This window comes from Erwinia sp. L03-1 (assembly GCF_058686115.1).
In genome coordinates this window covers 4,709,902-4,766,076 of the sequence record NZ_CM178762.1, presented here as the reverse complement: position 1 = coordinate 4,766,076, position 56,175 = coordinate 4,709,902, and the positions used below count along the sequence as shown (strand labels likewise).

At 54.0% G+C, this 56,175-nt stretch carries 57 protein-coding genes and 3 pseudogenes (2 of these 60 cut by a window edge); 17 read left to right on the top strand and 43 right to left on the bottom strand.

Annotation, left to right across the window (positions count from 1 at the left end; all coding sequences use genetic code 11):
- Positions 1-360 carry the beginning of a glutamate--ammonia ligase gene (gene glnA, locus AC4PCC_RS21855; protein ID WP_067709211.1) on the bottom strand. It extends 1,050 nt beyond the left edge of the window, so 360 of the gene's 1,410 nt are visible here — the first part of the coding sequence; the start codon lies at positions 358-360; the stop codon falls past the left edge of the window.
- A 432-nt stretch (positions 361-792) separates the two neighbouring features.
- Between glnA and typA the strand changes: the two genes are divergently transcribed.
- From typA to fabY, 5 genes are all read left to right on the top strand, one after another.
- Positions 793-2,616 (top strand): ribosome-dependent GTPase TypA, encoded by a 1,824-nt coding sequence (gene typA, locus AC4PCC_RS21850; protein WP_492125928.1) that lies wholly within the window; start codon positions 793-795, stop codon positions 2,614-2,616.
- A 138-nt stretch (positions 2,617-2,754) separates the two neighbouring features.
- Complete coding sequence (gene yihX / locus AC4PCC_RS21845) at positions 2,755-3,351, top strand: glucose-1-phosphatase (protein WP_492125927.1); 597 nt, start codon at positions 2,755-2,757, stop codon at positions 3,349-3,351.
- 2 nt (positions 3,352-3,353) lie between these two features.
- Entirely contained in the window at positions 3,354-4,250 is an 897-nt protein-coding gene (locus AC4PCC_RS21840) for a virulence factor BrkB family protein (protein ID WP_492125926.1), read from the top strand.
- On the top strand, positions 4,247-4,684 hold the full coding sequence (gene dtd, locus AC4PCC_RS21835) for a D-aminoacyl-tRNA deacylase (protein ID WP_492125925.1): 438 nt from the start codon (positions 4,247-4,249) through the stop codon (positions 4,682-4,684). Before AC4PCC_RS21840 ends, dtd begins: the two co-directional genes overlap by 4 nt.
- Before the next feature lie 56 nt (positions 4,685-4,740).
- Positions 4,741-5,682 carry a fatty acid biosynthesis protein FabY gene (gene fabY, locus AC4PCC_RS21830; protein WP_345829619.1) on the top strand — a complete coding sequence of 314 codons (942 nt, stop codon included), beginning with the start codon at positions 4,741-4,743 and terminating at the stop codon, positions 5,680-5,682.
- Between the two features lie 29 nt (positions 5,683-5,711).
- Here the strand turns inward: fabY and rluF are convergent, their stop codons facing one another.
- The 11 genes and pseudogenes from rluF to gmk all read right to left on the bottom strand — a co-directional run bounded on the left by rluF (position 5,712) and on the right by gmk (position 18,172).
- Complete coding sequence (rluF, locus tag AC4PCC_RS21825) at positions 5,712-6,590, bottom strand: 23S rRNA pseudouridine(2604) synthase RluF (RefSeq protein ID WP_492125924.1); 879 nt, start codon at positions 6,588-6,590, stop codon at positions 5,712-5,714.
- 137 nt (positions 6,591-6,727) lie between these two features.
- A complete protein-coding gene (locus AC4PCC_RS21820; protein ID WP_492125923.1) occupies positions 6,728-8,410 on the bottom strand; it encodes an AsmA family protein in 1,683 nt (560 codons plus the stop codon).
- A 129-nt stretch (positions 8,411-8,539) separates the two neighbouring features.
- Positions 8,540-9,928: a nucleobase:cation symporter-2 family protein gene (locus tag AC4PCC_RS21815; protein WP_067709223.1), complete on the bottom strand. Its 1,389-nt coding sequence runs from the start codon at positions 9,926-9,928 to the stop codon at positions 8,540-8,542.
- An 80-nt stretch (positions 9,929-10,008) separates the two neighbouring features.
- Positions 10,009-11,130, bottom strand: a pseudogene (locus AC4PCC_RS21810) (cytosine permease).
- Positions 11,131-11,142: 12 nt separating this feature from the next.
- Positions 11,143-11,514, bottom strand: a pseudogene (locus tag AC4PCC_RS21805) (helix-turn-helix transcriptional regulator); the annotation flags it as partial.
- Positions 11,515-11,556: 42 nt separating this feature from the next.
- Entirely contained in the window at positions 11,557-11,970 is a 414-nt protein-coding gene (locus AC4PCC_RS21800) for a GNAT family N-acetyltransferase (protein WP_067709229.1), read from the bottom strand.
- A 324-nt stretch (positions 11,971-12,294) separates the two neighbouring features.
- Positions 12,295-14,376, bottom strand: coding sequence for an ATP-dependent DNA helicase RecG (gene recG, locus AC4PCC_RS21795; protein WP_492125922.1), 2,082 nt, complete (start codon positions 14,374-14,376; stop codon positions 12,295-12,297).
- Positions 14,373-15,071: a tRNA (guanosine(18)-2'-O)-methyltransferase TrmH gene (gene trmH / locus AC4PCC_RS21790; RefSeq protein ID WP_492125921.1), complete on the bottom strand. Its 699-nt coding sequence runs from the start codon at positions 15,069-15,071 to the stop codon at positions 14,373-14,375. Before trmH ends, recG begins: the two co-directional genes overlap by 4 nt.
- 3 nt (positions 15,072-15,074) lie before the next feature.
- Positions 15,075-17,198, bottom strand: coding sequence for a bifunctional GTP diphosphokinase/guanosine-3',5'-bis pyrophosphate 3'-pyrophosphohydrolase (gene spoT, locus AC4PCC_RS21785; protein ID WP_492125920.1), 2,124 nt, complete (start codon positions 17,196-17,198; stop codon positions 15,075-15,077).
- Positions 17,199-17,219: 21 nt separating this feature from the next.
- A complete protein-coding gene (gene rpoZ / locus AC4PCC_RS21780) occupies positions 17,220-17,495 on the bottom strand; it encodes a DNA-directed RNA polymerase subunit omega (protein WP_067709239.1) in 276 nt (91 codons plus the stop codon).
- Between the two features lie 53 nt (positions 17,496-17,548).
- Complete coding sequence (gmk, locus tag AC4PCC_RS21775) at positions 17,549-18,172, bottom strand: guanylate kinase (RefSeq protein ID WP_067709241.1); 624 nt, start codon at positions 18,170-18,172, stop codon at positions 17,549-17,551.
- Between the two features lie 252 nt (positions 18,173-18,424).
- Between gmk and ligB the strand changes: the two genes are divergently transcribed.
- Complete coding sequence (gene ligB / locus AC4PCC_RS21770) at positions 18,425-20,116, top strand: NAD-dependent DNA ligase LigB (RefSeq protein ID WP_492125919.1); 1,692 nt, start codon at positions 18,425-18,427, stop codon at positions 20,114-20,116.
- Here ligB and AC4PCC_RS21765 read toward each other — a convergent pair.
- From AC4PCC_RS21765 to AC4PCC_RS21715, 11 genes and pseudogenes are all read right to left on the bottom strand, one after another.
- Positions 20,091-20,708: a trimeric intracellular cation channel family protein gene (locus AC4PCC_RS21765; protein WP_067709245.1), complete on the bottom strand. Its 618-nt coding sequence runs from the start codon at positions 20,706-20,708 to the stop codon at positions 20,091-20,093. The genes ligB and AC4PCC_RS21765 overlap by 26 nt on opposite strands.
- Before the next feature lie 259 nt (positions 20,709-20,967).
- The gene (locus tag AC4PCC_RS21760; RefSeq protein WP_067709247.1) at positions 20,968-21,306 is read right to left on the bottom strand and encodes a zinc ribbon domain-containing protein YjdM; all 339 of its coding nucleotides are present in this window, start codon (positions 21,304-21,306) and stop codon (positions 20,968-20,970) included.
- A gap of 303 nt (positions 21,307-21,609) precedes the next feature.
- Positions 21,610-22,077: a DUF943 family protein gene (locus AC4PCC_RS21755; RefSeq protein WP_492125918.1), complete on the bottom strand. Its 468-nt coding sequence runs from the start codon at positions 22,075-22,077 to the stop codon at positions 21,610-21,612.
- Positions 22,061-22,912 (bottom strand): YPO3983 family protein, encoded by an 852-nt coding sequence (locus AC4PCC_RS21750; RefSeq protein WP_492125917.1) that lies wholly within the window; start codon positions 22,910-22,912, stop codon positions 22,061-22,063. Before AC4PCC_RS21750 ends, AC4PCC_RS21755 begins: the two co-directional genes overlap by 17 nt.
- A 21-nt stretch (positions 22,913-22,933) precedes the next feature.
- The gene (locus tag AC4PCC_RS21745; protein WP_492125916.1) at positions 22,934-23,155 is read right to left on the bottom strand and encodes a hypothetical protein; all 222 of its coding nucleotides are present in this window, start codon (positions 23,153-23,155) and stop codon (positions 22,934-22,936) included.
- A gap of 309 nt (positions 23,156-23,464) precedes the next feature.
- Positions 23,465-23,956: an Hcp family type VI secretion system effector gene (locus AC4PCC_RS21740; protein ID WP_492125915.1), complete on the bottom strand. Its 492-nt coding sequence runs from the start codon at positions 23,954-23,956 to the stop codon at positions 23,465-23,467.
- 15 nt (positions 23,957-23,971) lie between these two features.
- Positions 23,972-24,301, bottom strand: coding sequence for a DUF1493 family protein (locus AC4PCC_RS21735; RefSeq protein WP_492125914.1), 330 nt, complete (start codon positions 24,299-24,301; stop codon positions 23,972-23,974).
- Positions 24,295-24,747 (bottom strand): annotated as a pseudogene (locus AC4PCC_RS21730) (STM2901 family protein). The gene AC4PCC_RS21735 and the pseudogene AC4PCC_RS21730 overlap by 7 nt, the downstream one beginning before the upstream one ends.
- Positions 24,748-25,064: 317 nt before the next feature.
- Positions 25,065-25,553 carry a DUF943 family protein gene (locus AC4PCC_RS21725; RefSeq protein ID WP_492125913.1) on the bottom strand — a complete coding sequence of 163 codons (489 nt, stop codon included), beginning with the start codon at positions 25,551-25,553 and terminating at the stop codon, positions 25,065-25,067.
- The gene (locus AC4PCC_RS21720) at positions 25,553-26,365 is read right to left on the bottom strand and encodes a DUF3289 family protein (RefSeq protein WP_492125912.1); all 813 of its coding nucleotides are present in this window, start codon (positions 26,363-26,365) and stop codon (positions 25,553-25,555) included. The genes AC4PCC_RS21725 and AC4PCC_RS21720 overlap by 1 nt, the downstream gene beginning before the upstream one ends.
- Positions 26,366-26,925: 560 nt before the next feature.
- On the bottom strand, positions 26,926-27,789 hold the full coding sequence (locus AC4PCC_RS21715; protein WP_345829634.1) for a YicC/YloC family endoribonuclease: 864 nt from the start codon (positions 27,787-27,789) through the stop codon (positions 26,926-26,928).
- 126 nt (positions 27,790-27,915) lie between these two features.
- On the opposite strand from AC4PCC_RS21715, the gene AC4PCC_RS21710 reads away from it, so the two are divergent.
- Together AC4PCC_RS21710 and AC4PCC_RS21705 are read left to right on the top strand one after the other, a co-directional pair.
- The gene (locus AC4PCC_RS21710; protein ID WP_492125911.1) at positions 27,916-28,104 is read left to right on the top strand and encodes a hypothetical protein; all 189 of its coding nucleotides are present in this window, start codon (positions 27,916-27,918) and stop codon (positions 28,102-28,104) included.
- A 27-nt stretch (positions 28,105-28,131) separates the two neighbouring features.
- The gene (locus AC4PCC_RS21705; protein WP_492125910.1) at positions 28,132-28,551 is read left to right on the top strand and encodes a DUF3574 domain-containing protein; all 420 of its coding nucleotides are present in this window, start codon (positions 28,132-28,134) and stop codon (positions 28,549-28,551) included.
- Positions 28,552-28,590: 39 nt separating this feature from the next.
- Here AC4PCC_RS21705 and AC4PCC_RS21700 read toward each other — a convergent pair whose 3' ends face one another.
- A complete protein-coding gene (locus AC4PCC_RS21700; protein WP_067709451.1) occupies positions 28,591-29,775 on the bottom strand; it encodes a NupC/NupG family nucleoside CNT transporter in 1,185 nt (394 codons plus the stop codon).
- Positions 29,776-30,029: 254 nt separating this feature from the next.
- On the opposite strand from AC4PCC_RS21700, the gene rph reads away from it, so the two are divergent.
- On the top strand, positions 30,030-30,746 hold the full coding sequence (gene rph / locus AC4PCC_RS21695) for a ribonuclease PH (RefSeq protein ID WP_067709276.1): 717 nt from the start codon (positions 30,030-30,032) through the stop codon (positions 30,744-30,746).
- Positions 30,747-30,799: 53 nt separating this feature from the next.
- Positions 30,800-31,441, top strand: coding sequence for an orotate phosphoribosyltransferase (gene pyrE, locus AC4PCC_RS21690; RefSeq protein ID WP_492125909.1), 642 nt, complete (start codon positions 30,800-30,802; stop codon positions 31,439-31,441).
- A gap of 33 nt (positions 31,442-31,474) precedes the next feature.
- Here pyrE and slmA read toward each other — a convergent pair whose 3' ends face one another.
- The 3 genes from slmA to coaBC all read right to left on the bottom strand — a co-directional run bounded on the left by slmA (position 31,475) and on the right by coaBC (position 33,841).
- Entirely contained in the window at positions 31,475-32,071 is a 597-nt protein-coding gene (gene slmA, locus AC4PCC_RS21685; protein ID WP_492125908.1) for a nucleoid occlusion factor SlmA, read from the bottom strand.
- Positions 32,072-32,190: 119 nt separating this feature from the next.
- The gene (dut, locus tag AC4PCC_RS21680) at positions 32,191-32,649 is read right to left on the bottom strand and encodes a dUTP diphosphatase (protein ID WP_492125907.1); all 459 of its coding nucleotides are present in this window, start codon (positions 32,647-32,649) and stop codon (positions 32,191-32,193) included.
- Positions 32,627-33,841, bottom strand: a complete 1,215-nt coding sequence (gene coaBC / locus AC4PCC_RS21675) for a bifunctional phosphopantothenoylcysteine decarboxylase/phosphopantothenate--cysteine ligase CoaBC (RefSeq protein ID WP_492125906.1) — start codon at positions 33,839-33,841, stop codon at positions 32,627-32,629. Before coaBC ends, dut begins: the two co-directional genes overlap by 23 nt.
- 195 nt (positions 33,842-34,036) lie before the next feature.
- Here coaBC and radC point away from each other — a divergent pair, with 195 nt between their 5' ends.
- The 4 genes from radC (at position 34,037) to mutM (ending at position 36,314) form a co-directional block, all read left to right on the top strand.
- Positions 34,037-34,708 carry a RadC family protein gene (gene radC, locus AC4PCC_RS21670; RefSeq protein ID WP_492125905.1) on the top strand — a complete coding sequence of 224 codons (672 nt, stop codon included), beginning with the start codon at positions 34,037-34,039 and terminating at the stop codon, positions 34,706-34,708.
- A 282-nt stretch (positions 34,709-34,990) separates the two neighbouring features.
- A complete protein-coding gene (gene rpmB / locus AC4PCC_RS21665; RefSeq protein ID WP_004154798.1) occupies positions 34,991-35,227 on the top strand; it encodes a 50S ribosomal protein L28 in 237 nt (78 codons plus the stop codon).
- A 16-nt stretch (positions 35,228-35,243) separates the two neighbouring features.
- Positions 35,244-35,411, top strand: a complete 168-nt coding sequence (rpmG, locus tag AC4PCC_RS21660; protein WP_001051798.1) for a 50S ribosomal protein L33 — start codon at positions 35,244-35,246, stop codon at positions 35,409-35,411.
- Between the two features lie 93 nt (positions 35,412-35,504).
- Positions 35,505-36,314 (top strand): bifunctional DNA-formamidopyrimidine glycosylase/DNA-(apurinic or apyrimidinic site) lyase, encoded by an 810-nt coding sequence (gene mutM, locus AC4PCC_RS21655; RefSeq protein ID WP_067709287.1) that lies wholly within the window; start codon positions 35,505-35,507, stop codon positions 36,312-36,314.
- 23 nt (positions 36,315-36,337) lie between these two features.
- Here mutM and coaD read toward each other — a convergent pair whose 3' ends face one another.
- The 8 genes from coaD to AC4PCC_RS21615 form a co-directional block, all read right to left on the bottom strand.
- Positions 36,338-36,817 carry a pantetheine-phosphate adenylyltransferase gene (coaD, locus tag AC4PCC_RS21650; RefSeq protein WP_492125904.1) on the bottom strand — a complete coding sequence of 160 codons (480 nt, stop codon included), beginning with the start codon at positions 36,815-36,817 and terminating at the stop codon, positions 36,338-36,340.
- Complete coding sequence (locus tag AC4PCC_RS21645; protein WP_492125903.1) at positions 36,814-37,602, bottom strand: glycosyltransferase family 2 protein; 789 nt, start codon at positions 37,600-37,602, stop codon at positions 36,814-36,816. The genes coaD and AC4PCC_RS21645 overlap by 4 nt, the downstream gene beginning before the upstream one ends.
- Positions 37,603-38,877, bottom strand: a complete 1,275-nt coding sequence (gene waaA, locus AC4PCC_RS21640) for a lipid IV(A) 3-deoxy-D-manno-octulosonic acid transferase (RefSeq protein WP_067709293.1) — start codon at positions 38,875-38,877, stop codon at positions 37,603-37,605.
- A 103-nt stretch (positions 38,878-38,980) separates the two neighbouring features.
- Positions 38,981-40,114: a glycosyltransferase family 4 protein gene (locus tag AC4PCC_RS21635; protein WP_492125902.1), complete on the bottom strand. Its 1,134-nt coding sequence runs from the start codon at positions 40,112-40,114 to the stop codon at positions 38,981-38,983.
- The gene (rfaQ, locus tag AC4PCC_RS21630; RefSeq protein WP_492125901.1) at positions 40,107-41,192 is read right to left on the bottom strand and encodes a putative lipopolysaccharide heptosyltransferase III; all 1,086 of its coding nucleotides are present in this window, start codon (positions 41,190-41,192) and stop codon (positions 40,107-40,109) included. Before rfaQ ends, AC4PCC_RS21635 begins: the two co-directional genes overlap by 8 nt.
- A 76-nt stretch (positions 41,193-41,268) precedes the next feature.
- Positions 41,269-42,270, bottom strand: a complete 1,002-nt coding sequence (locus AC4PCC_RS21625) for a glycosyltransferase (protein WP_492125900.1) — start codon at positions 42,268-42,270, stop codon at positions 41,269-41,271.
- Between the two features lie 2 nt (positions 42,271-42,272).
- Positions 42,273-43,376 (bottom strand): glycosyltransferase family 9 protein, encoded by a 1,104-nt coding sequence (locus AC4PCC_RS21620; protein WP_492125899.1) that lies wholly within the window; start codon positions 43,374-43,376, stop codon positions 42,273-42,275.
- A gap of 258 nt (positions 43,377-43,634) precedes the next feature.
- Complete coding sequence (locus AC4PCC_RS21615; RefSeq protein ID WP_492127593.1) at positions 43,635-44,723, bottom strand: glycosyltransferase; 1,089 nt, start codon at positions 44,721-44,723, stop codon at positions 43,635-43,637.
- Between the two features lie 283 nt (positions 44,724-45,006).
- Between AC4PCC_RS21615 and AC4PCC_RS21610 the strand changes: the two genes are divergently transcribed.
- Positions 45,007-45,966, top strand: coding sequence for a polysaccharide deacetylase family protein (locus AC4PCC_RS21610; RefSeq protein WP_492125898.1), 960 nt, complete (start codon positions 45,007-45,009; stop codon positions 45,964-45,966).
- A gap of 38 nt (positions 45,967-46,004) precedes the next feature.
- The gene (locus AC4PCC_RS21605) at positions 46,005-47,255 is read left to right on the top strand and encodes an O-antigen ligase family protein (RefSeq protein ID WP_492125897.1); all 1,251 of its coding nucleotides are present in this window, start codon (positions 46,005-46,007) and stop codon (positions 47,253-47,255) included.
- A gap of 15 nt (positions 47,256-47,270) precedes the next feature.
- Here AC4PCC_RS21605 and AC4PCC_RS21600 read toward each other — a convergent pair whose 3' ends face one another.
- From AC4PCC_RS21600 to envC, 8 genes are all read right to left on the bottom strand, one after another.
- Positions 47,271-48,191 (bottom strand): glycosyltransferase family 2 protein, encoded by a 921-nt coding sequence (locus tag AC4PCC_RS21600; RefSeq protein WP_492125896.1) that lies wholly within the window; start codon positions 48,189-48,191, stop codon positions 47,271-47,273.
- Entirely contained in the window at positions 48,191-49,183 is a 993-nt protein-coding gene (gene rfaC / locus AC4PCC_RS21595; protein WP_345829658.1) for a lipopolysaccharide heptosyltransferase RfaC, read from the bottom strand. Before rfaC ends, AC4PCC_RS21600 begins: the two co-directional genes overlap by 1 nt.
- Complete coding sequence (gene rfaF, locus AC4PCC_RS21590) at positions 49,171-50,232, bottom strand: ADP-heptose--LPS heptosyltransferase RfaF (protein ID WP_492125895.1); 1,062 nt, start codon at positions 50,230-50,232, stop codon at positions 49,171-49,173. Before rfaF ends, rfaC begins: the two co-directional genes overlap by 13 nt.
- A 16-nt stretch (positions 50,233-50,248) precedes the next feature.
- Positions 50,249-51,181, bottom strand: coding sequence for an ADP-glyceromanno-heptose 6-epimerase (gene rfaD / locus AC4PCC_RS21585; protein WP_067709315.1), 933 nt, complete (start codon positions 51,179-51,181; stop codon positions 50,249-50,251).
- A gap of 128 nt (positions 51,182-51,309) precedes the next feature.
- Complete coding sequence (locus tag AC4PCC_RS21580; RefSeq protein WP_492125894.1) at positions 51,310-52,218, bottom strand: hypothetical protein; 909 nt, start codon at positions 52,216-52,218, stop codon at positions 51,310-51,312.
- Positions 52,211-53,446, bottom strand: a complete 1,236-nt coding sequence (locus tag AC4PCC_RS21575; protein WP_492125893.1) for a glycosyltransferase — start codon at positions 53,444-53,446, stop codon at positions 52,211-52,213. The genes AC4PCC_RS21580 and AC4PCC_RS21575 overlap by 8 nt, the downstream gene beginning before the upstream one ends.
- A 64-nt stretch (positions 53,447-53,510) precedes the next feature.
- On the bottom strand, positions 53,511-54,419 hold the full coding sequence (locus tag AC4PCC_RS21570) for a divergent polysaccharide deacetylase family protein (RefSeq protein ID WP_492127592.1): 909 nt from the start codon (positions 54,417-54,419) through the stop codon (positions 53,511-53,513).
- Positions 54,420-54,449: 30 nt separating this feature from the next.
- On the bottom strand, positions 54,450-55,757 hold the full coding sequence (envC, locus tag AC4PCC_RS21565) for a murein hydrolase activator EnvC (RefSeq protein ID WP_492125892.1): 1,308 nt from the start codon (positions 55,755-55,757) through the stop codon (positions 54,450-54,452).
- A gap of 327 nt (positions 55,758-56,084) precedes the next feature.
- On the opposite strand from envC, the gene AC4PCC_RS21560 reads away from it, so the two are divergent.
- Positions 56,085-56,175, top strand: partial view of a rhodanese-like domain-containing protein gene (locus AC4PCC_RS21560; protein ID WP_067709328.1) — the 5' end (the start) only. Its footprint extends 341 nt past the window's final position; the window shows 91 of its 432 coding nt (coding positions 1-91); it begins with the start codon at positions 56,085-56,087; its stop codon lies beyond the right edge, outside the window.

The following is a 56,175-nucleotide window of genomic DNA, read 5'->3' as shown; positions in this document are numbered from 1 at the left end:
GCCGGAAGAACGCAGGAAGTCTTCCGCACGCTTGGCAATGGAGCGCGGATCGCGGTCATAACCCTGCATAGTGCCAGGCTCAAGGATATCGCAGCGGATAATCAGCGTGGAATCTTCAAAGAAAGGATCAAGGACCGCGGTGGTCGCATCAGGCATCAGCACCATGTCTGATTCGTTAATGCCTTTCCAGCCGCCAATCGAGGAGCCGTCAAACATCTTGCCTTCCTCGAAGAAGTCAGCATTAACCTGATGAGCAGGAATGGTGACGTGCTGCTCTTTACCCTTGGTGTCGGTAAAGCGCAGATCGACAAATTTGACTTCATGCTCGTTCATCATCGAAAGGACGTGTTCAGCGGACATACATAACTCTCCTGGATTTGGTCATTGTCGTTATGGTAGAGAACTCTGCGGCGAACTTTGCTTATATGGCACAGTCGTCCGATACTAAGATCTCTGACAAGCTATCAACCGTTATGGAAATGGGCATTTATCGCTTACTGAATTAAAGCGAAATCTATGCCAACTTTATTATTTGCCCCAAAAAGCGCTATGATGCGCGCTCTCGCTTAATGAGAGCTGCACCATGATGGAAGTCGCGCACCATTATGGTGCCAATCGGTGCGCTATGCGCACTAATTTGGTGCATTTTTTCGATGGAGTGCATTTCTTGCACTGTAAATGGCTACAAAAGCAATCCTGACAGTTATCTTTAATTGAAATTTGTGATCCTGTTCAGTCCTTCGATTAATCCGTGTACAATAGCGCGCTATTTCTAATGCCTGAGGCAAAGCTGTGATCGAAAATTTGCGTAACATCGCCATTATTGCCCACGTTGACCATGGTAAAACTACCCTGGTTGATAAATTGCTACAGCAGTCCGGTACCTTTGATGCCCGTACTGAAGCAACCGAACGCGTAATGGACTCCAACGATTTGGAGAAAGAGCGTGGGATTACCATCCTCGCAAAAAACACCGCCATTAATTGGAATGACTACCGCATCAACATCGTGGATACCCCAGGACACGCCGACTTCGGCGGTGAGGTTGAGCGTGTGATGTCAATGGTCGACTCGGTGCTGCTGGTTGTGGATGCAATGGATGGCCCTATGCCGCAAACCCGCTTCGTGACCAAAAAAGCCTTCGCTAATGGTCTGAAGCCGATCGTGGTCATCAACAAAGTTGACCGTCCTGGCGCACGTCCAGACTGGGTTGTGGATCAGGTATTTGACCTGTTCGTAAACCTGGATGCGACTGACGAGCAGCTCGACTTCCCGGTTATCTATGCTTCTGCCCTGAACGGTATCGCGGGTCTTGACCATAACGATATGGCAGAAGACATGACCCCGCTGTATCAGGCCATCGTGGATCACGTCTCACCGCCACAGGTTGAGATGGATGCGCCGTTCCAGATGCAGATTTCCCAGCTGGACTATAACAACTACGTTGGCGTTATCGGCATTGGCCGTATCAAACGCGGCAAAGTGAAGCCCAACCAGCAGGTGACCCTCGTTGATAGCGAAGGTAAAACCCGCAACGGTAAAGTGGGTAAAGTGCTGACGCATATGGGTCTTGAGCGTATCGAAGCGACCGAAGCGGAAGCGGGCGATATCATCGCCATCACCGGTCTGGGCGAGCTGAACATCTCTGATACCATCTGCGATCCGCAGAGCGTTGAAGCGCTGCCAGCCCTGAGCGTTGACGAACCTACCGTGACCATGTACTTCAACGTCAACACCTCACCGTTCTGTGGTAAAGAAGGCAAGTACGTGACTTCACGTCAGATCCTTGACCGTCTGAACAAAGAGCTGGTGCACAACGTGGCGCTGCGTGTTGAAGAGACCGAAGACTCCGACGCCTTCCGCGTTTCGGGTCGTGGTGAACTTCACCTGTCTGTTCTGATTGAAAACATGCGTCGTGAAGGCTTCGAAATCGCCGTTTCACGTCCTAAAGTAATCAATCGTAAAATCGATGGCCGCATGCAGGAGCCGTTCGAGAACGTGACGCTGGATATCGAAGAACAGCACCAGGGTTCTGTGATGCAGGCAATGGGCGAGCGTAAGGGTGATGTTAAAGACATGATCCCAGACGGCAAAGGCCGTATTCGTCTCGATTACCTGATCCCGGCGCGTGGCCTGATCGGCTTCCGTACCGAGTTCATGACCATGACCTCTGGTACCGGTCTGCTGTATTCAACCTTCAGCCACTACGACGACGTTCGTCCGGGCGAAATCGGCCAGCGCCAGAACGGCGTGCTGATCTCTAACGGCCAGGGTAAAGCAGTGGCATTCGCCCTGTTCAGCCTGCAGGATCGCGGTAAGCTGTTCCTGGGTCACGGTGCAGAAGTTTATGAAGGCCAGATCATCGGTATTCACAGCCGTTCTAACGACCTGACCGTAAACTGCCTGACCGGTAAGAAGCTGACCAACATGCGTGCTTCCGGTACTGACGAAGCGACTACGCTGGTTCCGGCTATCAGGATGTCTCTGGAGCAGGCTCTGGAATTCATTGATGATGACGAACTGGTCGAAGTGACGCCTGCGTCCGTCCGTATTCGTAAACGTCACCTGACTGAAAACGATCGTAAACGCGCAAGCCGCGGTCCTAAAGAGTCTTAATCGCTCGTTAGTGACTGTATCAAAAGGCCGGATCCCCTCCGGCCTTTACTCTTCATGCCCATTTTCAAACCCCATTCCTGTTCAGTCTCCCCTTTTACCGCTAGAGTGAATAGCTCACCGGCACACAAGGAGATGACCATGCTGTATATCTTTGACTTAGGTAACGTCATTGTTGATATTGATTTCAACCGGGTTCTTGGCGTCTGGAGCGATCTGGGCCGCGTTCCGCTGGCCACGCTGCAAAGCCGTTTTACCCTGGGTGAAAGCTTCCAGCGCCACGAGCGGGGAGAAATCAGCGACGAAGATTTTGCTACACAAGTCTGTGACGAACTTGGCCTGGCGTTGGGATTCGAACAATTCGCCGCAGGCTGGCAGGCCGTTTTCGTTAGCGTCCGCCCTGAAGTGGTCCAGCTGATGAACACGCTTCGCGCACGCGGCGAGCGGGTGGTTATCCTCTCCAATACCAACCGCCTGCATACCGAGTTCTGGCCCGAGGAGTTTCCTGAGGTCAAAAGCGCGGCGGACAGGATCTATCTTTCCCAGGATATGGGAATGCGCAAGCCTGAGGCGCGGATTTATCAGCAGGTATTACAGGAAGAGGGCGTCATGGCTGACCAGGCCATCTTTTTTGACGATAACGCAGACAATATTGCAGCGGCTCGCGCGCTGGGTATTCATAGCGTGCAGGTGACCGATGCCAACGTGGTTCCTGCCTTTTTCGCCGATCGCTTTTAACGATGCTGCTGATTAAAATCGGTCTTGACCGCCTGGGGACGGGCTGGTCATGGATAAAACGACTCTGGCATCGGATTGACGAGGATGGCATGACCACCCTTGCCGGAAACCTGGCCTATGTCTCTTTGCTGTCGATGGTACCGCTGGTCGCCGTGGTCTTTGCATTGTTCGCCGCTTTTCCGGTTTTCTCCGACGTGAGCGTTCAGCTTAAGCACTTTATCTTTAGCAATTTTGTTCCGGCATCCGGCACCGTCATCCAGAGTTATCTGGAACAGTTCGTTGCCAACGTGAATAAAATGACGGCGGTCGGGGCCTGTGGTCTGGTCGTCACGTCGCTGCTGTTGATGTATTCCATTGATACGGCGCTGAATGCTATCTGGCGCAGCAAACGCAAGCGGCCGCTGGTCTACTCTTTTGCCGTCTACTGGATGATTCTGACGCTCGGCCCGATGCTGGCCGGGGCAAGCCTGGCGATCAGCTCTTACCTGCTTTCGCTGCGCTGGGCATCGGCTTCCGGCGTCAGCTGGCTGATAGATTATGGGCTGAGAATTTTTCCTCTGCTGCTTTCCTGGCTCTCATTCTTTCTGCTTTACAGCATTGTTCCTACGCGTCAGGTGGCGGGGCGTGATGCACTGATCGGTGCGCTGGTGGCCGGACTGCTGTTCGAGCTGGGTAAGAAGGGCTTTGCGCTCTATATAACGATGTTCCCCTCGTATCAGCTGATTTATGGCGTACTTGCGGTTATCCCCATTCTGTTTCTCTGGGTCTACTGGACCTGGTGTATTGTACTGCTGGGTGCGGAGATCGCGGCGATGCTGGGCGATCGCCGCCTGCACCGGGAACAGGTGTTACAGAAACAGCAAGAGCAAGAACAAGCGCGGGAAAAAGAGAAACGATGATTGCCTTAATTCAGCGCGTATTGAGCGCCAGCGTAACGGTGTCAGGGGAGCGCATTGGGGAAACCGGACCGGGGCTGCTGGTCCTGCTGGGCGTGGAAAAAGGGGATGACCCACAAAAAGTGTCACGCCTGTGCGATCGCGTACTTGGCTATCGCATTTTCAGCGACGACCAGGGCAAAATGAACCTTAACGTGCAGCAGGCAGGAGGTAGCGTGCTGGTGGTATCCCAGTTTACCCTCGCCGCAGATACGCAAAAGGGGATGCGGCCCGGTTTTTCTGGCGGCGCAGAACCCGCAGAAGCAGAAAAGCTGTATGAGGCCTTTATCGGCTGCTGTCGTGAAAAAGGTGTGACGACCGAAACGGGTCGTTTTGGTGCGGATATGCAGGTCGCGCTGGTCAATGATGGCCCGGTGACCTTCTGGCTGCAGGTTTAAGGCCGAAAGCCGAACGACGGGTCAGCGTACCGGGCTCAGAAAGAGAGAACCATCTTATGTATCATCTTCGGGTGCCTGAAACAGCAGAAGAGCTGAATACCTACTACCAATTCCGCTGGGAGATGCTGCGTAAGCCGCTTCATCAGCCAATGGGGTCAGAGCGGGATGCCTGGGATGCGCTGGCGCATCACCAGATGGTGGTGGACGAGCATGGCGAACCGGTGGCGGTAGGGCGCCTGTACATCAATGCGGAAAACGAAGCGGGGATACGCTTCCTTGCGGTGCATCCCTCGGTGCAGGGAAAAGGGCTGGGTACGCTGGTGGCGATGACGCTGGAGTCCGTGGCGCGGCAGGAAGGGGCGAAGCGCGTCGTGTGCAGCGCGCGCGAAGATGCGGTGGAGTTCTTTGCCAAGCTGGGCTACGTCAATCAGGGGGAGGTGACCGCACCGCAGACCACGCCGCTGCGCCACTTCCTGATGATTAAATCGGTCATGACTCTGGATGATATCCTGCACCGGGCCGACTGGTGCGGTCAGCTTCAGCAGGCCTGGTACGATCATATTCCGCTTAGCGAGAAAATGGGCGTGCGGATTTTGCAGTACACCGGGCAAAAATTCATCACCACCATGCCGGAAACCGGTAATCAGAACCCGCACCAGACCCTGTTTGCCGGCAGCCTGTTCTCGCTTGCGACGCTAACCGGGTGGGGGCTTATCTGGCTGCTGCTGCGCGAGCGGCATCTCGGGGGCACCATTATTCTGGCCGATGCCCATATTCGCTATAGCCACCCGATCACCGGTAAGCCGGGCGCGGTGGCTGACCTTGGCTCAATGAGCGGCGATTTGGATCGCCTTGCGCGCGGACGCAAGGCGCGAGTGCAGCTGGAGGTGGAACTCTTCGGCAATGAGGTGTGCGGCGCGGTATTTGAAGGCGTTTATATCGTGCTCCCCGCCGATCCAAACGGCCCGCTGGAGCTGGGCGGGTCGGGTATTAAGTAAGGACCGTGTGAAACAAGTGCAGCCGGAAATCAGCGCCCCTTCTTTTTGCGGCCCGGCTGAGCAAAGCGTTTGCGGGAAGCCGGGCCGGCAGGGGATTTATCGCCGCCCTTCGGTGCGCCGCTGACCGGTTTTTTTACCGTGGCCGGCTTAGCCTTTGCAGGGGCTTTCTTAGTCGGCTTCTCTTCTGATGAAGAGTCTTCAATCAGCTTAAATAGCTCAATCAGCTCATCGTCGGTCAGGTCGCGCCACTCTCCCGGCGGCAGCCCTTTCAGGCTGACATTCATAATGCGGGTACGCTCGAGTTTCATCACTTCATAGCCAAAGTGCTTACACATGCGGCGGATCTGGCGGTTAAGTCCCTGCACCAGCGTGATGCGAAACACGAACGGCGCCTCTTTCTTCACTTTGCATTTTTTAGTCACCGTGCCCATCATCGGCACGCCAGCGCCCAGCCCGGTGATAAACTCGTCGGTCACCGGCTTGTTTACCGTGACCACGTACTCTTTCTCGTGGTCGTTTCCTGAGCGCAGGATCTTGTTCACCAGATCGCCGTGGTTAGTCAGGAAAATCAGCCCCTGCGAGTCCTTATCCAGTCGCCCAACCGGGAAAACGCGTTTGCTGTGGTTTACAAAGTTAACGATGTTGTCGCGCTCACCCTCTTCCGTGGTGCTGATGATGCCGACAGGTTTGTTGAGCGCAATAAGCACCAGATCGTCTTCATTACGCGGCTCAATCAGCTGACCATTAACTTTCACCACATCGCCAGCAAAAACCTGCGCACCGACGCCGACGCGCTTACCGTTAATAAACACATTTCCCTGTTCTATGTAACGGTCGGCATCGCGGCGGGAACAAATACCGCTCTCGCTGATGTATTTATTAAGACGAATGGATGAATTGGTCAGCATGGAGCCTCCTTTTTTAAAGCGCGGACTATACCTTACTCCCGTCAGGTTGCGAACAGGAGCGAAGCATATAGTCCTTTTTTACCGGGGATCCGCACAAAAAATTTTGTACTGCTATCCCATCCCCATCACTCTGCGCACTACTGCGACGCCGTTACCTGACCCGACTGCATTCTTTGCTGCACCGTTTTGTCGTTAACGGTCGTCGAGAGCGAACCGTTCACCGAGGGTTTTAGCGGCGTTCCTGCTGCCAGCCTGCCCTCTATCTTTAGCTGCATATCGCCGTCGCCCTGAAGATCAATATCCGGCCATCCCCACTCATGCAGCAGGTTAGCGGGTACCTGGCGTCCGTTCAGGGTCAGCGAGAACGCCCGCTGGGGCTGCTGGGAAAGGGTAGCCAGGCTTTCAACCATCCCGCCTTTGACGAAGGCGCTCATCTCCGTCACCGCAATGCTGTTGTCGTCAGCCGTCAGCGCGAGGGAAGGGTGACGGACATCAACGCGGTTAAAGGTTGCTTCGGCGGCGTTCACACTCAGCCTGCCTGACCAAATCCCCCACTGCCGATCCCGCGCCAGCTGCAGGTCATTGCCGCTGCCCTCAAGTGACGTCATCTGGAAGGGGAAGTCCGGATTGATATCAATAATCAGATTCCTGTTGGCCTCAAACCGCTTCACTTCAATGCCTGACAGCCAGGCGGGCAGCGGCGCCATCCACAGGTCACGCCAGTTTTGCGGCAGCGTATATTCAAGACCGGCGATCGCCAGCTGATCCAGCGTCAGCTTTTTATCGCTCCGTTGCCAGGTTCCGGCAGTGCGGATCAGCCCATTCGCCCAGCGCGAGCTGAGCTGGGTCAGCGCCACGCCCTCTGGCGAAAAGGTCATATTGACGATGGGATCGTTCAGCTCAAGGCTGCCGTTAACGAAGGAATTTGCATTCATTGAGAGCGAACCATCCCGGCTTTCCCAGTCGCCATCCCGCAGGGTGATATTTTTAAGCGCCAAATCTAAATCGGTGATCGCCCAGTCAGCCCCCTCCAGACGGGCACCGGTTACATCAATGCGCTCAAAGTGTATCGGCGGTAGCGACAGTAGCGGCTCAATAAAGCCTGGAAGGGATCGACTGCTTTGCAGGCGAATATTGTTCAGCCTGAGGTTAGCCACGTCCCAGTGGCCGGTGGCGTCCCGCTGTGCCCGGCCAGTGATGGAGCCGAGTGCCAGATCGGCACCGAAATTGCTGATAACCCACTGCTGCTGGCTGATACTGCCCTGAAGCAGCACATTCTTCGCGGGAATGCCGCCAACATTCAGCGAGGCTGCGCTCATCTGGAAACGGGCATCGCTGCCAGGCATGTTCCCCGCCTGCGGTTTCCAGGGGATGAGGCCACCGACGACCCGCTCTGCTTTAATGGGCAGTTCACCGTCGGGGGCGTCCACCGCCATCTCACTAAGCTGGAGACGATCTGCTTCCAGGGGAAGCGGTGCGGCGGTGCGCCAGACGTTCAGCGTCCCTTTTTCCAGTCTGATGCTGCTGAAGTGCCCTGGGTGGGTAAACTGGGCGAGACTCAGCCCGAGGTCCACCCGCTTCGCCACCAGCGTTGCCGGCTGAGTTTTACGGCCAAACGAGACGTTATCAAGGGTAAGAAGCGAGGGATCGGAAAAGTTATGCTCCAGCTTGCTGAACGCCAGCTGATAGTCGGTGCGCTGGCTGATCGAGCGGCTTATCCATCCGGCCCCCCACTGCGTCTGGAGCAGGACATAGAGCAGGATAGCCACCAGTAAAAGCAGCAATAGTAGCGTAAGCAGAATTTTTCCGAGTCGTTTCATTGCACCCTTCCCTATGAGCATTTTTGATAGGTTGTTATGCCTGAATTATTACCGAAGCTCAACCGCCGGATGGTCGCGGGCGACGTGAATATCGCCCGCCTGTAAGCGCAGGAGGGAGGGAGGCGCGGTTTACTTCTCCTGTGGGAAGAGCAGATTCAGAATAATGGCGGTGATGCCCCCTGCCGCGATGCCGGAGGAGAGCAGCGTTTTCAGCCAGTCCGGGGCAAACTGCAGGATCAGAGGCTGCTGGGATACGCCCAGACCGACCGCCAGAGAGAGGGCCATTATCATAATTGCCCGACGGTTGAGCGGCTCGCGCGAGACGATACGCACGCCCGAGGCGGCGATGGTGCCGAACATGACAATCGTCGCGCCGCCCAGCACCGGTTCAGGGATATGCTGGACAAATCCGCTCACCGCCGGGAACAGGCCTAGCACAATCAGCAACAGGGCGACCACAAAACCCACGTAGCGGCTGGCGACGCCGGTCAGCTGGATAACGCCATTGTTCTGACCAAAGCAGGAGTTGGGAAAAGTATTAAACAGCGCCGAGACACAGGAGTTCAGGCCGTTAGCCAGCACGCCTCCCTTCAGGCGTTTCATATACAGCGGCCCGCTGACCGGCTGCTCCGAGACATCGGAGGTTGCCGTGATATCGCCGATGGTTTCCAGTGAGGTCACCATAAAGACCAGCATAAGGGGGATGAGCAGATTCCAGTCGATGCCCAGGCCATAATATAACGGCGTAGGGACAGCGATTAAGGGTGAGGCGGAGGCGGTGGTAAACGACGGCAGCATGCCCAGCATCCAGGCCAGAAGGTAACCGACCGCCATAGCAATCACCAGCGACGCCACGCGCAGCCACGGATTGCGCTGGCGGTTTAACAAAATAATCACCGCCAGCACCGCGCCCGCCAGCAGCAGGTTTTTCGGCGCGCCGAAGGTATGATTACTGATGGCGGTAAAGCCGCCGCCGATGGAAGTCAGACCCACCTGGATCAGCGACAGGCCAATAATCATCACCACAATCCCTGAAACAAGCGGGGTGATAATACGGCGTGCCAGATGGAGCACGCGGGAAAGCAGCATCTCGGTACAGGAGGCCAGCATCAGGGTGCCGAACAGCGCCGCCATCATGGTTGGCACATCCGCACCGCCACTCTTCAGCGCGGTTCCTCCCATGATCAGCGGCGTCACGAAATTAAAGCTGGTGCCCTGAATCGACAGCAGTCCTGAACCGACAGGCCCCCAGGTCTTAATTTGCAGAATCGAGGCCACCCCGGAGGCAAACAGCGACATGCTGATAATGTGCTGCGTATCCTGCGCGGGCAGGCCAAGCGCCTGGCAAATCAGCAGGGCGGGCGTGATGACCGCCACAAACATCGCCAGCAGATGCTGACAGGCCGCAAACAGCGTTTGCGGCAGCGGCGGTCGATCGTCCAGACGATAGAGCAGTTCGCTTTTTGCCGCAGCAGCATGCTGACGGCCGGATGCGGCATCGGGGATATTGACGGACATTCTCACGGTTCCCTGGTGAACAAAGTGGCGATTTTAATCTTATACAGGGTAAAAGCAAACGTTTGCCGTGAGAGTTAGCGTCAGCGCACCGGCGTTCTGCGCAGCCTGGCGCACCACTCACTGACTTTCAGGGATTCAAACAGAATGTAGCTTACGCAGGCCACTAAAAAGGAGTTTAAGGTCGGTGCTCCCCACTGAACGCTCAACCCGACATAGCTCCCGGCAAGGCTGGCACACCGACAGCCCGGTACCCAGCACGCCAAGACCGAGGGTGACGGCCGAATAACTGAGCTTTTTACCGGTAGTGCTTTCCACCGCATTGACAATACCGAGCGCTGAGGAGTAGAGGTTGAGATCGTTGACCCTCAGCGTGGAGCAAATCAGGGCCAGCAGGCCGAGGCTGCCCGTAGAGAGGGTGATGATTGACATGATGTCGCCGGTGTTCAGCTTGCGGGCAATAAAAATGGCCAGGCCGTTGATAATGAATTCACCCAGAATAATCGTCGCGAGGGTGATCATCAGCACGTGTCGGCCATTTTTGGAATAGCGCGTCAGGTCAGGTGTCATCAGGCTGGCGAGAATAGCGCCGCCCACCACCAGTGTGATACCCGCATTGATCGAGAGCATCTCCTTACTCTGCCCGGACATTACCGGCGGGCTGGCGTGATCGGAGATAAGCGTATGCCAGGAGATCCAGGCAATGAGCGCGATAAAAACCGGCACGGCAAAACGCGCGGTAAATCGCAGGGCCCGAAACCCGAAGGCCACGATGAGGGTCAGCGTCAGGCCGGAAAGGGTGGCTGCCAGTGAAAAACTCAGCTTTCCCTCCGTCGCCGCACTCAGAGAACGGGCGAAGAGGGAATTCTGTATACCAAACCATCCCAACAGGCTGATGGCCACCACCACCCCGATCAGCGCCGATCCGCTTTTGCCGAAGCCACACCAGCGTCCAGGCAAACTCCCTTACAGGCCCTCTTTCATGCCAATGTAGCCAAAGCCAAAGGTGATTAAACCAAAGATCAGGCTTCCGAGGATAATCGCCGTAAAGGCATCCCCGAGGGGCATACTGTCGCCTAACACGGCACCAGCATAAACTGGTCAAGTGCGGTCAGCATGCCCATATGTACGATGGCAACGCTAAGGAGAGAAACGCGACTCGTCGCCGGTACGCGGCTAAGAGGAAAATCGTCAATTTTCATAATAGAAAATCCTTTTTAAATGAAGTGGATCCCTTTTTGGATCAGGCGACCTGGGATGTAGTTTCCGAGATGAGTATTTTCACAGAATTCTTCAAACTGCCGGAGCGAATGAACGCCTGCTTTTTGATATATGCTGTAAATTCTGTTTTCGACGGTTTTAACACTCAGTGAATAGATATTTGCCATCTCTTTCGCGGGTGTCAGATTATCCAGCGGTCGTGCATTCCAGACGGTGCCAATACATTGGGCGTCACGGTTAAAAAAGGGAAATTTCTCACTGATATAGGGCGTCAGATAATCCAGACCATTCCAGTAGTGCGTCTCAATAACACTGACGCGCTCAAGGGATTCCTCCGTCCGCCGATCGTGTTCCTGTAAATCTTCAGCACATTATTCCCATCGCTGGAAGACGCCATAGCATGGTCCCTTTCAGGAAAATATTTTCTGCAAATAATAACGCGTATGTTTACCTAAATAGCCGTCCATGCTGCCATATACCTGGTAGCCCAGCTTTTCGTAGAATCCTCTGGCCTGAAAACCGAACGTATCGACATAGGCCATCTTGCATCCCCGTGCTTTAGCGATCTCTTCCGCTTTTAGCATCAGCGCCCTGCCCTGATTATTCCCTCTCTGTGCTTCACTGATCCACAGATACTGGATCTCCAGGCCTTCCCACCACGTCTTCGCCACCAGTCCTCCGTGGATCTGATTATCCTCACTGCGGAGCGTTACCAGCAGTGGCTCAATATCGACCGCGTCGAACTGGCTGTTATGCTGCCAGAGATGGCTGATGACGTATTCCTGATCCTCAGCAGAAGGGGTAGAGGTTGTGACGATTTTCATTGTTGCTCCCTGAATTCGAAAATGATTGCCCTGCACAGCCGCGAATTTTGTGCAGAAAATTCATAAATTTTCAAGGGGGATTATTACTGTTTCACGCCTGAAAAATCGCCGCTATTATCCGGCAGATACAAAAACATCAGTGATTTCAATATTTTTATAGGCATTTTGCCAACATCAGGGATATTAAATATTTAAGCCAGGGGTAACGTTGGCTCTGTCAGAAGGTTTATGGCCGGACGGCGGCGGAGGGGTGAGACGCAGGGTCAAAGGGCGTCTGGATAAGATTAGCGGTGTTCCGGCGGATTTCAGGCGAAGGATAGCGGCTCAGGCGTTGGTATAACGCTGCGTTTCCGGCAGCCAGCGCTCAATAAGCGCCGTTGCCTGTTGCGGATAGTGCTGGTGGATATGTCTGGCGACGCGCTGCACCTCTGGGATCATCGCCTGGTCGCGCAGCAGGTCGGCGACTTTAAATTCGGCGTTACCGGTTTGACGCGTGCCCAACAGTTCGCCCGGCCCGCGAATTTCCAGGTCGCACTGGGCAATGACGAAACCGTCATTACTGTCGCGTAAAACCTGCAGGCGTTTCTGCGCGGTTTTACTTAGCGGCGCCTTATAAAGCAGGACGCAGTGAGAGGCTACCGATCCGCGTCCCACACGTCCGCGTAGCTGATGCAGCTGCGCCAGTCCCAGCCGCTCGGGGTTTTCAATAATCATCAGGCTGGCATTTGGCACATCCACGCCAACCTCGATAACCGTAGTGGCGATAAGCAGATGCGTGGTGCCTTCCTTGAAGGCCTGCATTACGGCCTGCTTCTCCCCGGGCTTCATCCTGCCGTGTACCTGCCCAATCTGTAATTCCGGTAGCGCCAGCTTCAGCTCTTCCCAGGTGGCTTCTGCCGCCTGAGCCTCTAGCTGATCGGACTCCTCAATCAGGGTACACACCCAGTAGGCCTGTCGGCCTTCATCGGTACAGGCGCTTTTCACCCGCGAGATAATCTCAGTCCGACGCGTATCCGGAATAGCGACCGTCGTGACCGGCGTTCTGCCCGGTGGAAGCTCATCGATGGTCGAGGTGTCCAGATCGGCATAGGCGGTCATTGCCAGCGTACGCGGGATAGGCGTAGCGGTCATAATCAGCTGATGAGGATGGAAACCCTGCTCCTCGCCTTTTTCCCATAGCGCCAGCCTCTGATGAACGCCGAAGCGGTGCTGTTCATCAATAATCACCAGTGCCAGCCCGTTGAACTGCACCTGCTCCTGGAAAATGGCGTGCGTACCGACGATCATCGAAACCTGGCCGGCAGCAATGGCATCCTGTTGAGCCAGCCGCGCTTTGCCCTTTTGCTTACCGGCCAGCCAGCCCACTTCAATCCCCAGTGGCGCAAACCACTGGCGGAAGTTATTGGCGTGCTGTTCGGCCAGCAGCTCGGTCGGCGCCATCAGGGCGACCTGCTTGCCCCAGGCGATCACGTTAAGCGCGGTCAGGGCGGCAACCAGCGTTTTCCCTGAGCCAACATCCCCCTGCACCAGACGCATCATCGGATAGTCGTGGGCCAGGTCATGCTCAATTTCCTGGACGACGCGAACCTGTGCGGCGGTCGGTTTAAACGGCAGGGCCGCCAGCAGCTTACTGCTCAGATCGTGCCGGGGAGTCATCGGTAATGCATGATAGCGCTGGGCACCGGCGCGAACGGCCAGCATGCTGAGGTTGTGCGCCAGCAGCTCTTCCATAATCAGACGGCGCTGCGCAGGGTGCCGGCCATGTTCCAGGTCAACCAGCGCCATATCCGGCGGCGGGCGGTGCAGCATACGCAATGCGGCGGGCAGACCGATCATCCCCTGACTCAGCTCGGGGGGCAGCAGTTCAGCAATGGCGCAGGTATCCAACAGCTCCAGCGCCTGGTCAGTAAGGTTGCGCAGCGTGGCCTGGCGTACGCCTTCCGTCGTGGAGTAAACCGGGGTGAGGGTTTCCTGCAGCGCAACCGTGGTGTTCTCGCCCTGGACCCGGTATTCCGGGTGGATAATTTCCGCGCCGCGCTGGCCGCGCTTGATCTCACCGTAAGCGGTGACGCGCCTGCCGGGCGACATGCTGTTTTTCATTCCGGCATTGAAGTTGAAAAAACGCAGGGTGAGGATGCCCGTGCCGTCGCTTATCTGGCAGGTCAGCATCCTTCGGCGGCCAAAGGAGATATCGCAGTTAAGCACCTCACCTTCTACCGTGGCGTAAATATTGGGGAGCAGGTCATTGATGGCATAAAGTTGCGTACGATCTTCATAGCGTAGCGGCAGATGAAGCAGCAAATCCTGCACGGTAACCAGCCCCAGCTTTGCCAGCTTTCCCGCCTGGCTTGCGCCAACGCCTGCGAGGGTGCTTAGCGGGACGGTATCCAGCAGGCGACCATTCATTTTTTTCGACCTGATGACTGCATCGTTGCCCACCATTGAGCATCGGCTACCACCTCGCCCCGATCGTTGATCTGCGGGTAGGGCAAACCTTTGTGCTTAGCGACCCGGGCCAGTACGGGATAACCGCCTTCAAACAGCAGGCGCTGCTGCTCGCTGAACGGCAGGGTGCTGGCCTGGCGCTGATACATACCGGCGTTCTGACGCTGGCGCTGTGCTTCATAGAGGATAAGTGCAGAGGCCACGGAAACGTTAAGGGACTGCACCATGCCAACCATTGGGATAATGATCTCCTGGTCAGCCAGTTCCAGCGCCTGACGGGTAATACCGGTTTTTTCCTGGCCCATCAAAATGCAGGTTGGTCGGGTGTAATCGATTTCGCGAAAGTCGACGGCCTTATCAGACAGATGGGTCGCCAGGATCTGCATATCCTGACTTTTAAGATGGCAAACCGCGTCCGCGATGGTAGGGTGCGTTTTCACCTGCACCCAGCTGTTGCTGCCTGCCGCAGAGGAGACCATGGTTCGCATGCGGCTGCCCGGCCATACGGCATGAACCTCATGCACGCCCACCGCGTCCGCCGTGCGGATCACCGCAGAGACGTTATGAGGCTTATGGACCTGCTCCATGCAGACGGTCAGGTCATGTTGGCGTGCGGCCAACATCTCCAGAATACGGGCGTAGCGTTGAGCATTCATGCGCTAGTTCCGGTTACGGTGAACTTTAATCACATCCGGCATTACGCGGATTTTGCGCATAATATTTGCCAGATGAACGCGATCCCGGGCCGTCAGACGGATAAAGGCGCTGTAGACCCGACCATCTTTCTCTTCCGTATTCATGCTCTGGATATTGGAGCCTGCGGTATTAATGGCGGCGGTCAGGTTGGCAAGCGCCCCCTGATGATTGAACATTTCCACCTTAATTTCGGCCATAAACTCATGATCGGTCGTGACTTTGTCCCACTCAACCGCCATATATTTCTCGGGCTCTTTTTGATAGCCACGGATATTACGACAGGACTCATGGTGCACCACCAGGCCTTTACCCGGACTGACGTGGGCCACGATCGGATCGCCAGGAATAGGGCGGCAGCACTTGGCAAAGGTAATCAGCACGCCATCCGCGCCCTTAATGGGCAGCTTGTTGCGGGAGCTGGAGGAAGTGCGCTGACTGGCCGGCAGTGGATTGTCACTCTGCTGAAGATTTTTCGCCACCACCACGCTCATGGCGTTACCCAGACCAATCTCTGCCAGCAGATCGTCCAGGGTGGCCAGCTTCATACGTTCCAGCTCGTGCTCCAGGTTGCCAGGCGGGATTTCAGCCAGCTTGCGGCTTCCGCCCAGTGCGTGATTAAGCAGACGACGCCCCAGGCTGACCGAATCATCACGCTTGAGGTTTTTCAGCAGCTGACGGATTTTCGCCCGCGCTTTCGAGCTGACGACAAAATTCAGCCAGGCAGCATTCGGGCGGGCACCCGGCGCGGTAATAATTTCGACGGTCTGACCGCTGCTCAGTGGCTGTGATAGCGGATAAGGCTGGCGATCGACGCGTGTGCCGACGCAGGCATGGCCGATATCGGTATGCACGGCATAGGCAAAATCCACCGGCGTGGCACCGGCTGGCAGTTCAACAATGCGGCCTTCCGGCGTGAATACGTATATTTCGTCCGGGAACAGGTCAGATTTGACGCTTTCAATAAATTCAAAGGAGCTTCCGGCACTCTGCTGAAGCTCCAGCAGGCTCTGTAACCAGCGCTGAGCGCGGATCTGTGCCGTGGTGCTGCTTTCGCCCTGCTCTTTATAAGCCCAGTGAGCTGCGACACCCATCTCTGCCATCTGATCCATATCTTCCGTGCGGATCTGCACCTCTACCGGCACGCCGTGCGGCCCGATCATTGAGGTGTGCAGCGACTGGTATCCGTTCGCCTTGGGGATAGCGATATAATCCTTCACCCGGCCCGGGCGGGGCTTATACAGGCTGTGCATCTGACCAAGAACCCGATAGCAGGTATCCACATCACTGACGATCACCCGGAAGGCATAAATATCCATGATCGAGTGGAAACGCTGCTCTTTGAGGTGCATCTTGCAGTAGATGGAGTAAAGGTGCTTCTCCCTGCCGCTGACGCGACAGGGGACCCCGGCTTCCTGCAGACGGCCGTCAATTTCCGAAAGGATTTTTTGAATCATCTCCTTACGGTTACCGCGAGCGGCTTTGACCACTTCTTTAATCACGCGATAGCGGTTAGGGTAGAGCGCTTCAAAACCCAGCTCTTCAAGCTCGGTTTTCAGGTGGTGGATACCCAGGCGGTGGGCCAGCGGGCTGTAAATTTCCAGCGTTTCGCGGGCTATGCGCCGGCGTTTATCCGGGCGCAGCGAGCCGAGGGTGCGCATATTATGCGTACGGTCAGCCAGCTTGATCAGGATGACGCGAATATCCTGCACCATCGCCATAATCATCTTGCGAAAGTTTTCGGCCTGGGCCTCTTTCTTATCGCGAAATTTCAGCTTGTCGAGTTTCGACACCCCCTCTACCAGTTCGGCAACGCTTTTACCAAACAGCTGTTCCATATCCTGGTAGGTGGCGGGCGTGTCTTCGATCACATCGTGAAGAAGCGCGGCCATAAGCGTTTCATGGTCGAGCTTCATTTCAGCAAGGATGCAGGCTACGGCAACCGGATGGGTGATATAAGGCTCACCGCTGGAGCGAGACTGTCCCTCGTGGGCATCACGTGCGACAAGGTAGGCTTGCTTGAGGCGCTTAATCTGGTCCTCAGGCAAGTATTTTTCAATCAGCTGATTGAGACTTTCAAACAGGTACAAGGGCGGCCTTCAGGCTGGTAATTAACGACGACCTTCAGCGATAGCAGTAACAGCCTGCAGCTCAGCGGCTTCCTGATCCTGCTGTTCCTGACGATCGCGCACGTCCAGAATCTGGTTGGTGATCAGGCCTTCTTCGATTTCACGCAGGGCGATAACGGTAGACTTATCGTTTTCTTCAGGAACCAGTGGATCTTTACCACCTACCTGCATCTGACGCGCACGGCGTGCAGCGACCAGAACGAGGTCAAAACGGTTACCAATTTTTTCTACTGCGTCCTGTACGGTTACGCGTGCCATAATTGTGATACTCCACGGGAGAAGAAATGACTGGGCATCATACTGAGTTGTCCTCAGTCTGCCAATAGTTTGCTGATTAACGCGTCATGTCGGGATTTTTGACGTCCCATACGCAGTCGCTCAGCGCGAATGATGGTTTTCAGGTCGGATAAAGCCAGATCGAAATCATCATTAACAATAAGGTAATCGTACTCCGCAAAATGGCTCATCTCAGCCACGGCCTGCGCCATACGGCGGCTGATAACCTCTTCGCTATCCTGACCGCGTCCGCGCAGCCGGCGGTCCAGTTCATCCTTTGACGGCGGCAGCACAAAAATTGTGCGGGCCTGGGGCATTTTCTCACGAATCTGCTGCGCACCCTGCCAGTCAATATCAAGGAAAACGTCCACGCCGGTGGATAACACCTGCTCGATGGCCTTGCGCGACGTGCCGTAATAGTTCCCAAACACTTCAGCATGCTCAAGGAAGGCGCCTTCCTGAATCATACTGCGGAATTCGTCATGCGAGATGAAATAGTAATGTTCACCGTGGTGCTCACCGGGACGCTCTCCCCGCGTAGTATGGGAGACAGAAACCTGAGTGTCATACAGCGGCTGCGTTTTTAGCAGAGCATGAATGAGACTGGATTTACCCGCGCCGCTGGGAGCAGAAACAATAAAAAGAGTGCCTTGAGCCATGATTATCTTTGATATGCCAATAAAGCGGAGTCTACTTCCTGCACAGTATACACGGCTGGGGCACTTGATGCAGCGTTTCAGGCGTACCGCCGTGCTTTTTCTCTATAAATGGATAGCCGTTCGCGGCGTGGCGGTAATTTTTCATCCCTGATGAAATATTTCTGGTACTGCTGTCCACTCCTTCTCCTTTCCCGTTGTCAGGCCGTTTATCCTGATTTTTAATCCGCACAGAACAATAAAGGAGAGGTCAGGATGCGGATCTTATTACTGTTGCTGGCACTATGCTGTTCGACTCTTCAGGCCCAGTGCCCGGTGTGGGCACCCGTCCGCGCGGCGAGCGAAATGACTGCGTTAGAAAAGCAGCTGAGCGAATGGGACGATGCCTATTACCGAAAGGGGGTCAGCGCCGTCGGGGATGAACGCTACGATGCACTGCTCCAGACCTATCAGGCCTGGCAGCGCTGCTTTGTCCCGCAGAGCGATCTCCGCCAGCCCCAGCTGGCGCAGGGCGGTAAAATGCTCCATCCCGTTGCGCATGCGGGCGTCCGTAAACTGGCTGATAAGCAGGCAGTGGCACGCTGGATGGTGGGGAAAACCGACCTCTGGGTGCAGCCTAAAGTGGATGGTGTGGCGGTGACCCTTCACTACCATCAGGGCAGGCTTGTAAGATTAATTAGCCGGGGAGATGGCCTGCGCGGCGAAAACTGGACGGCGAAAGCCGCGCTGATCCCTGCTATTCCACAGCGTATACCTGATTTTTCAGGCTCGCTTACGCTACAGGGTGAACTATTCCTGTTGATGAACGGTCATCAACAGGCCGGGCAGGGGGGAGTCAATGCGCGCGCCCTCGTAGCAGGAGCAATGCGTCGAACCAGCGCGTCAGAGGTGCTTAGCAGGGTGGGGGTATTTATCTGGGGCTGGCCTGATGGCCCCGCCACCATGCAGGAGAGAGTAGCGAAACTGAGCGAGGCCGGTTTTACGCTGGCGGCCAGCTGGAGCCAGCCGGTCAGTAATGCCGGTGACGTTGAGGGCTGGCGTACGCGCTGGTTTTCTCAGCCACTGCCTTTTGTCACCGATGGCGTGGTCGTCCACAGCCCGCCCGCTGCCGGGCAATATTGGCTCCCCGGCAACGGTGACTGGGCGGTTGCATGGAAGTACGATCCCGTACGGGTCACGACCGGTGTGAAATCCGTTGATTTTACGATTGGGCGAACCGGGAAAATCAGCGTAGTGCTCAATCTGGATCCTGTTGTGCTGGACGATAAACAGGTTCGCCGCGTCACTCTGGGATCGCTTAAACAGTGGCAGTCCGCGGATATCGTGCCGGGCGATCGGGTTTCAATCAGCCTGGCGGGCCAGGGTATTCCACGTCTGGATGACGTCGTATGGCGCGTGAGTCAGCGCGATCCCCCTGCGACCCCAGACCCGGAAAGCTACCATTCCCTTAGCTGTTTCATGCTAACCCCTGCCTGCCGCGAGCAATTTCTTGCCCGACTGGTCTGGCTGAGTAGCCGCAATGGACTTGATATGCAGGGCATAAACCGTAGTAGCTGGCAGAAATTGATGCAGGCAGGTCACCCGGAGCATCTCTTCTCATGGCTGTTGCTGACGCCAGAGCAGCTAAGTGAGATAAAAGGGATTACTCAGCCACGGGCCCGTCAACTCTACTACCAGTTCACGTTGAGTAAGCGGATGCCCTTTAAGCGATGGGTGAGGGCGCTGGGCGTACCTGTTCCAGAAAGGGCGCTGAACGCCATGGAGGACGACAGCTGGCAGACCATACTGGCGCGGGGCGAATCAGCATGGCAGCAGCTACCGGGAGTGGGACAGACGCTCGCGCGTCAGATTATGGCCTTTTTAACCGCGCCACAGGTGCAGCCACTGATCGCCTTTTTAGAGCAGAATATTCCGGCACGGATCAGTGCTCCGCATCATGGTAGTTAAAGACGGGTAGGCCGAGCTTAAAGCGCAGCGCCAGCAGGCGGGCAATAAAGCCAAACAATAGGGTAACGGTGATGGTCGTTTCGTGTGACAGGGGCGTCTTCAACAACAGGATATAGAGCCAGCCTGATGCAAAGGCGATACCGGCGTAAAGCTCTTTCTGAAACACCAGGGGGATGCGGTTGCAAAACATATCGCGCAGCACGCCGCCAAACACTCCGGTAACAACGGCACATATTGCGGCAATAATTGGCGCATGGCCCATATCTAAGGCCACTTTGGCTCCGATAATGGAAAATACCACCAGGCCGAGCGCATCCAGCACCAGGAAAACCTTGCGCAGGTGGGGCATCAGGTGGGCAAGCTGGGTAGTCACTACCGCTGCGGCAGCGACAATAATGATATATTCAGGATGTTTTACCCAGCCAAGCGGATAGTGCCCCAGCAGCATATCCCTGACGGAGCCGCCGCCAATGGCGGTAACCGAGGCGATAATAATCACGCCGAACATATCCATCTGACGACGGCCTGCCGCCAGCGCGCCGGTCATCGCTTCTGCCGTAATGCCGATGATATAGAGAACAGTAAGTAACATAGCCAGCTCCTGAATAACCGGCAGCAAGCATGAAGGATCGGCAGTAGTTTGACGACTGGAATTTTAAAAATATTACGTGGATCTTGCGGCTTTCTGATTACAGGGGAGCGGAAGATTTTGATATCCGCGTAAATTTGCTGGCTGGGGTCACTCGCAAAGTCGCAACATATAAAACATGCGCTGGTGGAAGCCCCGCCAGCGCATGTTAACGGCATAGTGCATCAATCTCTACGAGATAAAACCGTGCCGACCCGCCGAATCAGTTTTTCTTCACGAACTCTGATTTAAGCTTCATCGGACCAAAACCATCGATCTTGCAGTCGATATTATGATCGCCTTCTACCAGACGGATGCTTTTGACCCGGGTGCCGATTTTTAGCGGCGTCGAGCTGCCTTTAACCTTCAGGTCTTTGATCACGGTAACGCTATCGCCATCGGCAAGCAGATTGCCGTTAGCGTCTTTAACGATCAGTGTGTCTTCAACCGCCGCTTCTGCGGTTTCAGACCAGACGTGCCCGCACTCCGGGCAGTTGAGCATGGCGCCATCCTGCCAGGTGTATTCTGACTGGCACTTAGGGCAGGGAGGAAGAGTTTGCATGGTGAGCCTCAAAGTAATCCATAAAAAAACAGGGGGCATTTTAGCCGGAAGGCGGCGGTAAGCCTACAATAAAAATCCGGGGGGCTTATGAAGCTGGCTCGGGTGCTTTAAGATTATTGTCGTAATCCACAGGGGGATCTATGCAGAAGCTGAATATTTATGATGCAAAGACACATCTGTCCAGGCTGGTAGCGGATGTTGCAGCCACGTCGTGACAGCCTCCTGAGTATTTTGCTACTTCCGCATAGCTGGTGAAAGCCGTGGAGGAAGGGATGATGCTGTCTTTACGCGAGGGCGGCAAACCTAATCGGAGGCGACTTTTATAATATCACCATTATGGTCTAAGCGATAATTATCACCATCGTACACGGTGAACATTAAGCCCAGATTTCTGCTTTTATCTACAGAAAACACAGCATCCTTTTCGATGCAATTTACTTTTGTCTTCATATCATCAAAACAAAGTCTGTCATATTTCCCTTCTTCTTTATAACCATCGCCAAAATCCCAAAAAATAACAGTAAAATATCCAGAGGATGATGGTTTAGGGATGTCATATTTTTCTTTCAGTATTTCTTTATTTTTTAGCCACCAGTTTATTTTCCCCTTATCTGTCAGCGGGAGACTTCTGACTAAAACATAGCTATGATTACCGTTGTCATGAACCGCAACAACTTCTACCGGGCGCAGTGATAGCCAAAGCCAGTAACCCAGCAGAACACAGCCAGTCAGGAAAAGCAGAATCAAGATTTTTTTATTTTTTACTGTCATTGCGACCTCCAGTGATTTCTACGGTGGTTTCCATGTTGGTCAAAAAAGGCTTAAAACCAAACTGATTGTATCGCTGGAGCACAAACCAGATACGGAAGAAATGGAACTGGCTAAATTTTGTTTTCAGAATATCATCATTATCCAGACCAAAGTGATCCTGGACCTTGTAATGGACTACTGCCTGAAAACGGTCATTATCAACATGCAGTGATTTCATGGTGATATGTGTTGCCCAGGTATCATGAACGGTGATACCCATACCGTTAAAGTTATCCTGGAAGCGATCAAATTTTGGGAGTTTCCCTTCGAGAATGTTTTTTCGTAATTCATCCTTATAATTTTTCGGGTATTTCTTGTGTTCCCATATTATGTATTTTTTAAGCGTATCCCTTATTCGTAAAACCGTACTATTTTTTGTTGAATCATTAAGAATATGATCCTTTAAAGCTCTGTCCAAAGACACATCACGAAAGGGCATACCGTTACCGTTCTGCATGTGAGTGATCATCTTTTCGATCAGGTGACTGTAAGGCCCATAAAGAGAAAATTTGCGAGATAACTGTCGGAACTCATCAAACAGGATTATGGCACACTGCTGGCGGGTAATCTTTTCACCCTGGTTACGCAGATTACAGCAGAACATGGACTGAGGACGATCCATTGAAGAACGCCGGGTCAGGGTGTAGGGGTCAACCCGGTCAGAGATGTAATCCAGTCGGTAATGGGATTTTAACTGTGCTTCGGTCAGATCGCCGCAGCGCATATCACTGGCGCTGTAGTCGTCCATCCACTTTTGGGTTTTGAACAGGGTGCTGGGAAACTGTAATGCGGCCATTAGTTTACATTCCTTGTGTGATCATCCGTGGTGGTCTTCACAGGGAATAATACGCGGTGAAAGGTCAGAGTGTAAATGTTGTCCTTTTGCATAGGTGGCCTGCGTCTGGAACTCAATAGTTCCGATCCGCATATCGGTACGCTGCGAAACCTGCCGGGAGGAATTGTTGATAGCGTTGCTGGTCATGGAGGCAACCGGATTGCTGGCCGCTGCCTGTAACTGCACCTGACCGCCATATGTCATATCCTGTGCTGGTGAGGGAATTAAATATGGTATCGCCTGCGCCGTCCCACAGCAGGGGATCCAGCAACCCTTTAATTTCGCCTTTCAGGTAATCAAGCACTTGCAGCGGATCGGTGAACAACATCACGAACGCATCCCACAGCGCCAGCCTGCCCGGCGTTCATCAAAATACTGGCGGCGGTTATAGATACCTTCCACGCCCTTGATACGGTGATTCAGGCAGCGTTCGGTAACAATCGTATCAACGCAAAGTGCCGCTAAATGGGTACGGCCAGTGCGTCAGCTTTGCGTTGATGTAGCACCCTGTTTTCACGCTGATGCTGTAGGGCGTTCGTTCCATGCGTCATGCGCCAATAAATTACCGTCCTTGTATAGATGGGTTATTTTCTCGTAGTTCAGCGCAACTTCTTCCATATGGCCGGTGCCAGTGCATCCTCTGGTATCGTGCATTATAGGACTGACTGAAATCACCTTCACACTTTCCAGTGTTATCCGGTAATACTCCACCTCCTGCCCTGCGTCATTGATGTTATAAAACCTGAATTCAGCGGTTTTTAGTGTCTGACCCGTGGCGGCGGCTTTGAACAAATACGGGGAAGAACTATCAAGTTCTTTCGAAAACAGGAAAGGGGAGTGCTGACGTGTGCCGGTGACTTTGCCCGTCATTGGGTCTGTGGGGATGGACAGGCAGTGGTGTAAACCGCGTAACTCAATGCTCCCTTCTCTATCCCTGACATCACAGGAACCGCTGATAGTTGAACCGCCGTCATCGGTTAAAAATAAATGTACTGGTACAGCCATTTTGAGAACTCCTTGTTAGTCGTACAACCATCTACCAGCCTTAGCCGACTGAATAAACATGTCGATAGTCAACTCTGGAACGTCCACAGGCTCAGGCTTCTTAAATGGGTTCCATGACAAATTAACTTCTGGGTAATACGTGGTGAGGTGAAAATTTGACATATCCACGTTAAATTCTTTTATGAAATCCTCTATCACTTCTTCAACTTCATCCTGGTCAAGCTGAACATCAAAGTGAATGCTAGATTCTGCTGTAAACGCATCGTACTTCTTTTTTCTGAAAGGGTAGTAACTGCTGTGCCTCGTTATTAGTGCAATCACACGCTGTTCAATATCATCTACCATAACTTATCGTTACCTCTCGCTATGGTGTTGTATTCTTTAACTGAATTGTAAGCAATCTGGGATACATCAGACAAAAGAACAACCTCACCAACCAGGGGGATAGTACGGCCTACCCATGTTGTAATGCTTCTAACCATCCTAAGTTTTACAGTCCAGGGCGTATAACCACCTATCCATGTAGGAAGTTTGATTCCTCAAGGAAAGAATCTTTTTCCAAAAGTATTCCTTATCGCTTTGGATAGTTTGGATGTTCCCTTGATAGCATATCCCGGTTTGCCCGTGTGGCCTGGTCATTTATACCAGCGTACAGAGCATAGATAGCGAAAATGTCTTTTATCCCAAACTGATCCATAGTGTTGAAAATGAACACCATGAAAAACAGTTCATTAGAGCTTAGATTTCCCTGCATAAAAGTATGTGCCGTTTAGTTCCTCTACCGTATCCATACTATTCCTTATAATTCCTATGGTTACTATTTGTGTATGGTACACCAACAATTAGAGGAAATGGGAAGGGATTCTTCAGGGGAATATTTACAGGCCGGTAAATTTACCAGCCCATAAAACCATCAAGCCCCGGTTAACGGGGCTTGATGGTTTTTGCGTGGAGTGCATCGGAGTGCATGAAAGGTTATTTCACGTTCTGAATCTGAAAGTTGATTAGATTATTATTGTTTTTACTATCATATAGTTAAGTAATTTTTTTTGACATTTTAATATTTTACTCCCCAATCCACTCCCCATTAAGTGAAGTGACTACTTGGTCAGCTCAAAGGCTTTATGGTTGTCGTAAATCTTTCACCTTTGACCAGTTCACCAGAAGGTTTTCGATAGTAAGACTCACCATCAAGACGGTAGTAGGTGTAGCCATCCTTAGTTTTAGTGATGTCCATGAGCCAGTTTGACTTGTCTATACAGTTTACATCTGATTTCATGTCATCAAAGCACAGTAAGTAATCAGTATCATGGTCTGGAAAAGCACCGGAGTTCTTGGGAGCAAGCTTTTGATACTTGCCATCAAAGTTCCAGATTGAAACATTGTAAGTTTCACGGGAAGAAATGGTTTTGACTCCATTATTATCCCACCATTTTATTTTGTCACTATCAGAGAAAGGGATGTTTTCAACTAAAAAATCTTTTCTGGTATCAGAACCATGAATTGCAAGCACTTTTGGAGAATTAAAGAAGCTAACATAAAATAATGCTAACATTGCCAATGCTACAATAAAAACTATAATCTTTTTGATTCTCATTAATTTCTCCTGCTATTTATTTCAAACTCTGCTTTCATATTGGTTAAAAAAGGCTTGAAAGCAAATTGTTCCCATCTTTGAAGAATAAACCAAATACGAAAGGCTCTGATAAAATGAAACTTAGGATTCATGATGTCAGTTTTATCGAGACCGAAATGGTCTTGCCCTGTAAATGTTATTTTTGCCACATAGCCACTATCAATTATATCGAGCTGATTTATTTGAATATTTGTAGCATGAATATCATGTATAGACATGCCTAATCCATTAAAACTATCAGCCCATCTATTGAATTTAGGAAGTATCGAATTTCTTATAGCCTGTGTTATTAGATCTTTATCTGTATCTGATAAGCTTTTTTGTCCAGTAACGACAATCTTATCTAATGAAGACTTAATTACAGTAAGGGGGGACAGTGGCGAAGATTGCCCACTCAAAATTAGATTTTTATATGCACTATCAAGGAACGGGCTGGAATAACTTTTTCCATTGCCGTGATAAAGATGCTTTACGAGATTATTGAATATTTGATGCTGTCCAAGATAATAAGCAGGCATAGAAATACGAAGAAACTCATTGAAAAGAAGTTCAGCCATTTCTGTTCTGGATTTTTGACGGGTATCCCGGAAGGTGTTGAATATAGATACTTCTTTTCCAGTCCAGGGGTCAACCACATCAGAAACATCATTCAAACCCAAATCGCTTCTTAGTTGCTTTTCACTAAGATCTCCATACTTCATATCATCAGTGCTGTAATCATTGAACCTGTGCCGTGTCTGATAAACGGTAAAAGGGAACTTCAATGCTGACATAACAATTTCCTTATGATATTAATCATCCAGACTGAAAATCCATACTCATTACATTTTTTACAGATGATATCATTGAAGATGATAATGTAATCAGAGCCGTCTAATCGTAAACTTCCTGATGAAAAATTGGAAGTTAAAGAATAGCGTTTTACATATAATCAATAAGTTAGTTTTAGAACGGTAAGTCAAAACTATAAAAAATTTTGGTGTTTTTGTTGCTTAAGTGAACATCAGGCATTGCGAATTATGTCTTGATCTTGTGATGCTTGAATATTGGTAGAAATTGTAGTGTAAAATGAGAATGACCAACTCCGCCTGCTTTTATCAGAGACTGAACGGCTTTTGCTGTTAGTGAACCCATATACTTGACCTGTAAATCCTAAGTGGGGGGTTTTTGGTTATAAACTGTTATTTTTGGCTAGTAAAGCAAAAACACTCCCCATTTTACTCCCCGATATTTCGTGGATTTAAGTGGAGAATCATGTTCATTAGTGGAAATTTTTTGCATAAAAAAGCCCATTTAACATGGGCTTATGGTTGTTAATGGATGGGAGTGGAAATTATTCGATATTCTGGATCTGCTCACGCATCTGCTCGATTAGAACCTTAAGCTCAATGGCAGAGGTGGTGACCTCGGCATTAATCGATTTAGACGCGAGCGTATTGGACTCGCGGTTGAACTCCTGCATCATAAAGTCGAGGCGACGGCCTACGGCCTCTTTCTTCTTCAGAATGTTGTAGGTTTCTTTTACATGGGCTTCCAGCCGGTCCAGCTCTTCCGCCACGTCAACGCGCTGGGCCAGCATAATCAGCTCCTGCTCTACGCGGTTACTGTCCAGCTGGACCTGGGCTTCTTCCAGTTTGGTGACCAGGCGTTCACGCTGCCACTTCAGTACGTCTGGCATCTGCGCGCGCACTTTGGTGACTTCAGCGCTGACGCCTGCCAGGCGCTGCTCAATCAGGGATTTCAGTGCGGCACCTTCGGTTTCGCGCGAGGTGATAAAGTCGTCCAACGCGATCTCCAGCGCCTTCAGCAGCTCTGCGGAAATGGTATCAAGATCCTGTTCCTCAGCTGACATCACGCCGGGCCAGCGCAGAATGTCGACCGGATTAATTTCACCCTCGTCACTCTGCATTTTTACCCAGTTAGCCGCCTGCACCAGCTGAATGGCCAGCTTTTCATTTAATACCAGCGAGCTTTGGGCGCTCGGGTCTGCATCAAAGCGCAGATTGCACTCGATTTTACCGCGCGTCAGGCGGTTACGGATGCGTTCGCGGATAACTGGCTCCAGCCCGCGGAACTGCTCCGGGAGGCGGATATAGGTTTCCAGATAGCGCTGGTTAACGGAACGAAGTTCCCAGGCTGCGCTGCCCCATTCGCCTTTGGTTTCACGCCGTGCGTAAGCGGTCATGCTGCGGATCATGTTGCGTACCCGTGTTCAGAAAAAGTTACGGGGATTATAGCGGCGCAGAGGATGCCTTAACAGGCATTCAGTCAAACAACGGTAAATGAGCGCGATCATCTGGCAATTTATTTCAGGTTAATTAATATGCTCTGCATCAGGCATCAGGCATCAGGCATCAGGCATCAGGCATCAGGCATCAGGCATCAGGCATCAGGCATCAGGCATCAGGCATCAGGCATCAGGCATCAGGCATCAGGCATCAGGCATCAGGCATCAGGCATCAGGCATCAGGCATCAGGCGTCGTGGGGCGTGCGGCAGACGTCGCAGGTTAAACTGAAATAATTACACTGAGGTAGGTTATGAAATTAATGCCCCTGGCAATACTGTCAATTTTTGCGTTAAGTGGGTGTATGTCGCCGGCCCATCAACCTGTGCCAGCTCAATCCTGCACGGTGGGGCATGGCATGGTGCAGACGACCCTCTACTTTGGTATGAATCGCCCGCACGGACCGGCGGTAACCGCTGCGGAGTGGCAGTCATTTATTGACGCTGACGTGACGCCGCGCTTTAAAGACGGTCTGACGGTATTTGATGCCCGGGGGCAGTGGCTGGGCGAGGATGGACAGGTTGCTCGTGAACAGAGCAAGGCGTTAATGCTGATTTATACGCCAGGGCAGCAGAGCAGTCAGGATGTTGAAGCGCTCCGCGCCCGCTACAGGCAGCGCTTCCAGCAGGAGTCGGTAATGCGAGTGGATGTCCCTGCCTGCGTATCATTCTGATGCGTCCCCCGGCGCGGTAGCAGCGCCGGGGAAGGCCGTTTACAGCACCAGCCCGGCAAAGGCGGCTGAAAGCAGGCTGACCAGGGTAGAGCCATATACCAGCTTCAGGCCAAAGCGGGACACCACGTTGCCCTGTTTTTCGTTCAGGCCCTTGATGGCACCGGCGACGATGCCGATTGACGCAAAGTTGGCAAAGGAGACCAGAAAGACCGAGAGGATGCCAAGACCGCGCGGCGTGAGTGTGGCAGCGATATTCTTAAGGTCGATCATCGCCACGAACTCGTTAGCGACCAGCTTGGTCGCCATAATACTGGCTGCCCGCAGTGCATCCGGGGCAGGAATGCCAATCAGCCACGCAAACGGATAGAAAACGTAGCCCAGGATCTGCTGAAAGCTGATGCCAAACAGCGCAGAGAACATCGCGTTCACCGCGGCGATCAGCGCAATAAAGCCAATCAGCATCGCCATAATAATCATCGCGACCTTAAATCCGGCAAGAATATACTCGCCGAGCATTTCGAAAAAACTCTGGTCTTCGTGCAGCTTCTCCAGCCTGATCTCTGGCTCGTCATTCTGTGGCGTCGGGTTCAGAATCGACAGAATAATAAAAGTGCTAAACATGTTCAGTATCAGCGCGGCGACCACGTAGCGCGGATCGATCATCGACATATAGGCACCGACAATCGACAGCGATACGGTCGACATGGCCGTGGCAGCCATGGAGTACATACGGCGGGATGAAATGTCCGCGAGAATACCCTTATAGGCGATGAAGTTTTCTGACTGGCCGAGGATCAGCGTACTGACGGCATTAAACGACTCCAGCTTACCCATGCCGTTGATCTTCGAGAGCAGGGTCCCCACCAGCCTGATCAGGATCGGCAGAATGCGTAAATGCTGAAGAATACCAATCAGTGCTGAGATAAATATGATCGGGCAGAGTACGCCGAGGAAGATAAAGGCCATGCCCTGACTGCTCATCCCGCCAAAAACAAATTCTGAACCCTGGCCCGCAAATTTGAGCAGCGTTTCAAAAAATCCGGAGACGGCCGTGACGATGGTCAGGCCACTGGCGGCATGAAGGAAAAAGTACGCCAGCGCGGCTTCAATTACAATTAACTGAATAATGATGCGCGGCCGGATTTGCCTTCTGTCGTGACTAAAAAGTAACGCCAGCAGAAAGATAACGGCCAGGGCCAGAATAAAGTGTAAGACTTGAGCCATAAAAACGCGTTCCAGCATGCAGGAAGAGAGATGGGCTGCATTTAGCCACACTTTCAGGCGTTTTTCACCCATCGTACGAGAAGGCTCGCATTATGAAGAGAAACAGGCTGAGCAGCCTGTTTCCCAGGTAAAAAACGAGGCAACCTTTGCTGGGCGGCAGAGAAAACCCACCCTGGCGCCCATCGCCATAGGCAACGGAGGGTGAAATCCGTATAATGCGCAGCCAATCATGTTTTGCTAGCCGGAGAGAAACCATGCGTCCAGCAGGCCGAAGCGCACAGCAGGTGCGTCCCGTCACACTGACCCGTCATTATACCAAACATGCAGAAGGCTCTGTTCTGGTCGAATTCGGTGATACTAAAGTTTTGTGTACTGCCACTATTGATGAGGGTGTACCCCGTTTCCTGAAAGGTCAGGGACAGGGTTGGGTCACCGCCGAGTACGGCATGCTGCCACGCGCGACGCACAGTCGCAACGCGCGTGAAGCCGCCAAAGGTAAGCAGGGTGGTCGTACGCTTGAAATTCAGCGACTGATCGCGCGCTCCCTTCGCGCCGCACTGGATCTTAAGGCGCTGGGCGAATTTACCGTCACCCTCGACTGTGATGTGTTGCAGGCGGATGGCGGCACGCGTACCGCATCAATTACCGGCGCCTGCGTTGCGCTGGCGGATGCGCTTAACCATCTGGTGGCCATTGGCAAACTCAAAGCCAACCCGATGAAAGGCATGGTGGCGGCGGTATCCGTAGGGATCGTGAAGGGTGAAGCGCTCTGTGATTTGGAATACGTAGAGGACTCCGCTGCTGAAACCGATATGAATGTGGTGATGACTGAAGATGGCCGCATGATTGAGGTGCAGGGCACCGCAGAGGGTGAGCCCTTCACTCATGAGGAGCTGTTAACGCTGCTCGCGCTGGCCCGGGGCGGTATTGATACCCTTATTCAGGCGCAGAAAGCCGCGCTAACAGACTGATATTTCAGGCGGCCACCGGGTCGCCTTTTTTATGACTATGTGAGGATCGAGACATGAAAGCCTGGCAGCGCCAATTTATCGAATTCGCCATCAACAAGCAGGTGCTGAAGTTTGGTGAATTCACGCTGAAATCAGGGCGTAAAAGCCCCTATTTCTTCAATGCGGGCCTGTTTAATACCGGTCGCGACCTTGCCCTGCTGGGGCGTTTTTACGCGCAGGCCCTTATTGACTCCGGTATTGATTTCGACCTGGTATTTGGGCCCGCTTATAAAGGGATCCCGATAGCCACCACGACGGCAGTCGCCCTGGCCGATCACCATGACCGCGATGTTCCCTACTGCTTTAACCGTAAAGAAGCAAAGGATCATGGCGAGGGAGGGCTGCTGGTCGGTAGCCCGCTACAGGGGCGAATTATGCTGGTCGATGATGTGATCACTGCGGGAACCGCGATTCGTGAATCCATGGAAATTATTGCGGCTCACCAGGCTACGCTGGCCGGAGTGTTAATCTCTCTCGACCGCCAGGAGCGCGGGCGCGGCAGTGAGTCGGCTATCCAGGAAGTGGAATGCGATTACGGCTGTAAGGTGATTTCGATTATCACGCTTAAAGAGCTGATTACTTACCTGGAAGAGAAGCCCGAGCTGGCCGACCACCTGGTGGCGGTACGCGCCTACCGTAAAGAATACGGTATCTGATTTTACGGGCCAGCGATGCTGGCCCGTAAAAGCCTACACCAGCTGTGAGGCGAGCAGTGGCCAGCGGGTATCGAAGTCAACCGTGGGCCGGTAGCGGAAACCGGAGCGCACAAAGCGGGAAAGCATACCTTCACAGAAGGCCAGCAGCTGGCTTGCCAGCAGGTTCTCGTCCGTTACAAAACCTTCCCCTTCACGCATTACCTTCTCGCGCAGTACCTGGCGTAGCTGAACCTCAATGCGTTCAAACAGCTGATTGATGCGGCTTTGCAGTCGATCCTGTTCAAACATCAGTGCATGACCGGTCAGGATACGGGTTAAACCTGGATTACGCTCACCAAAGCCCAGAATCAGCTGGATTATCAGACGCAGCCGCGGCAGCGTCTCTTTTTCGTCCTTGAGTATCAGATTGATGCGCGTAATCAGGCTGTCTTCGATAAACTCGATCAGGCTGTCAAACATCCGGGTTTTGCTGGGAAAATGCCGGTAAAGTGCCGCTTCAGAAACGCCAACGTTCGCGGCGAGTTTAGCGGTAGTTATCCGCTGGCTACCATCACTGGATTCCAGCATCTGCGCCAGAGCCTGCAGTATTTCCTCGCGACGATTCCTTTTCGCACTCTTTTTTTCTGCCATGTCCTGTAAGACCCCTGAAATATCACCTTGAACGGCAAATTGCCACGCAACATCCGTGAGCAACATGCTCACGGTGGAATAAAGACAAGTTAATCGCTATAGGAGCGGATGAGGCGTTGCTACTGACGTCCTGAATGGCCAAAGCCACCTTCGCCACGAATGCTGGCATCGAAATCTTCTACCAGATTAAATTCAGCCTGTACGACCGGAACGAATACCATCTGAGCGATGCGTTCACCCGGTTCGATGGTAAAAGCATTCTGTCCGCGGTTCCACACGGAAACCATTAGCTGCCCCTGGTAATCGGAGTCAATTAACCCCACCAGGTTACCCAGTACCACGCCATGTTTATGGCCGAGACCAGAGCGGGGTAAAATGACCGCCGCCAGTTGAGGATCGCCAATGTGAATAGCCAGACCCGTCGGCACCAGCGTGGTAGCCCCCGGCGCCAGCTGGATGGCCTGATCAAGACAGGCGCGCAGGTCAAGGCCCGCTGAGCCGGATGTGGCATAGGTTGGCAGTGGGAAATCTTTACCGACTCGCGGGTCGATTATTTTAACGTCGATTTTTTTCATCATAACGGCTGACTATCTCGTCCAGTAACTGTTGGCTAAGGCGCGACTTATCGCTAAGCGGTAAGGCTTTATCGCCTCCCTGCCAGAAAAGGTGTAGAGCGTTGTTATCACTGTTGAAACCTTGCCCGGCCTTCGATACATCGTTGGCGCAGATAACATCCAGGTTTTTGCTTACTCGTTTTTGTCGGGCGTATTCTTCCACATTGTGGGTTTCAGCGGCAAATCCCACTACAAAGGGGCGGTTGTCCTGCATGGCTGCAACGCCAGCAACGATATCAGGGTTTTTTATCATTTTGAGGGTAATTTCATCACCCTGCTTTTTGATTTTTTCCACGGCGACCTCAGCCGCACGGTAATCGGCAACCGCCGCCGTCGCGATAAAAATATGCTGTCCGGCAGCGCGATCCATGACGGCCTTCTGCATCTCCAGGGCGGTATTCACATCAATGCGCGTCACCTGCTGCGGGGTATCCAGCGCAACAGGACCGGCGATTAACGTGACGTTTGCGCCTCGTTTCGCTGCCGCCGCTGCAATAGCGAAGCCCATCTTACCCGAGCTGTGGTTAGTTATGAACCGCACTGGATCAAGATCCTCACGGGTTGGCCCCGCCGTCAGCATAATATTGAGATGTTGCAGATCGACGACGTCAGAAGCCCAGTGAACGGCTTCTTCTACAATCGCCAGCGGATCTAACATGCGGCCTGGGCCAACGTCACCGCAGGCCTGGCTGCCGCTCTCTGGCCCCCAAATTGGCAGGCCCCGAGCGGCGAGCACCTGCAGGTTATGCTGAGTAGGCAGGGCGCGGTACATCTGCTGGTTCATCGCCGGAACAACCGCAATGGGCGCTGCCGTAGCGAGACACACCGTGCTCAGCAGGTCGTTTGCCATCCCGGCCGCCAGGCGGGCAATCAAATCGGCGGTGGCGGGTGCAAGAATGACCAGATCGGCCCATTTCCCCAGCTCAATATGCCCCATTGCTGCCTCAGCGGCGGGGTCGAGCAGATCGTCGGAAACCGGATATCCTGACACCGCCTGCAGGCTGAGCGGGGTCACAAAGGCTTTTGCCGCCTCGGTGACAACCACCCGAACCTCGGCGCCGCGATCGCGAAGCCGCCTGACCAGCTCCGGCGTTTTGTAGGCGGCAATCCCCCCACTAATGCCCAGAATAATGTGCTTGCCGGTTAATCCCATCATACTGACGTCCGCCCTGTTGAGTCAGATTAGCGCACTGCATAGCGCCAGAATTTGCGTATTTTATCACAATCCCATCCACCGTCCTTTTTGCATGGGCACTATTGCTGTGAGACAGCTCGATAAAATGCGCCAGGGATGTTGGAAAGTACTGTATATAATGCCATGATTTTGGCGGTACAGGAAGGAGGGATGCAGATGGAAAAGCAATGGCAGAGTGTTCCACCCAGAGAAAAATTGTTGCAGGGCGGGGCGGCAGAGTTAACGGATATTGAATTACTGGCTATTTTTTTAAGAACAGGGGTGGAAGGGGTACATGTTATGTCCCTGGCCTCGCAGCTTCTTGAGGAATTCGGATCGCTTTATCGTTTGCTTACGGCTGAAAAAAAGGCGTTTCAACATATAAAGGGCGTAGGAACGGCTAAGTATGCGCAGCTCAATGCAATTGCAGAACTGGCCCGCCGCTTTTTTACCTGCAACGATGCGCTCGACCATCATAGCGTCACCAGCTCCAGCGATCTGCTTAATTACCTTCACAGTACCCTGGCGCACCGTGAGCGGGAAATCTTCATGGTGATTTTCTTTGATAATCAGCACCGGGTTATTGAGGCCAGTGAAATGTTTGCGGGTACGTTCAACAGCGTTGAAGTGCATCCCAGGGAAATCGTGCGTGATGCGCTCAGGCTGAATGCGGCCGCTTTAATTCTTGCCCACAACCACCCGTCTGGCGTATCGCGCCCCAGCCCGGCCGATCGGGATGTGACCCAGCAGGTGGTCATCGCCTGTCAGCTTTTCAATATTCGGGTTCTGGACCATATGGTGATCGGGCGCGGCGAATACGTTTCATTTGCTGAAAAAGGGTGGTTATAGCCTGTAGAAATGCTGTCCTGCCCGCGGCGAAGAGGCCGACCGGCGTCCGTTTAACGTTCAAATGCAGTAATTTTGCACGATCCGCAGGGATCTTTATCTGTTCGGGACTTGAGCAGCGCCGCCGCAGGGCGTATACTACGCCACCTTTGAGAATCTCGGGTTTGGCATTTGGGCCTGCTCAGCGGGTTCGCATTGAACTCGCCTGGATGGGCTATGAGCCTGACGAGGCGGCCAAAACCTTTTTTTTAAAGCTCGAGCTGATTTGATTTTTGGAGAATAGACATGTCACGAGTCTGCCAAGTAACTGGCAAGCGTCCGGTGACGGGTAACAACCGTTCCCACGCAATGAACGCGACGAAACGCCGTTTCCTGCCGAACCTGCACTCTCACCGTTTTTGGGTTGAGAGCGAAAAGCGCTTCGTTACACTACGTGTTTCTGCCAAAGGCATGCGCGTAATTGATAAAAAGGGTATTGAGACGGTTCTGGCCGATCTGCGTACCCGCGGTGAGAAGTACTAAGGTAAGGAACTGAAACATGGCTAAAGGTATTCGTGAGAAGATCAAGCTGGTTTCTTCTGCTGGTACAGGTCACTTCTATACCACCACGAAGAACAAGCGTACTAAGCCGGAAAAACTGGAACTGAAGAAATTCGATCCAGTTGTCCGCCAGCACGTGATCTATAAAGAAGCTAAAATCAAGTAATTGGTTATAGTGGATAGTGAAAAACCCCGCCCCGGCGGGGTTTTTTGTTTTTGTGAGACGGTCAACCATCAACGCAGCACGGGAGGCGAGGCCATGCCGGAGTTACCTGAGGTAGAAACCAGTCGACGGGGTATCGAACCCCATCTGGTGGGTGCCACCATTCTTCACGCTATTGTGCGCAATGGGCGGCTGCGCTGGCCCGTCTCTGAAGAGATCCATCGGCTTAGCGATCAACCTGTGCTGAGCGTACAGCGGCGGGCCAAGTACTTGCTGCTGGAGCTACCCCATGGCTGGATTATTATCCATCTGGGAATGTCCGGTAGTCTGCGGGTGCTGTCCGAAGAGTTGCCACCGGCAAAACATGACCACGTAGACCTGGTGATGAGTAACGGCAGGATCTTGCGCTATACCGACCCGAGGCGCTTTGGCGCATGGCTCTGGAGCAGCGATCTTACCGCCAGCAACGTGCTGGCTCATCTTGGCCCGGAGCCGCTCAGTGAAGATTTTTCTTCAGGCTATCTGTTTGATAAGTCGCGCGGCAAGCGTACGCCGGTTAAACCCTGGCTGATGGACAATAAGCTGGTGGTGGGGGTGGGCAATATCTATGCCAGCGAATCCCTGTTCGCCGCCGGTATTCACCCCGATCGTCAGGCGATGTCGCTAACTGCGGATGAAGCCGACCTGTTGGTCAGCACCATCAAGGCCGTGCTGCTGCGTTCCATTGAGCAGGGGGGAACAACGCTGCGTGATTTTTTGCAGACCGACGGCAAGCCCGGCTATTTTGCCCAGCAGCTTCAGGTTTATGGACGGGCTGGCGAGCCCTGTCGGGTATGTGGTACGCCCGTTAAGGGTACGAAGCACGCCCAGCGCAGCACGTTTTACTGCCCAACCTGCCAGAAATAATCTGTTCGCGGCGGTTTAGCCGGTTAAAGCTTTGCCAGCAGTGCGGCTAAAACGGGTGCAGGAAGAAATGCACTGACGTCGCCTTTGTGCCGCGCGACCTCTTTAACCAGAGTGGAAGAGATAAAAGAGTACTCTTCAGCCGGCATCATAAACACGCTCTCCAGCGTTGATAGCAAATGCCGGTTCATCCGCGCCAGCTGCATTTCATATTCAAAATCAGATACGGCGCGCAGCCCACGAATAAGCACGTGCGCCTGGCGGTCGCGGGCAAAATTCGCCATCAGATCGCTGAATCCCACCACTTCGACATTCGGTAGAGGTGCCACCACCTCCTGTGCCAGTGCGACCCGCTCCTCAAGCGAAAACAGCGTCTTTTTATGCGGGCTGACGGCAATGGCCAGGATAACGCTGTCAAACATTCGGGCGGCGCGCGTCACAATGTCGAGGTGGCCGTTAGTCATCGGATCGAAGGTGCCAGGGTATATCGCTTTTATGCTGCTCATAGGCCACCCTTGCTGGAAGCGTGAGAAGAGTTATTCAGCGCCCACAGCGCCGCGTATTTATTGAAGGTGTACTGTGCGTTGACCATCGCCAGCAGCCAGCCCTGTTTGCCATCCAGAAAACCGGCACGAAGCAGCAGCGTTTTCAGGAATGCGCCCAGAGTATGGGTAAAAATCGACATAAAGCCGCAGCGTTTACCCTGCTGGTGACGCTGTTTTGCCCAGGCCTCTGCATACGCAAATTGCTTCCACTGGAAGGCAGAGAAATCACGACAGGTTAAATGCAGCAGATCGCCCTTAAGCGGGATGACCTTCTGCCCCCGGGTATCCAGCGATTCATGTACCTGATTATCATTGTACTGATAGCTGGCGGGATACAGGCGCGTCACCCGATCGGGATACCAGCCGCTGTGGCGCATAAAGCGCCCCAGGAAAAGGTTTCTTCTTCCCAGGCTGTAAATGGCCGTCGCCGAAGCGGGCTGCTGCAAAACGGATTCGATGGCATCACGCAAAGTCGGCGTTATGCGCTCATCGGTATCGATCATCAGAATCATGGCGTGACTGGCGTAGCGCTGCGCCAGCTGGCGCTGTTTCCCATAGCCGTGCCACTCATCTGATTGGAATACCCGGGCACCGTGCCTGGCGGCGATCTGCGGTGTGTCATCACTGCTGCCCGAATCAAGAACGATAATCTCATCGGCCCAGCTAACGGATTCCAGACACTCCGGCAGTAGCCCGGCGGCGTCCCTGGCGATCAATACCACTGAAAGAGCCTGGCGATCGGACATTTAGTGATTCCGCTGTGGTAAATAGGGTTCGAGTAACTGTAGCAGACGCTGCAGCGCTCCCTGATTCTGGTGAAGCACCTCCACGGCATGTCGACCATAGTACAGACGATAATCCTCATCGGTCAGCAGCGTAGTAATCTCTTTATCCAGCGAGTCAGCATCGGTAACGGTTATCATGCCGTCAGCATTTTGCAGTCTGGCGCAGATATCCTTGAAGTTAAAGATATGTGGGCCCATCAGCACCGGCAGCGCATGTGCGGCGGCTTCCAGAGGATTATGTCCGCCCCGCTCAACCAGGCTACCGCCAACAAAGGCCAGATCGGCGATGCCGTAAAGCAGCATCAGCTCGCCCATGGTGTCGCCAATCACCACCTGCGTACTGCCGGAGGGGATCTCGCCGCTGCTGCGCAGGGTATAGCTTAAACCTGCCTTCTGCGTCAGTTCGCGGGCGGTTGAGAAGCGCTCGGGGTGGCGGGGCACCAGAATTAACAGCAAATTAGGGAAGCGGGCCAGCAGCTTGCGGTGCGCATCCAGAATAATACTCTCTTCACCCTCATGCGTACTGGTCGCTATCCAGACCGGTCGGCGAGGCGCCCACTGGCGGCGAAGCGTGATCGCCCGGGCGGCCAGCTCCGGCGTAACGGAGATATCAAACTTCAGGCTGCCGGTTACCGTCAGCTGAGCGCGTTTAAGCCCCAGGCTGACAAAGCGATCGCCATCTTCTTGGTTCTGCGCCGCAATCAGCGTAATTTTTTGCAGCAGCTGCTGCATAAATTTGCCCAGCTTTTTATAGCCCTTTGCCGACCGTTCGGAGAGCCTGGCATTGGCGATCACCAGCGGTATTTTGCGGGCGTGCAGCAGGGAGATCATATTCGGCCACAGCTCGGTTTCCATGATAATGACCAGCCGGGGGCGGGTATTATCCAGAAAGCGGTTCATCGATCCAGGCAAGTCGTAGGGCAGATAGACGTGGTGGACATCGGTACCAAACGCAGAGGCGGCCCGTTCCGAGCCGGTCGGCGTCATGGTGGTAACCGTAATCGGCATCGAAGGGTAGCGATGACGTAAGGCTCTGACCAGAGGCACGGCGGCCAGCGTTTCGCCGACGGAAACCGAGTGCAGTAAAATGCCGTCTGGCAGCACTTTACCTTCACAATAACCGTAGCGTTCGGCCCAGCGCCTGCGGTAAGCAGGGGCTTTACGGCCACGCAGCCAGAGGCGAAGCCAGATCAAAGGCTGAATGAGGTAGAGCAGGACGGTATAGAGTGTTGTCATCACAGTATTTACAATGTGCGCAGCGACCCACGCCAGAGAGTATCAAAAAAGATAAGTAATAGGGCATGTTAGCAGATAAGTTGCTCCCGCTCACACAACTTCATCAGCGCTGTTGTAGCACTTGTTGATAGAGCGCATTAAGCTGGCCCGCCAGCTGCTGAGGCGAGCAGGGTAGCACCCGTTCACGCGCTGCATCACCCATGCGGCTGTCTGCCGTTCGCAGCGGTATCGCGTTTGCGGCCCGGGTCAGTGCCGGAACATCCAGCGCATCGCAAACGAACCCCTGCTGACCCTCAGCAATAAACTCTGCACCGCCGCAGGTGAAGCTGGTGATTACGGGCAGGCCGCAGGCCATCGCTTCCAGAATGACGTTGGGAAAAGGATCGTACAGCGTTGGCAGCATAAGCGCGTCGGCGGCATGATAGAAGGGGATCACCTCATGCTGGACGCCGGCAAAATGGATGCGATCCGCACAGTTCAGATGCTGAGCGAGCGCAGCGTAACGAGGCTGATGTTTGTCCTGTCCGATCACCAGCAGATGGGCGTCAGTCGGCGCAAGCGCTTCGATACAGGCTTTTAAACCCTTTCGTTCAAAGCCCGATCCGACGTAGATAAAGACCCTGGCATGCTCCGGCAGCCCCAGTTTTTCGCGCATTTGCTGACGCTGTTCGCGGGTAGCGGGTTGGAAGCGCTGCGCGTCGATAGCGTTATAGATAACCGCAAATTTCTCCTCCGGCACCTGAAAACAGCGCATGATGTCGTTTTTCACCATCTGCGAGTTACAGATGATTTTCTTCAGCGAGGGCGAGCGGAACATCGCCTCCTCGGCGGCCATAACGTAACGATGATAGGCACTGGTCTGGGTTAGCAGGCGCTGGAACGGTGAAACGATTCGGGCACGCTGCGCAAGCCATACGCGGTGTACGCCATCGCCCGCGCGAAAGATATCACAGCCACTGATGCGCTCGTGGCTCTGTACGATATCAAACTGCTCGCGCTGCCAGCAGGCCCGAGCCGCCTCGGCAAAGCCCCGCTCGCGGGAAATGCGGCCCCACTTTTTAGGATTGCAGATATGCAGATGCCAGTCTGGTCGGGGTTCTCCCTGCCAGTCGCGCGTGATGATATTCAGTTCAAGGCTGCTGTCGTCCAGTGCTTCCAGCGCGCGGGCGATAAAACGTTCGGCGCCGCCGTCGGGGCGATACTTCTGCCGAACGATTGCCAGTCTGACTTTATTCATCCAGATATTTCCTTGCGGCAGCGACAACCTCATCAAGTGGTATCGCGGAGAGGTAGCGGAGTTTCGTTTTGGTATCAATACTGTCAGGCGACGGCAGGGGGGCATAGTCTCCCGCCCAGATGACCCGATTATTGTTTCCCCAGGGGCGCCACTGGGTGAGCTTGGTAGGGCCAAACAGCGCAATGCACGGCGTATTCAGCGCCGCAGCCATATGCATCGGCGCTGAGTCCACGCCGATAAACAGTCTGGCATGGTCGATCAGGGCTGCCAGCTGCGGCAGCGACAGCTGGCCTGCCAGCGAAATAACCCGGCGGTCGTGGCAAAGCGAAAGAATATGTTCGATCATCGCCCGCTCGTTTTTGTCCGGGGCCGCAGTCAGAATGATGTCGCTGCTGTCATCGCTAAGGGCGTCGACCAGTCCGGCGACCTTATCGTCTTCCCAGCATTTATAGGTCCAGCGCGAAGTCGGCTGAATCACGATATAGGGCTTTTCCACCGGCTGATGTGGGAGAAGCGTGCTCCGCGTTTTCTGCCAGTCCGCCTCGCTGTAATGCATCGCCGCCGACCAGCCTTCTGGGGCGATCCCCAGTGGAGCCAGCGCTGCCAGGTTTTGCTCAACGGTGTGCAGCTGCGCATGGCGGTCGGTGGAGACCAGATGGGTATGGGCATGCCGCCAGATGGCGTTACGCCGTTTTTTATAATCAAAACCAATCCTGACTTTTGCGCCTGTCATTCGGGTAATAATTGCACTGCGCCACTGGTCGGCAAGGTTGATGACCAGATCGTAACGACACTGCCGGAGCGTCTTAATCAGCCCGATTTCATGAGAAATATGCTTTACGCCGCCCTCTTTCTTCCAGTTGCGGTCTATAAAATGCAGATGGCGGAGCAGCGGGTGCGCCCTGAGCATGGGCAGGGTTTCTTTATAAAGCAGCACATCAATGTTGGCATGGGGATAGCGCTGATGAAGCGCCTGAATAACCGGCGTGGTGAGCAGCATATCACCATGGTGACGCAGCTTGATCAGCAGTATATTTTGCGGCACAAAGGCGTCAGGGATCGTTTGAGGCGTTGACATACTCATGAAATCTCAAAAGGAAGTGAGCCGATTGTAAGGCAAACGCCGCGAGGGGGAAAGCCAGCGCGGCACGACGCTATCGCTGACGCCAGCGGTAAATTCGGCAAAGCCAGAGCAGCAGTTGATACCACTGGCGAATGCCCCGCGCGTTCCGCAGCATGCGGGCAGGCGTACCGGTAGCAAAAAGGTCCGCTATTATTGCCTGGCGAGCCGCTTCTTCCGGCTCACGGCGCACAGCGTGACAGACGCTGAGCGCTTCTTTTGTCACCTGCCGATGAAACTCGGGGTAAATTTTTACTTTGCGCCGGTAGCGCTGGTTAATCTCTTCCAGCATCCGCGCAATTTTCATGTAATGTTTTTGATACTCGACATTACGCTGGCCGGTGCGCGTCTGATTACTGATCGACTGGTCATGAACATAATAACGGTACAGGACGGTATCGATATAGCGCACCCGCTGAACGTTCATCATCAGCTCGGTCGTCCAGGGAATGTCCTGATGGTGCAGACCGGGTTCAAAGCGCAGGTTGAGCTGCTCAATCAGCGAACGGCGGTAAATGCCCAGCCAGACGACATGCAGGTAACGATTGCTGGCCAGCGCCTTGCTGAGCCATGCCGGGCCGCTAAGGACTTCCGTCGACCCCAACCGCTCGAGAGGGATAAGCGGGCGGGCTTCACTTCCTCCCCAGAACACCCGCTCGGCATTACACTGTGCGACATCCAGGTCGTCCCGTTCTGCCATGCTGACCAGGGTGCTGTACATCTCAGGTGAGAGCGTGTCGTCGGCATCCGGGAAAGTGACATATTTTCCACGCGCAGCGGCAAGGCCGTCATTTCTGGCTCTTGATACACCGCCGTTTTCACGGTCGATCACCTGAACGTGTGGATAGTCTGCGGCATAGCGATGGGCCAGTTCCGCAGACCGATCCGTGGATCCATCATTAACGATGATCACCTCCAGGTCTTCCAGGGTTTGAGCCAGCAGGGACGACATAAAGGCCTGAAAACTCTCTCCTGCGTTATACATCGGGATAATTACGCTCAGGCGCGGGGCTGGGGCTTCAGAATGCGGCTTCATACTCAGGGTAACGTCTTCTTTTCCTGGGCCAGGAGGGGGCTTCTGGCGCTGATAAAATGATAAATATCATCAAGCTTTCGCGGGTCAAGCTCAAAAAGCTGCTCGACGGGGTGGTTAAACGCATACAGCGCATGAAACACAAAAGACGAGGGTGAAATATGGTTTGGGCCAATCAGTAAAACGTCACCCAGCGGCCGCTGCTCTTCAACGCAGCAGGGGCCGTAAATCAGAATAACCGGCACGTTTTGCGAGTCTGCGATGTAAACATTGCCTGAGTCGGACGCGACATAAAAATCCATGTTGCTGATCGCCCATGGAAGGCCTTCCAGTGACACTTTACCAATCAGATTCACGATGTTATCGGCGTTATCGATCGCCTCATAGAGCGCGTTCAGCCGGGGAAGTTCTTCAGGCGAGCCGAAAATATAAAACAGGCAGGGCAGATTGCTCAGTCGCTCAAAAAGACGCTTCCAGATGGCCGGAGGGATCGTTTTCGCCTGATTCCCAGCCGAAATGCTGATACCAATCTTTATCCGATCCGTGCGGAAAATTTCCCCGGGCGTATCCTGCGGCTTCAGCAGCGGCAGCGTGGCATGCTTAGGGTAGCTCGCACGCGTCAGAGAGCGGTCAGCCAGCTTAAGGTAGTTTTCCAGGGTCAGCGTGGTTTTTGTATGCTCAACCGTGCCGCTGGCGGTCAGATAAAATAGCTGCTGATACCACTTCCGACGGTACATCGACAAAAACTGCTTATTACCCGCGTTGCAGCAGGCGGCAAAAAACAGATTGGCGTTGTTAGGCTGTAACAGATAGATATTTTCATAGCGATTCATCAGCATGAAGGCGAGCTTAAGCTTACTCAGCGTGCTGCTTTTATGTTCTTCGATATAAAAAATCTCATCCAGCGTGGCATCATGCCGCGCCAGCGGCGCGACAGAACGGCTCAGCAGGGCATCACTGTGCTTCAGATGGCTTAGCAGCGGCGTAATATTGACGAAATCGCCAATCTTCGCCGTCTGGATAACCAGATTACGTGCCGTCTTCTTTTGCACCAGCTTTAAGGCCAGCTTCAAAGGAAGAAGCAGGATAAAGAGCAGAACATAATTCATGCTCCCGGCTCCCTGAATGTACCGCTGCCTGTCCCTGCGTTCACAGGGATACAGACGCTGCCAACAGGTTGCCCCATCGCTGAAATCTTGTCATAAGAGCTCAGATGCTCGTTCCTGCGTGTGAGCGTTATCATGGGCCAAAACCTTAGGTATTGAATAAACAAATTGTTCTCTTCATCCCGGATAAACAGGAGTCGCTTTTGGGTGGCAGTATCATCATTTTAAATGAGTTTTAGGGAAGCTTCTGCCAGCGTGTTGTTAGTCTGGTTTAATTAAATCAAGGTACTGTTGGCAAACTGTTTCAATACTGTAAGCCTGCAGGTCCAGCGCATTCACCGCGGGAGGGTTGAACCAAACTTCCCTGAGCGTCGCGGCCAGCGACGCTTCACTCATATCAGCAAGGCCGCGAGCAAGATCGCCGGTCAGGATGCTTATCGGACCGCCAGGACAGCGGGTACTGACCACCGGACTGTGACAAATCAGCGCTTCAACCAGGACGTTGCCAAAACCTTCGCTATCTGAACTGACGACTAACATTTTTGCCTGGCGTATATAGGGGTAAGGATTATCCATAAAGCCTTTGAAGATAACCCTGTCTTCAATCCCCAGTTCAGTGACCAGCCCTTTGATTTTTTCGGTAATTTCAGGGTTCCCCTGACCAATTAGCAGCAGTGGGGCAGAGAGGCCACTTTGGGCATAGGCCCGCAGCAGACGGTCATGGCGTTTAGTCTGATGAAAACGTCCAACGTGGATGAGGTACTCTTTTCCTTCCATGCTACAGGGCTGTAGCGACAGCTGCTCAATGACGTCAAAATCAAAGGGATTAGATATCACACGCTCGCGCTTCGGTCTTACCAAAAAAGCACTTTTGAGATCGTCCATCACATACTGTGATACGCCAGTCAGGTTGCGGTTTTGATAGACGCAGCGGGTTTTACGCTCCTTTAACCAGCGTGAGAAACCTTTGCGGTGGCCCAGGTAAGAGGCGGAGAAGACCCCGTGCAGGCAGAACCAGGTTTTATCGGCATCCAGCACCCTGGAGCGGCTGACGATACGATCGGTTTTATGCAGATGCGAGACAACCAGATCGAAAGCACCGCCCATTTTCTCCGCTTCGCTGATGGCGCGATCGAGCCCTGCGGCACGGCGGTTAAGCTCAGTCAGCTTGCGCCAGGGCTTTTTGCAGCGATCTTTTATCACCTGATAATCCAGCCCCTCAGGAATGCTGTAGTCGCACACGGTACGCAGTGAAAACAGCGAAACCCGATGCCCGCGCTCAATCAGCCCTTTTGAAAGCGTCAGAACCACCTTCTCGGCTCCCCCGCCCGGCAGGCCATCAATGATCATCAAAATGCGCTTGGACAAATTTTTACCCTTAAAAAGAGAAGATAGCTGCGATGTGGCGCCAAACCCACCGCATTGATACTGGACTGAACCCTGTTTTAGCGCTGTCAGTGCGTCCTTGCTTATAAAGAGTGAGCTTTAGATGTAGAGGCTATCTTAGAAAAATAATAAAGATAGCGCTACCTGGAATCCTGTCCGCCTGTGAGCCAGCTCAGCAAATCTCTTTGCGGTTCTCATTGCTGCTGCGTAACATAGCCGCAAGGTCACCACGGAGCCTGCAATCTGCATGAAGAAACCAGCATTTATTATTACTATCGATACGGAAGGCGATAATTTATGGCGTAACCGTTCCGGGAACGTTACGACCAAAAACGCGCAATATCTTGCCCGATTCCAGCAAATTAGCGAGAAGTATGCCTTCAAGCCGACCTGGCTGACCAATTATGAAATGGCCATCGACCCCGTCTATATCGATTTCGCCCGCGATGTGATTGCCCGTGGTCAGGGGGAGGTGGGTATGCACTTACATGCGTGGAACAGCCCGCCCCTCACTCCATTGACCGATGATGACTGGCGTTTTCAGCCTTATCTGATCGAATATCCCGCTGAGGAAATGCGCAGCAAAGTCGTCTATATGACCGACCTGCTGGAAGAGACGTTTCAGACAAAAATGCTGAGCCACCGTGCAGGCCGCTGGGCGTTTAACGAAGCGTATGCCCGGCTGCTGATCGAACTGGGATACCGCGTTGACTGTTCGGTGACCCCACGCGTGAACTGGACCTTCTCGCCGGGTGCCCCGCAGGGTCAGGGTGGTACCGACTATACCCACTTCCCGCGTGACGCTTATTATCTTGATATCGATGATATTTCGCGGCCCGGCAACTCGCCGCTGCTGGAAGTTCCCATGACTACGTACTATAAACATTCGGGGTTAATGAACAGCCTTAAGCAGGGTTATGACAAACTTCGCGGTAAGCAACGCAGCCCCTCAGTCTACTGGCTGCGCCCGACCGGAGGCAATGCGCAGCAGATGATCGCGGTGGCGGAAAAGACCCTGGCGGAAGGCGCGGACTACGTTGAATTTATGCTGCATTCGTCGGAGTTTATGCCAGACGGCAGCCCAACCTTTAAGAACGAGGGGGATATTGATCGATTGTATGACGATCTGGAGACGCTGTTCAGCTGGTTGCACCATCGGACCCAGGGAATGACCCTCGCAGAATTTGCGCAAACAAAAACACAATAATGAGCCGCATGGCATCCAGTCCCGACCTGAGAATCACTATGCTAATCAGACGTAATACGGAACAGCTTCGCACAGTTTTTTATTTTCTGACGCTGGTCAGCGCAATGTTATCGATCATGCTGACCTTTATTGATATCAAGGCAGCCAAAGTCCTGTTTTACTGGGCTTTCTATTTCTCTCTCGCCGGTATCCTGTTTAACCGGAAAGACGTTGACCGCTCGCGGCTGTGGTTTCTGGCGATGCTGGCGATACTCGGTGCCAGCAAGCTGATTTGGTTTTACTGGGAATATTATGGTGGCCCGGATTACACCACCTATAACGACTATATGAACGCCGGGAAACGCCTGCTGCTGGTCTGCGTCACGGGCTACTGGCTCTTTTCACAGATGCAGCATTTCCGGGCGAAAAGCATCTTCTGCATTAAGTATGGCCTGCTAACGGCATTCGCCGCCGCGACCGCGTATGGCTTCTGGCAGTATCTCAGCGACATGCACCGGGTAGAATTTGCGCTCGATCGTGCCACTATCTCTGCATATGGCTATGCGATGCTCTCTATGGTGGTGCTATTTCTGCTGGCTTCCGAAAAGCATTCGCCGGGCAGCATTCTCTGCTGCCTGGCCATTTTCCTGCTCTCCTGGTTTGTACTGATGCAAACTGGTACGCGCAATATGATGGCGGCTTATCCGTTAATCATCCTGGTGGTGGGCGTGCTGCAGTTTCGTCATTTTGGGTTGAAGTCGCTGCTGGCAATACTGGTTGCCGTTGGCGTCCTGGTCGCGCTCAGCTATAAGCCGATTATTAAGCCGAAACTGGATACTACCCTCCAGGAATATACCCTTTATGATCAGTCAAACGGCAACGAAAACGGCTCTCTCACTACCCGACTGGCGATGTGGCAGGTTGGCTGGTGGTGCCTGAGCGCCCATCCGTTGGGAATGAAGTCTGAAGATCGCACCGCCTGCTTTCAGCAATATGTCGATACCTATCACAAGGACAGCGTGTCGATGCTGTACGAAAAGGTGCATCTGCATAACGAGGTGCTCGATACTGCCAGCCTGCAGGGGATTCAGGGCGCGGTGGTGCTGCTGATGTTTTATCTGTCGCTGGTGGTTTACGCCCTGCGCTCGCAAAACTCACTGCTGCTGGCGGTGATGCTCGGCGTGATTGTCAGCGGTCTGACTGATGTGGTGTTTATCAGTCGGGAACTGACGGTATGCGTCGCGCTGATGTTGGTCGTGTGTGAGATGTGGAATGCGCTGACCCGGCCACGGGTAACGCACAGCGATTAACTCTCCAGGCGGGGCTTACCAGCCCCGCCGGCGCACGGCCAGCATCTTTCTTTTGTAACTCAGCCTGATTTTTCCGTTCAGCAAAAACCGCAACAGACTCACCTGACGAATCCGCGTCCTGACAATCTCTCCCTGCGGCGTGTTCTGAAGCTGGGTGTGATAGCGGTTGGCGATATCCAGCCAGTGGCAGGTAATCAGGTGCTGAAAGGCGTGAGGCAGTACCCGATCCATATTTTGCGTGGCGGCAATCAGGCAGCGAATTTTTTCGGCGTTAACATCTGAAGAGAGGCTGTGCGCATGTTTGCGGTAGAGGTAAAATCCCGCCCGACTGTAGAGCGTTCTGGTGCTGAGGGTCAGCATCAAGGGGAAGAGCCAGGTGTCTTCGTAGCAGATGAAGTCCGGAAAGGCGTGCTGCTGTAACAGGCGACGGGAAAAAAACTGCCCGATAAAATGTGCCTGGTAATCACGATGAACAAGGAAGCGCTCAATGGACTGGTCCCGGTTAAGCTCGATGGGCTCATCAGGCTGCCACGACGGGAGCTTGTCGTCGCCCCGTACCTCAATGATTTTACTCAGCAAAATATCTGGCGCGCGCTTTTGCAGCAGGATAAGCCGCTCCTGTAGTGCGTCCGCAAGCAGCGTATCATCGCTGTCCACCATCAGAATGTATTCGCCGCGCGCCAGGCTTACCGCGTGATTTCGCACTTTACCGACGTTACGGAACGCCGTCCGGTCAGTACGGATCTGCGAGTAACGAGCGGCATAGTCATCAATAATGCTCTGGGTGGCATCGGTGGAGGCATCATTGATGATGATAATCTCGGCGCGCTGCTGGGCCGTGCCCAGGGAGGCAAAAATCGTGTCCAGCGTATTCGCCAGATAGGGCTCGCAATTGTGGGCCGCGATCAGAATGCTTAGCTGACAGGGAGTGTTCATCAGTATTCGCGGTGAGGCGCTCCGGAATGGATAAGCGGCAGCAGCTGTTCTTCCACCTGCTGAGGGGAAATATCCGCCATATTGTTTCCGCTCGCGGGTCGCAGCACAAACTGGTTTTGGCCATAGCCGCCAATCAAGCCGGGATCGGTGGGGCCATACAGCGTGAGATTGGGGCAGGCCAGCGCGGCGGTAAGATGGCTGAGTCCGGTATCTACGGAAACAACCGCCCTGGCGCCTGCCAGCGTACGCGCAACCTGTTCAAGCGTCAGCTTTGGCAGCACCTCAACATAATCAAAGTCAGCCGCTATCCGCTGCGCCCGCTGGTGTTCATGCTCGGCGCCCCAGGGCAGTTTGATGCGCATTCCGCTCTCTTTCAGCAGGCCAGCCAGCGTGCGCCAGTGGGCCTCCGGCCAGTGTTTTGCATCGCGCGTAGTGGCATGCAGAAAGACCAGGTATTGCCCGGCATCAGGCGGTGGGCTGCTGAGGAAGTGATCGGCTATGGCGTAATCTCCCGGCCCCTCGGGTAACGGGTAGCCAAGGCTTTTTGCGAATAGCTCACGCGTACGCTGCACGGCGTGCTGCTGTTTGTCGATTTCGTGGCGTTTATCAAACCACCAGCTGGCAAAAGGCTCTCTGGCGCTGCGGCTGTCATGGCCATGCTTTTCACCTTTCGCGATGCGGGTTACCAGCGCGGCACTTTTGATCAACCCCTGGGCATCGATTACGCGGTCATACTGGCGTGACTGTACTTCGCGCTTGAAGAGAAAGCGTTCTTCACGGACCTCGCTGCCAAACCAGTGCTTGCGCCAGCGGCGGATCGCCACCGGGATCACCCGGTCAACGGCGGGATGCCACGCCGGGATTTGAGCAAAGCCCTCTTCCACCACCCAGTCAAAGCGGATCCCCGGAATGGCGTTCATCGCATCGGTCAGCGCAGGCAACGTATGCAGTACGTCGCCCATTGATGACGTTTTAACAATCAGGACCTGCATTCGCTCTCCTGGTTTTCCGCCAGCAGGGTATCAAGTTCGGAGATAACCCGCTCAGGCGTGATGTCGATCAGGCTCTGATGGTAGCCCTGCTCAGCATCGCCCTTACGCACTTTGTGGTAGCCGGTAATCAGGCGAATGACGCGCGCCTTATGTGACAGCGGCGGCGTAAAATCCGGGCTGCTGGGGCCATATAGTGCCACCAGCGGACGGTCCAGCGCGGCGGCGATATGCATCAGACCGGAATCATTACTGACCACGGCGCGGCAGTGAGCCAGCAGGATCACCGCCTGCTCAAGCTGCGTGCTGCCGGCCAGATTGCTGCAATTCTCGCGAGAGTGCGGTTGCAGCGTCTGGAGGATCTCTTCCCCGGTTTCTCTGTCTTTGGCTGAGCCAAACAGCGCGATTTGAAAGCCACGATCAATCAGCTTTTGCGCCAGCGCGGCGTAGTGATAATGAGGCCAGCGCTTGGCCGGGCCAAATTCTGCACCGGGACAGAAGCCAATCACCGGGCGTTCAGGCCGCAGGCCAAATTCTGCTGCCGTCGCCCGTTTTTCCGCTTCACTGACCTGCAGGGCAGGCCACAGGAGCGGCTGGGGGAGATCGGCAGCGCGGCTTATCCGTGATGAGTCATATGCCAGCGCGACGTAGCGTTCAACCATCAGCGGGAATGCGGCTTTATCAAGCACCCGCAGGTCGTTCAGCAATCCATAGCGCATCTCCCCGCGCCACCCGATACGCTTTTTAATCGCGGCAAAAAAGGGCACCAGCGCGGACTTGAACGAATTGGGCAGCACGTAGGCGCGATCGTATCCTTTGTCACGCAGCGTCCTGCCCAGGCGGCGGCGCTCGCCCAGCGCCAGGGCACCGTGACCGAGCGGCATCGCCAGCGCGTCGTTGACCTCTGGCATACGCGACAGTAAAGGTCGGCACCACGCCGGTGCCATGACGTCAATCACGGCATCGGGATGAGCGGCTTTCAGCGCACGATAGAGACTTTGCGACATCATCATATCGCCGACCCAGGAAGGGCCGATTACCAGAATTTTCATCGCCGGAATTACCCTGTTACGCGTTGCGGTTCAGCCATGCCATATAGTCGTTCACGCCTTCGGCGACGGTTTTAAACGGCTTGTCATAGCCAGCCGCGCGAAGTTTGGTCAGATCGGCCAGCGTATAGGCCTGATAGCGACCCTTGAGTTTTTCCGGGAAAGGGATGTACTCGATCTCACCCTGCTGGTGGAAATTCAGCGCCGCGTCGGCCACTTCCTGGAAGGACTCAGCGCGACCCGTGCCACAGTTATAGATACCGGATACGCCGTTTTCCCAGAACCACAGATTGACCGAGGCCACGTCTTCAACGTAGATAAAGTCGCGCTTAAAGCCGTCGCTACCCTCGAACAGTTTAGGATTTTCGCCGTTGTTCAGCTGGGTATTAAGATGGAATGCCACGCTGGCCATGCTGCCCTTGTGGCCTTCGCGCGGTCCGTAGACGTTGAAGTAGCGGAAACCGCATACCTGCGAGCCCGCTTCCGGAAGGATCTGGCGCACGTAGTGATCGAACAGCATTTTCGAGTAGCCGTAGACGTTAAGCGGCTCTTCAAATTCGCGTGCTTCAATGAAGTTATCATTGCGTCCGCCGTAGGTGGCAGCCGACGAGGCATAAAGGAAGGGGATCTGATGCTCAAGGCAGTAGTGTAAAAGCTCCTTGGAGTACTGATAGTTGTTTTCCATCATGTACTTGCCGTCCCACTCGGTGGTCGAGGAACATGCGCCTTCATGGAACACGGCCTCCACATCGCCAAAATCCTCATCAGCCAGAATGCTAATCAGGAAATCTTCCTTGTCCATGTAGTCAGCAATATTCAGATCCACCAGGTTGGCAAACTTAGTGCCATCCTTCAGATTGTCTACCACGAGAATGTCAGTGTGGCCTTTGTCATTCAGCGCTTTGATGATGTTGCTACCGATAAAGCCCGCACCGCCGGTGACGATAATCATAAGCTATAACCTTAAAAAATGGGGTGAAACAGGAGGTTTCACACGCTAATGCCGAATATCATAACATCTCATCACCCGGCAGACAGCCAGATGACTCCGTAACGGTATGCGTTTGCTTTAAGCATGCGCTACTGCTGTTTTTCCGCATCGGTCAGATAGCGAACCCTGCGCGTGTAATCCTGCCCCTTAAAACTCACCAGGGTATCCGATGAATCAAGGTATTTTTGCCATTCGGAAAGTGGAAAACCGCCGTGGGCGCCAATCACTTCTTTGGGAATGGCCGCCGTCGTCCCACCAATTTTCTTTGATACCGGCCAGTTCATCCAGTCGCCCAGATTCACCGTTTTCAGATCCAGCAAGTCCAGCAGGGCGGCAAGCGGCAGCTGATCGGTTGGCGGCTGGGAATCGTCCATCAGCTCCCAGGTATCCTGAAACAGCGTCAGCCAGAGCGGGCAGATCCGTTTCCATGTCTGCCGCGTCGCCGCCAGGAAAGCCCCGTTAACGTGATCGACAATAAACGGACGGACGCTGTGACGATAATAGGCCGGACGACGCGCCTCCGGCGTGTTCATCAGCTTGGCGATCATTTTCCCCTGACGAAAGCTGGAGTAAATATGGCCATCAAGCATATTAATTTCAGGCATTTTTAGCAGGTTGAGATCTGAATCGATCATCAAAACCCCCTCCGTTCTGGCCTGTAGAGGCGCCTGAAGTTTGATCAGACGACTGCGGTAAATTTGCTTGTAGCGGTAGGTCTCTTCGCGAAAAGGCACATCCAGCGTGACGACGCGCGTCTTTGCCGGCAGCTCACCGAACTCTTCAGCCCGTCTGTCGCTGACAATCACAATCTCCTGTGCGTCCGGCGCAAAGCGGGCGGAAAACAGCGCGCTCAGTTTAGCTTCTTCAATGAAGTCCGCGCCCGTGCAGGGGATCACCACCGAGGTGACCGGTATGGCACCCTGCACCTCTGATTGCTGATAGGGAATATTGTGACGTGCGCGAATCTGTCGGAAATGGGGTTTTAAGAATTCAAACATGCGAAGAGTTTCCATGGGCCGCATTTTTTAAAATAGTTTCTACGCCGGAGACGTAGTGCTCAATAGCATAGTGTTGCTTTACGCTTGCATTGGCCTGATGCAGTAGAAAGCTGCGCTTTTCCGCATCGAGATAGAGCGTTTTCATCTCTTCAAACAGGGTCTGGACATCACCATACTCAAAAAGCAGGCCGGTTTTGTCGTGCTCAATCAGCTCAGCGGTGCCGGTGACGCGGGAGCCGATCACCGCCGTGTTCAGCAGCATGGCTTCCAGTACCACCCGCGGCAGACCTTCGCTTTTTGATGCCAGAATAAAGACGTCCAGTGCGGCGAGATACTCCAGCGCATTGCTGCGAAAGCCGGTAAATACAACCCGATCGGCAATACCTGCCTGCTCCGCCTGCTGCTGAAGTTTCGACAGTTCAGGGCCTTCGCCCAGCATGACCATCCGCCAGCGGGCGGCGGGAAAGGCGGCGGAAAATTTCTCCAGCGCGCTCAAAATATGGTGATTCGATTTGCGTGGGATCAGTGAGCCGATGCTGCCAAATACAAACGTGTCATCACTGATTTGCAGGAGCTGACTGCGCATCGCCGCGCGGACGGGCAGCGGCTGCCAGATATCTATCGCGTTGAATACCGTAAAGCACTTCTGCGGCATTACGCCGTTATCCAGCAGTACCTGGCGCACGCCGTTGGAAACGGCGATGATCGCGTCCACGCGGTGATTCACCTGCTCTACCAGCTCGCGGTTTAACACCGGCTCGATGCGGCAGTGCTGCACAACCGTCACCGGCAGCCCTTCTGCCGCGAGATAACCCTCCAGGTTCGATCCCGGCTGATTGTTCATATAGAGCAGGTCGAAATGACCGTCGGTCAGCCGCTGGCGGATTTGCCGGGCATTAGGCCGGATACGCCAGACGGCGTCGACGCGCTGCGTGGCCCGCAGGCGCAGTTTTCGATTGAAAAAGACCAGCGAACGCAGCAGCTCTTTGCCGAGCTTGGCCCAGCGGGGCTGTTTCCGCTGGGGAATAAACAGGATGGGGATGCCGAGCGCAGTTAGCACCTGCTCAATCGAATCGCCTTTCCCCCGGGAATAGTTGTGGTAGAAGCAGCAGTGAAGATCGACCTGGCTGCGATCAATACGTTTTAGCAGCTCCAGCATGCTGTTGGTGCCGCCCCCCCATTCGTTGCCGGTATCCAGCAGCAGAATTTTTTTACGCTGTTCCACCATCGTACGGCTTCCGCATCGGTCAGTCAGGCTTAGCGGACAGTCAGACCGCTAAGCCGCCGAGATATTAAGGGGTCTTTCCGAGCTGAAGGCTCAATCCGGAAAAGTTGGTTTTGATATAGCGCATAGCCTGACTCTCAGCGATGCTGTCTGCCACCACGTTCAGGGCGAGAATTGCCGGAACGGGCTGTGGGGTCACCTGGCAGGTTTTCACGCCACGGAACGGATTACGCGGCGGCGTTGGCTTCGCGGGCAGCGGCAGCGGTCGGTGGCCGACCGACTGGGGTTCATTCAGCAGCTGACTCGGACGCACCAGGGTAATGTCCGCAGGGAGCGTGGGCAGCATTTGCAACAGCACTTTCACCGTGGTGGGATGCGGATGGCCAATCGCAATGGCTGAACCGTCGCGCTGTGCCAGATGCACGGCGCGCAGGAACTGTTTGCGAATATCCGCTTCATTCTGCGTGTCGTCGAGGAAAACGCGACGCTTAATGACTTTCACATGCGTGCCCGCAGCCGCGGGTACGGACTGGCTGTTGCCAATGGTCATGCTATCGAGAAAGTAAAAATTGTAGTTGTTCAGAACCTGCATAACTTTTTGCATCGCAGGCAGGCTGGAGGTCATCGCGCTGCCCATATGATTATTAAGGCCGACCGCATAGGGTACGCTGGCGACCGCCTCACGAATAATGTGCTCGATTTCGGCGCTGGACATATCCGGACGCAGGGTGTTTTTTTCCAGCGGCTGCTTGCTCAGCGGTGCCATCGGCAGATGGATCAGCACCTCGTGGCCGCGCTGATGCGCCTTCGTGGCCATGACGCGCGCACCCGGCGCATCAGGCAGGACAGCGACGGAAATGGCAGGCGGCATCTGCAGCACCTGGTTTTCCTGCGCGGGACGGTAGCCGAAATCATCTATGACAATTGAGAGTTTGCCGGCGTGAACCTGGCAGGCCATTAACAGGCCTGCCAGCATGCCGCTAAGTTTGTGCAGACGTACCAAAAGTTATCTTCCTAACCACGGGAGTGGATTAACAGCCTGTCCCTGGCGGCGGATTTCAAAATAGAGTGAAGGGGTGCCGCGCCCACCGCTGGTACCTACCAGCGCAATAGGCTGCCCGGCTTTAACCTGGGCGCCTACGCTGACCAGCGCGCTCTGGTTATAGCCATACAGGCTCATGTCGCCCTTGCCGTGTTCAACCACCACGACCAGCCCATAACCCTGGAGCCAGTCGGCCATCAGCACGCGGCCATCGGCGATCGCTTTGACCTCGGTGCCTTCCGGTGCGTTGATGACCAGCCCCTTCCAGCGCAGTTCACCCTGCAGCTGTTCACCGAAGCGATGCTCAATGGAACCCCGCACCGGCCATAGCGCCTGACCCGCAGGCCGCCCGAGGCCTCCGGTACGGGAGACCAGCGCGCGTTCGCTTTCGGTAGGCTTATAGGTTCTGCCCTTGCTCTTAGCCTGCGCCTCACGCTGGCGTACGCGCTGAGCCTCTTTCGCTTCGCGTTCTGCCCGTGCCCGCGCTTCCTGTTCGGCTTTCGCGATTTTATCGCGCAGGCGGCTCTCATTCTGACGCATCTCAACCAGCTGGGCCTGGTCTTTTTCCAGCGAGGATTCCAGCGTGGTCAGCGTTTTCTTACGTGCCACGCGGGCGCCTTCCAGCTTCTGATGCTGAGACTGCTGCTCAGCCAGCAGGGATTTCTGCCGGGCGAGTTTATCCACCCGCGAGGCTTTCTGCGCAGAGAGCTGGCTGCGGGTTTTTTTCAGATCGTCGATGGACTTCTGGCGCGCATCATTCAGGTAGCTGAAATAGGCCAGAATGCGTTCGCTCCGCTGGCTCTCTTCGCCGCTGAGTATCAGCTGTACGCCGCCGTGCTGGCCCTGACGAAACGCCGCATCCAGCTGCTCCGCCAGCAGTTTCTCCTGCGCATCCTGCTGTGCCTGGAGCTTGCTGATGGACGCCGACAGATCGGCGATCTCTTTATTTAAGCCGGTGAGGATTATCTGCGTTTCGCGCAGCTGTCGGCTGGCCTGAGCGATGATTTTTTCCTGACTTTGCAACTGATCGAGCAGTTTGCCGCGCTGCTGCTTTTGCTGCTGAACGCTTTTCTCTTTTTTAGCGATGTCCTGCTGCAGGCTGGAAAGTTGCGATTTGTTATCATCCGCTGCCCTGCCGGGAGCGGGCAGCAGCAAAAAGCCAGCGCAGAGCACGCAGGCTGACAGGGTGAACACGCGAGATCGTAGCAGAACGCCTGTGGCCGATCCGTTACCCTGGGTTCGTTGAACTGAAACTGTCGCTTTTTCCCTCATAGGAGGAGGATTATTCCACGATGAACAGCAGCTTACCAGCTATCTGTAGCGGGATTTGCGTTTCTGACGGTAACAGCGGAGTGAAGGATAGCGCGCGATAAGGCACGTTCATCCGGGGAAGGGGGGAGGGAACTGGCTGACTTTTAACCGCCTAAGATTGCATCGGGCAAAAGCCGCGTAGGGATTTGCCGCTGAGGTAAATTATTTTGAGGATCTGGTCCAGAAAACGTAACTCTGAGGGCTTCACGTCTGTACATGGCAGCACTGGCAGGTATACTCAGAAGCCTTGTTTTCGCTTATTAACCCTTTCGGGAGTTGTTACCCCTCATGCAAGATATTATGCAGTTCGCAGGCAGCCATACCATTCTGAGTCTGGCGTGGGTTGTCCTGCTGGTTTTGGTGATCGTGACCACCGTTA

Bases quoted from the DNA above. Each gene is read 5' to 3' on its own strand.
- yihX (WP_492125927.1), top strand. From the start codon at position 2,755: ATGCTGTATATCTTTGACTTAGGTAACGTCATTGTTGATATTGATTTC.
- AC4PCC_RS21840 (WP_492125926.1), top strand. From the start codon at position 3,354: ATGCTGCTGATTAAAATCGGTCTTGACCGCCTGGGGACGGGCTGGTCA.
- dtd (WP_492125925.1), top strand. From the start codon at position 4,247: ATGATTGCCTTAATTCAGCGCGTATTGAGCGCCAGCGTAACGGTGTCA.
- fabY (WP_345829619.1), top strand. From the start codon at position 4,741: ATGTATCATCTTCGGGTGCCTGAAACAGCAGAAGAGCTGAATACCTAC.
- rluF (WP_492125924.1), bottom strand. From the start codon at position 6,590: ATGCTGACCAATTCATCCATTCGTCTTAATAAATACATCAGCGAGAGC.
- AC4PCC_RS21820 (WP_492125923.1), bottom strand. From the start codon at position 8,410: ATGAAACGACTCGGAAAAATTCTGCTTACGCTACTATTGCTGCTTTTA.
- AC4PCC_RS21815 (WP_067709223.1), bottom strand. From the start codon at position 9,928: ATGTCCGTCAATATCCCCGATGCCGCATCCGGCCGTCAGCATGCTGCT.
- AC4PCC_RS21800 (WP_067709229.1), bottom strand. From the start codon at position 11,970: ATGAAAATCGTCACAACCTCTACCCCTTCTGCTGAGGATCAGGAATAC.
- recG (WP_492125922.1), bottom strand. From the start codon at position 14,376: ATGAATGGTCGCCTGCTGGATACCGTCCCGCTAAGCACCCTCGCAGGC.
- trmH (WP_492125921.1), bottom strand. From the start codon at position 15,071: ATGAATGCTCAACGCTACGCCCGTATTCTGGAGATGTTGGCCGCACGC.
- rpoZ (WP_067709239.1), bottom strand. From the start codon at position 17,495: ATGGCACGCGTAACCGTACAGGACGCAGTAGAAAAAATTGGTAACCGT.
- gmk (WP_067709241.1), bottom strand. From the start codon at position 18,172: ATGGCTCAAGGCACTCTTTTTATTGTTTCTGCTCCCAGCGGCGCGGGT.
- ligB (WP_492125919.1), top strand. From the start codon at position 18,425: ATGCGGATCTTATTACTGTTGCTGGCACTATGCTGTTCGACTCTTCAG.
- AC4PCC_RS21765 (WP_067709245.1), bottom strand. From the start codon at position 20,708: ATGTTACTTACTGTTCTCTATATCATCGGCATTACGGCAGAAGCGATG.
- AC4PCC_RS21760 (WP_067709247.1), bottom strand. From the start codon at position 21,306: ATGCAAACTCTTCCTCCCTGCCCTAAGTGCCAGTCAGAATACACCTGG.
- AC4PCC_RS21755 (WP_492125918.1), bottom strand. From the start codon at position 22,077: ATGACAGTAAAAAATAAAAAAATCTTGATTCTGCTTTTCCTGACTGGC.
- AC4PCC_RS21750 (WP_492125917.1), bottom strand. From the start codon at position 22,912: ATGGCCGCATTACAGTTTCCCAGCACCCTGTTCAAAACCCAAAAGTGG.
- AC4PCC_RS21745 (WP_492125916.1), bottom strand. From the start codon at position 23,155: ATGACATATGGCGGTCAGGTGCAGTTACAGGCAGCGGCCAGCAATCCG.
- AC4PCC_RS21740 (WP_492125915.1), bottom strand. From the start codon at position 23,956: ATGGCTGTACCAGTACATTTATTTTTAACCGATGACGGCGGTTCAACT.
- AC4PCC_RS21735 (WP_492125914.1), bottom strand. From the start codon at position 24,301: ATGGTAGATGATATTGAACAGCGTGTGATTGCACTAATAACGAGGCAC.
- AC4PCC_RS21725 (WP_492125913.1), bottom strand. From the start codon at position 25,553: ATGAGAATCAAAAAGATTATAGTTTTTATTGTAGCATTGGCAATGTTA.
- AC4PCC_RS21720 (WP_492125912.1), bottom strand. From the start codon at position 26,365: ATGTCAGCATTGAAGTTCCCTTTTACCGTTTATCAGACACGGCACAGG.
- AC4PCC_RS21715 (WP_345829634.1), bottom strand. From the start codon at position 27,789: ATGATCCGCAGCATGACCGCTTACGCACGGCGTGAAACCAAAGGCGAA.
- AC4PCC_RS21710 (WP_492125911.1), top strand. From the start codon at position 27,916: ATGCTCTGCATCAGGCATCAGGCATCAGGCATCAGGCATCAGGCATCA.
- AC4PCC_RS21705 (WP_492125910.1), top strand. From the start codon at position 28,132: ATGAAATTAATGCCCCTGGCAATACTGTCAATTTTTGCGTTAAGTGGG.
- AC4PCC_RS21700 (WP_067709451.1), bottom strand. From the start codon at position 29,775: ATGGCTCAAGTCTTACACTTTATTCTGGCCCTGGCCGTTATCTTTCTG.
- rph (WP_067709276.1), top strand. From the start codon at position 30,030: ATGCGTCCAGCAGGCCGAAGCGCACAGCAGGTGCGTCCCGTCACACTG.
- pyrE (WP_492125909.1), top strand. From the start codon at position 30,800: ATGAAAGCCTGGCAGCGCCAATTTATCGAATTCGCCATCAACAAGCAG.
- slmA (WP_492125908.1), bottom strand. From the start codon at position 32,071: ATGGCAGAAAAAAAGAGTGCGAAAAGGAATCGTCGCGAGGAAATACTG.
- dut (WP_492125907.1), bottom strand. From the start codon at position 32,649: ATGATGAAAAAAATCGACGTTAAAATAATCGACCCGCGAGTCGGTAAA.
- coaBC (WP_492125906.1), bottom strand. From the start codon at position 33,841: ATGATGGGATTAACCGGCAAGCACATTATTCTGGGCATTAGTGGGGGG.
- radC (WP_492125905.1), top strand. From the start codon at position 34,037: ATGGAAAAGCAATGGCAGAGTGTTCCACCCAGAGAAAAATTGTTGCAG.
- rpmB (WP_004154798.1), top strand. From the start codon at position 34,991: ATGTCACGAGTCTGCCAAGTAACTGGCAAGCGTCCGGTGACGGGTAAC.
- rpmG (WP_001051798.1), top strand. From the start codon at position 35,244: ATGGCTAAAGGTATTCGTGAGAAGATCAAGCTGGTTTCTTCTGCTGGT.
- mutM (WP_067709287.1), top strand. From the start codon at position 35,505: ATGCCGGAGTTACCTGAGGTAGAAACCAGTCGACGGGGTATCGAACCC.
- coaD (WP_492125904.1), bottom strand. From the start codon at position 36,817: ATGAGCAGCATAAAAGCGATATACCCTGGCACCTTCGATCCGATGACT.
- AC4PCC_RS21645 (WP_492125903.1), bottom strand. From the start codon at position 37,602: ATGTCCGATCGCCAGGCTCTTTCAGTGGTATTGATCGCCAGGGACGCC.
- waaA (WP_067709293.1), bottom strand. From the start codon at position 38,877: ATGACAACACTCTATACCGTCCTGCTCTACCTCATTCAGCCTTTGATC.
- AC4PCC_RS21635 (WP_492125902.1), bottom strand. From the start codon at position 40,114: ATGAATAAAGTCAGACTGGCAATCGTTCGGCAGAAGTATCGCCCCGAC.
- rfaQ (WP_492125901.1), bottom strand. From the start codon at position 41,192: ATGTCAACGCCTCAAACGATCCCTGACGCCTTTGTGCCGCAAAATATA.
- AC4PCC_RS21625 (WP_492125900.1), bottom strand. From the start codon at position 42,270: ATGAAGCCGCATTCTGAAGCCCCAGCCCCGCGCCTGAGCGTAATTATC.
- AC4PCC_RS21620 (WP_492125899.1), bottom strand. From the start codon at position 43,376: ATGAATTATGTTCTGCTCTTTATCCTGCTTCTTCCTTTGAAGCTGGCC.
- AC4PCC_RS21615 (WP_492127593.1), bottom strand. From the start codon at position 44,723: ATGATCATTGATGGCCTGCCGGGCGGGGGAGCCGAGAAGGTGGTTCTG.
- AC4PCC_RS21610 (WP_492125898.1), top strand. From the start codon at position 45,007: ATGAAGAAACCAGCATTTATTATTACTATCGATACGGAAGGCGATAAT.
- AC4PCC_RS21605 (WP_492125897.1), top strand. From the start codon at position 46,005: ATGCTAATCAGACGTAATACGGAACAGCTTCGCACAGTTTTTTATTTT.
- AC4PCC_RS21600 (WP_492125896.1), bottom strand. From the start codon at position 48,191: ATGAACACTCCCTGTCAGCTAAGCATTCTGATCGCGGCCCACAATTGC.
- rfaC (WP_345829658.1), bottom strand. From the start codon at position 49,183: ATGCAGGTCCTGATTGTTAAAACGTCATCAATGGGCGACGTACTGCAT.
- rfaF (WP_492125895.1), bottom strand. From the start codon at position 50,232: ATGAAAATTCTGGTAATCGGCCCTTCCTGGGTCGGCGATATGATGATG.
- rfaD (WP_067709315.1), bottom strand. From the start codon at position 51,181: ATGATTATCGTCACCGGCGGTGCGGGCTTTATCGGTAGCAACATCATC.
- AC4PCC_RS21580 (WP_492125894.1), bottom strand. From the start codon at position 52,218: ATGTTTGAATTCTTAAAACCCCATTTCCGACAGATTCGCGCACGTCAC.
- AC4PCC_RS21575 (WP_492125893.1), bottom strand. From the start codon at position 53,446: ATGGTGGAACAGCGTAAAAAAATTCTGCTGCTGGATACCGGCAACGAA.
- AC4PCC_RS21570 (WP_492127592.1), bottom strand. From the start codon at position 54,419: ATGCTGGCAGGCCTGTTAATGGCCTGCCAGGTTCACGCCGGCAAACTC.
- envC (WP_492125892.1), bottom strand. From the start codon at position 55,757: ATGAGGGAAAAAGCGACAGTTTCAGTTCAACGAACCCAGGGTAACGGA.